Below are 44,905 nucleotides of genomic sequence, written 5' to 3' on the forward strand. Positions count from 1 at the left end.
TTTTTTATTACTTCGTTTACTCGTCTTGCTGTACCATTGAGAAAAGTTACACTTTTCTTATCTGTCACTTGAAATAGTTATCAACTATTTCAACTACCTGCGACTCCTTGCCTAGTACTAAAAATAAACGAAACGGCTATACCGTAGCTGTTGCAAGATGCGCTTGCTTTACAGATACGGAAGAAACTATCCAGAGGAGAGTTTCTTAGGCACAGGGCACAATCGCTTTCTTAACACCCTCATATCTTGTTTACTCCCCACATAACATAATAAGAAAGAAGCGGCTATACCGCTTCTTTCTTACTGATAGTCTTTTAGTTTGCTTTTCGTACTAGGAAACGAGCTGCAGGCTGTACTGGAGTACGGTAAAGAGAGTTAACGAAGTCATACAAGATACACTAAATGGCTATACAATTCTCTTAGCCACGACTGCACAAGATGCTCTCAACCTTGGTGTTGAGTAAGTCGATTGCTACGACATTAGACACTCCCTCTGGGATGACGATATCAGCATAGCGTTTGGTAGGCTCAATAAATTGATGATACATGGGCTTTACCACACCAAGATATTGTTCAATAACGCTATCTAGGCTACGCCCCCGCTCTTCCATATCCCGCTTAATCCGACGGATAATCCGCACATCATCATCAGTATCCACAAAAATCTTAATATCCATTAAATCACGCAGTCGCTTATCTTCTAAGACAAGAATTCCCTCTACAATGAAGACATCCTGTGGTTCTTGGTGATAAGTCTTCTCAGAACGAGTATGCTGGGTATAATCGTAAATTGGAATATCAACCCCTCGACCTGCCAACAATTCACTAAGATGATAAATCATCAAATCTGTATCAAAAGCCAATGGATGATCATAGTTGGTCAAAATCCGTTCTTCAAAGGTCAAATGTGATTGATTTTTATAGTAGGAATCGTGCTCAATCATCGAAATTCGAGCGTTAGGGAAATTGTTCAAAATAGCGCGTGAAACACTGGTTTTTCCACCTCCTGAACCACCAGTTACGCCAATAATAATCGGTTTTTGTGCCATCGGTCACTCCTCATTTGTATTCATCCTATTGTACCATAAAAAGCCCCTCCGTGCAGGACAAAGACAGGAACGTTTTTTTAGTGAAATGTACATTTCTGAATTTCAATCGTCCATATTTTCTGTAAAAAAGGAGGAATACTGTAGCTGCTTTCTCCATGGACATACCTCTTACTGCCTACTCTATAAAATCAATAGCGAGTGAGCGTTCACAATTAAGAATTATGAAAGATTGAAGATAAGGATAACGAAGCTGGTCTCCCTCAAACCAACGAAAGCTTCCCACTCCCACCATTCTCACTCCATTCATGGTATAATAGTCTTATTACACAAGCAAAAGGATTACATCATGTTAAAACTGGGCATTATTGGAACAGGGGCTATTGCACATCATTTTGTCGCAGCAGCTCACGCAACAAAAAAATACCAACTCACAGCAGTCTATTCACGAACTATGGAAACTGCAAAATCATTTGCACAGGACTATGAATCAGAGGTCAATCTCTATATAACTATAGAGGAATTGTTAGCAAGTACTATCGACATTCTCTACATCGCAAGTCCCAATTCCCTCCACTATGAGCAAGCCAAGTCTGCACTCAAGGCGAGAAAGCATGTCATTGTTGAAAAGCCAGCTGTCACACGTCCCAATGAGTGGACTGACTTGGTAGAAACTGCAAAAGAAAAGAAAGTCTTCATCTTTGAAGCAGCCCGCAATTATCACGAAAATGCCTTTACTGTCATTGCTGATTTTTTAGCTGACAAGGATGTATGGGGTGCACATTTTAGCTATATGAAGTATTCCTCCAAGATGCCCGACCTCCTAGCAGGAAAAACTCCAAATGTCTTTTCGAGTCGGTTTGCAGGCGGTGCTCTCATGGATTTGGGGATTTATCCTGTCTATGCCAGCATTCGTCTCTTTGGATCTCCAGTTGATGCCCACTATCTGGCTCATCATCTGCCAAATAGGATTGATGTAAACGGTTCTGGTCAGCTGATTTATAAAGATTTCCAAGTGACAATTCAAACAGGGAAAAATAGTCATAGCTCACTCCCTGCAGAAATCTACACTAATCAGGGAACACTTGTATTGGATTCGATTGAGCATATCAGTTCTGCTATTTTCTACCCACTACAAGGAGAACCCCAGCCCTTGGCTATTTCAAAGGCAGCACATACCATGTTGGAGGAAGTAGTCCAATTTGCAAACATGATTGCCCAGCCACAACCTGACCTTTATGAAAGCTGGCTTCTTGCAGCACAGGCCGTCCACACTACTCTCTACCGCATGCGGCAGACTGCCCATATCCATTTTGAAGGAGATTTAAATGAAGATGACACTTCCCGCTAGTTGGCAAGACCAATTAGACAGCGCAGGTTTTACCAGTTTTACCCCTATTCAAGAACAGATTTTTGAGCCGATTCGGGCGGGGGAAACCATCCTTGGTATCAGCCCGACAGGGACTGGAAAAACTCTCGCCTACCTGCTACCTAGTCTCTTGAATATCCAGCCCCAAAAAGCCCAACAGTTGCTCATTTTAGCTCCAAATACAGAACTTGCTGGACAACTATTTGATGTTTGTAAAACCTGGGCTGAATTGATTGGACTTCAAGTACAGTTATTTCTATCTGGATCCAGCCAAAAACGTCAAATTGAACGCTTGAAAAAAGGACCTGAGATTCTGATTGGCACTCCTGGTCGGATTTTTGAGCTTATCAAACTCAAAAAAATCAAGATGACACATGTCAATACCATTATCCTAGATGAGTTTGACCAATTACTCAGCGATTCTCAGTATCCTTTTGTCGATAAGATTTGTCGCTACGCACCACGCAATCACCAGTTCATTTACATGAGTGCAACCAACCAAGTTGACCCAGATAAACTAGCTCCAGACACCCGTACCATTGCTGTTGACAACATGGAATTGACCAATATCCAGCACTTCTACTTGCAAGTTGATAAGAGAGAAAAAGTTGACTTACTTCGCAAGCTGTCCCACGTTGAAGACTTCCGTGGTCTTATCTTTTTCAATTCACTCTCTGATCTTGGCAGTGCAGAGGAGAAATTACAATACCGTGGCATCGAGGCCGTTTCCCTTGCGAGCGATGTCAATGTCAAATTCCGCAAGGTCATCTTGGAACAATTTAAAAACCATACCCTCACCTTGCTTCTCGCAACAGACTTGGTTGCGCGTGGCATTGATATTGATGCTCTTGAATGCGTTGTCAACTACGAGGTTCCACGCAATCAAGAAACCTATACCCACCGAGCAGGACGGACCGGTCGCATGGGACAAAACGGCTTCGTCATTACCCTCATTAGCCATCCAGAAGAGCTAAAAGCACTTAAAAAATACGCTTCCGTCCGCCAATTAGTTCTCAAAAATCAGATGCTATATGTGGAGTAATACTAATCAATTCAACATTTACTGTTTGAACTGCATTGGGTATAGCCTACTTGTTGAACTTTAGACCCAGCTTCACTATCTTTTTCCTGAGAGTGGGAAAGAACTCAAAACACATAAGAAAGAGTTCGATTTTTACCTTATTTCCTGCATTCTAGCTTCGGGCTAAAACGGTCTATTCCCAGACCGTCTCACTCCCACCCCCGCACAGCTCCAACAGTCAGAGTAGTGAGGACATGAAGCCAACGAGTTCGCAGCAATCCTAGAGGTCAGATGTGGAGTGGGAAACAGGAACAAATATGAGTAAAAAGCTCCAGTGGAGCTTTTTAGCCTGTTCCCTTAAAACAAAAAGGATCCGCAGTTCATTTCCCACCTTCAACGGCAGGATAGCCATTGAAGCAAATAACCACTGCGTCAACATCATTCAGTTCGCTGGGACCTTTGCCCAACCTCTTCAGATATTGATAGTTAGAAAGGATAGGCTACATAGAATATAATGAAAAACGAGGTTGGGTATTGTTTTCCCAACCTCGTTAAACTATATCGTCTGAACAGTTCGAGCTAACTATCCATAGTCCAGGGACTAAAAATTAGAAAGCAATGCCAGAACAGTGGATTCGTTTACTCCAATTCTAGAAATATAGTCATTTCATTTATATTTTTATTACTTCGTTCACTCGTCTTGCTGTACCATTGAGAAAAGTTACACTTTTCTTATCTGTCGCTTGAAATAGTTATCAACTATTTCAACTACCTGCGACTCCTTGCCTCGTACTAAAAATAAACGAAACGGCTATAAAAGAGCAAGAACAATCAGGACTTCAAAATCACGACCTTGTCCCCAGATCCATTTTATTGAGCAGGACGGGCTGACTGCTGATCATAATAAATCAACTGCGGATTCAAATTATTTCCGAGCAATTCGCTTACAGTCACCGATTGATAGCCTTGACTTGAGAGTTCATCTAAGACAGAGGTCAAGGAATTAACTGTTGATTGATGAATATCGTGCATTAAGATTATACTTCCTGGATAGATACAGGTCTTGATCTCATTCAAGATAGCTACGGGATTCCGACTCTGCCAGTCTTTTGAATCGACAGACCAATAGATGACTGGCATCTGCATAATAGATATAACAGACTGGTTAACCGAACCATAAGGTGGACGCATCATAGTCGGAGCTTGTCCAGTAACATTTTTAATCACTTCTTGAGTCTTCTTTATTTCTTGTCTGACTTGATCATCTGATAATGTGACAAGGTTGGCATGATCCCATGTATGATTAGCTACTTCATGCCCCTCTGCAACAATCCGTTTTAGAAGTTCCTCATTCCCTGGAACATTTTGCCCCAGAATAAAAAACGTTGCTTTCACATTGTATCTCTTTAGAATATCAAGGACCTGCGGTGTAGTAGTAGCATTTGGTCCATCATCAAATGTCAGTGCTATTCGTTTTTGATGCTTTTTGGCCTCTTCTTCAGCCTGATAGGCCGCATAGGCTTCTTGGTCGCTATGCGCTAGATATTCACTTCTTACAATCCCAAAAATAGCAGAAATTGGAAGCGCAATCTGCTTGAGTTGAAACTCTTTTTCTGCTACTTCAAGTTTCAACTGTCCCGGTTCATACACAAATGGATAATCCATCAAGTTGCTAGCTTCAAATTGGTCAACTATTTCTTTCACCTCTGCTTCTGCAACTTGCTTAGTTGTCAAATCAGCTTTCAACTGATTTCCAAAAGCCGTTTTTAAAGCGCCACTATCCGTCACAAGGCTTTCAAGTGTAAAGGGTTGCTGCTCCATTGTTAGGAGCAAGATAGCTCCTGTTTCTTTTTCAGCAGGCACTATCGAAAAAGGCTTCACTTGATAGCGTTCTGATTGAATTTGCTTAGCTTTTACACCCGTAAAATGGGTCGTAGCATCTTTAAGCGATACAAAAAAGAGCTCCTTGGTCTTGCCATTAGGCTTTTCAGTTCCGATTTTCTCTTCAATATAGGTCTTTATTTTTTCTTTAAAAACCGTATTTTCTCGTCCATTGTCATCCTTAGGAATCCCTGCTTCAACATGGATAGAACCAATATTGCCTTTTTGAATAAGCTGATGCTTCTTGTCAAATAACTGCGCCTGCTTCTCCGCAATAAAATGAGTAACTTTCTGATTTTGAAAATAGGCAAATGCCTGAGTTCCTAAAAGGACAGCAAGCCCCACCAAGACTAGATTTACGATAATAAGAACGATTCCTTTTTTCATTTTTATCTCACACTTCCTACTTCTCTAACAATCATCCCTCAATGAAAAAAGCAAGTCCCTTCTGTTTCATCCGCTTCTTGCCTCTTACTTTCTAATCCGCTCGAATAACTTCTACCCGATAACCGTCTGGATCCGTGACAAAATAATAGTGTCCAGGATTGCCTGGTAGACCAGACAAATCAGTTGTTGGATAACCTTGTGCCTTATGCTTCGCATTGTCTCCCTCTAAATCATCTGAAGAAAGCGCCAAATGTGAAAAACCATCACCTACTACGTACGGACCATGGTCATAATTATAGGTCAATTCCAGCTCAAATTCATCTCCAGGAAGCCCCAAATACACCAATGTAAACTTATGCTCAGGATAATCCTTGCGACGTATTTCCTTAAAGCCAAAAGCTCTTTCATAAAATTCCTGAGAAGCTTCTAAATTTTCAACACGCAGACAAGCGTGTAACATTTTCTTACTTGCCATTTCAATCTCCTTTTCTCACTATACTATCACTTGCATTATACCATAATTATTTATTTTCTCATGTATAGAAGATGTAACATCCGACTAATCTACCTGTTTTATAGTCATTTCGTTTATCTTTTATTACTTCGTTCACTCGTCTTGCTGTACCATTGAGAAAAGTTACACTTTTCTTATCTGTCACTTGAAATAGTTATCAACTATTTCAACTACCTGCGACTCCTTGCCTAGTACTAAAAGCTATAACAGTTCTTACTGTCCAGCATAGCTACAAGCAGACTCCCCATTTTAAAAATATCACTGTTTCCAAATTTTTAGCACAGAAAAAGACGATACTATTTTAAAAGGTAATTACTATAAAATAGGAAAAATCGCCTAAATCAACAATCCAAAAACATTGATTTTAAGCGATTTCTATTTATTTTCAACTCTAGGGCTTATTTTCCAAGATAGTATTCAGCTACGACGTTTAATTTTTCGTCAAATTCAAATACAAGTGGTGGGAAGTTTGGAATTTCCACGTCCATGATTTCATCGTCTGATAAGCCTTTGATATGTTTTACAAGGGCGCGAATTGAATTTCCATGTGCTCCTACGAATACATTTTGACCTGATTTGAGCGCTGGTGCAATCTTATCTTCCCAGAATGGAAGGGCACGCTCAAGTGTTACTTTCAAGTTTTCCGCATCTGGAACAACTGAATCGTCAAGCAAGGCATAGCGGCGATCAGTGTGTGCTGAATACTCGTCATCTTTTGCCATCGCTGGAGGCAATACATCGTAAGAACGACGCCAAATATGAACTTGCTCATCACCAAATTGTTCAGCTGCTTCTGCTTTGTTTTTACCAGTCAAACCACCATAGTGACGCTCGTTCAAACGCCAAGATTTTTCAACCGGAACCCATAACTGGTCTGCAGCTTCAAGAGCAAGGTTGGTCGTTTTAATCGCACGTTTTAAAACTGAGGTATAGGCTTGGTCAAATGCAATTCCCGCTTCTTTAATCAATTTACCAGCATCGATTGCTTGTTGTGTCCCCTTTTCAGACAAGTCAACATCTGCCCAACCTGTGAAAAGATTGGCCTTGTTCCACTCAGACTCACCGTGGCGAGCAAACACTAATTTTACCATTTGTTTATTTCTCCTTTTATTTTTGAGGTATCCCTCTTTACTTTTCTATTCTACACAAAAAGCGGGAAAAAAGCTAGCCCTATCCAAATCTGTTTGCGCTTACATTTTTTCGTGCTAGAAAATCAGCCCTAAGACTGAGATTTATTGCTATTATTTAACTTAAAAAATGGTATAATAGTAAGGCTGAATACGACACATTCACGATCATACATTCATTTCTTTTCTCTTTAATAACGCTAGAATAGGACAGCTTAACGAATCTGGATAGGAAATGGAAAAGCTATAGACTTATAGGAGTTCGCATGAAAAGAGTCGCAATCGTATCTGCCTACCGATCTGCTATTGGTAGTTTTGGAGGCAGTTTAAAGGATATTCACATTGCAGATTTAGGAGCACAGGTCTTACAGGCTGCCCTAACAAACGCGAATATCCCCCATAAACAAATCGATGAAGTCATTATTGGCAACGTCTTAAGTAGCGGACAAGGACAAAATATTGCCCGCCAAATTGCTATGAGAACTGGTCTGCCAGAGATGGTTTCTGCTTACACGGTCAATAAGGTCTGTGGATCCGGACTAAAATCAGTCCTCCTCGCAGCCCAATCGATCTTGCTTGGAGATAATGATATCGTGGTTGCAGGCGGGATTGAAATCATGAGTCAGGCTCCTTATCTTTCCAAGCAAAGTCGTTTTGGTGGTAAACTCGGACACCTGCAACTAGAAGATTCTCTCTTAACTGATGGCCTAACAGATGCTTTTAGTCAAGAGCACATGGGCATCACCGCTGAAAATGTCGCTGAAAAGTACGGTATCAGTCGCAAGGCACAAGACCGCTTTGCCCTGCATAGCCAAGAAAAGGCCGCCCTGGCCATTGAAACAGGACGGTTTACAGACGAGATTGTACCAATCCGCCTGCACACAGGAAAAGGAGAAAGCATCTTTGAAGTTGATGAATATCCTCGTCTTACTCCTCTTGAAAAATTGGCTAGTCTGCGCCCTGCCTTTAAAAAAGATGGGACAGTGACAGCTGCCAACGCCTCTGGAATCAATGACGGATGTGCGATGCTGGTCTTGATGTCTGATGATAAAATTCAAGAACTTGGTGTGACACCTCTGGCCTACATTGAAAGTTACGCAACAAGCGGACTCAATCCTAATTACATGGGACTTGGTCCCATTTTAGCCAGTCAAAAAGCACTCACTAAAGCAAATAAGACAATTGCTGACATTGACTTATTCGAACTCAATGAAGCCTTTGCTGCACAATCAATTCCTGTCATTCAAGAATTAGAAATCGATGCTAAAAAGGTAAATGTCAACGGAGGAGCTATCGCCCTTGGTCATCCAATCGGAGCCAGTGGCAGTCGCATCCTTGTCAGCCTCATCCACGAAATGCAAAAACGTGGTGACCATCTGGGACTTTGCTCTCTCTGTGTCGGAGGAGGGCAAGGTATTTCCTTGATTATCTCAACTGTACAAAAAGGATAAACTATGAATATTGGTATTGATAAAATCGGTTTTGCAGCGCCCAGCTATGTTTTAGACCTAGCTGATTTGGCGCTGGCGCGACAAATCGATCCTAATAAATTTAAAATTGGCTTACTCCAAAGTGAGATGGCTGTAGCTCCAGTTACCCAAGATATTGTGACCTTGGGAGCACAAGCTGCCGCCGCTATCTTATCAGAAGAGGACAAGGCAGCCATTGACATGATTATTGTCGGAACCGAATCAAGCATCGATCAGAGCAAGGCGGCGGCTGTCTTTATTCATCAACTCTTGGATATCCAACCCTTTGCCCGCTCAATTGAAATTAAAGAGGCCTGCTATGGAGCAACTGCTGGTCTAAGTCTAGCCAAAAGTCACATTGCCCAATTCCCTCACTCAAAAGTGCTCATCATTGCAAGTGATATTGCTAAATACGGCATTGCTTCAGGCGGAGAGCCAACTCAGGGAGCAGGAGCTATTGCCATGCTCGTCACAGCAGATCCCAACATCATGATTCTGAACAATGACAATGTCTGCCAGACCCGTGACATCATGGATTTTTGGCGTCCAAATTATGACAAATACCCTCGAGTAGATGGCAAATTTTCGACAGAACAATACACAGATTGCCTAACCACTACCTTTGACTACTATGCCAAACAAACGGGTAAAAGCCTAGCAGACTTTGCTGCTATGTGCTTGCACATTCCTTTCTCAAAACAGGGACTAAAGGGGCTGCAAGCTATTTGCCAAAATGATGACGAAACCTTGAACCGCCTAACCGAACGCTTCCATGAGGCAATTGTTTACAACCAAGTAGTCGGAAACATTTATACAGGCTCGATTTTCTTATCCCTGCTATCGCTTTTGGAAAATAGCCAAGTTCTAGAAACGGGCGACTCTATCCTCTTTTATAGCTATGGTAGCGGAGCTGTCTGTGAAATCTTTAGTGGAACACTCGTTGAGGGCTACCGCAATCAGTTAGCAACTACTAACCGCCTAGATCAGCTAAATGCGCGCAAACGCCTTAGCATTGCGGAATACGAAGCGGTCTTCTTTGAAGAAATCAAGCTGGATGAAGTAGGTAACGCTATTGACTTGCCGGCAGATGATTGTCCATTTGCTCTGCAATCAGTTGACCAACACAAACGCATTTACCGTAAGAATTAGAGGAAACGGCATCCTCTTGGCGCTGCCAAGAGGATGTTTTTTTACAAGGAGTTGACATGTCTCTTTTTTCAGGATTTTATAAAAAAACAAGAGAAGAACGAATTGCCATTACTGCTGAAAGCCGCCAGCTTTCCTCCCAGAGCAAAGACATTCTCTTCGCCGATCAAAATATCTCAGAAGCCATTGCTGGAAAAATGGCTGAAAACCACCTTGGGACTTTCGCCCTGCCTTTTTCGTTAGTCCCACAACTGGTGGTTGACGGTATTGAATACAGCATTCCAATGGTGACAGAAGAACCATCTGTTGTAGCTGCCTGCTCTTTCGGTGCCAAAATGATTGCCAAAGCAGGCGGATTTACTAGTCAGATTTCAGAGCGTCTTATGATTGGGCAAGTAGCTCTCTATGATATTCCAGATATGGCAAGAGCTAAAGCAGCTATTCTCCTCCAACACGACAGCATTCTTGCTCAGGCTAATCGTGCCCACCCATCAATTATCAAAAGAGGAGGAGGTGCTCGTCAGCTGACTGTCGAACAAAAAGAAGACTTCCTTATTGCCTACCTCCATGTCGATGTTCAAGAAGCAATGGGAGCAAATATCCTCAACAATATGCTAGAAGCCATTAAGGAGAAACTAGCTGATTTGACGCAGGGGAAGGCTCTTATGGCTATCCTCTCCAACTACGCAACAGAATCTCTGGTGACCGTTAACTGTCGTATTCCAATCAAACAACTCCATGTTGACCCCCACCTTGCGCTAGAAACCGCACAAAATCTCGTTAGAGCCAGCCAGCTTGCTCAAGTAGATCCTTACCGAGCAGCTACCCACAACAAAGGGATTTTTAACGGAATTGATGCCCTTGTACTAGCTACTGGGAATGATTGGCGAGCCATGGAAGCAGGGGCACATGCCTATGCTAGTCAAGACGGACGCTATCGCGGTCTGTCCACTTGGGACATGGTTACGAATGACCTGGTCGGACAACTGACAATTCCACTACCAATTGCAACGGTTGGAGGCTCCATTGGGCTCAATCCAAAGGTCCAAGTAGCCTTTGATATCCTCGGACATCCGAAAGCGAGGACACTTGCAGCGATTATTGCCTCTGTCGGTCTCTGCCAAAACTTTGCAGCTCTCCGTGCTCTTGTAACCACAGGTATCCAGCAAGGACATATGAAACTTCATGCTAAATCCCTTGCTATTCTGGCAGGAGCTCTTGAGGAAGAAGTCGATCAAGTTGCGCTACTCCTACGTCAAGCCCCCCACACCAATTTGGAAACTGCCCAGTCTATCCTAGCAAAGATTCGAAAAGAAAAAAAGGATAGAGATGTGACCTAACCCACTCATCACTTCTAGGACACTGTTTCCTTTTTCTACGATTTCTCGTTATAACTTGCTCTCCATACGTAATGGATACTCCCTCGGGTCTAACTGCTTGATAAAAGGCAAACCCACTTTTCTCAACAAGTTAAGAAGCGGACGCGTAAGGCTCTCACCCTCTAGTCGTTTGCTGAACATCTAAATCATCAATGAACCCTATCTTCACTTTCTATAAAAGCTTCTCTTTCACTCATTCACAGAATAAATGACCCAAGGCCCCCTCCCTCTAGCTACTAGACAAGTATCATCTTTCGGGGATTATGATGAGTTCTTCCAATTCCTGAGTAGAAACTTTTTGTTTGGTTACTTTAACCAAACGAACTTGTCCCTCGTGGTGAACAGTCCATATTTCTTAGAAAGATTGGAATAACTGAGTTCGGCACTATTTCCTCGTCATTTCTTCTTTCACTATAGTATATCCTTATCTTTATCCCGAGGTTGGGCAAAAAGTCCCAGCTTTCTCACTTTATGAACCGAATGATGTTGACGCAGTGGTTACTTGCCGTTGAAGGTGGGAAATGAACTGCTGCTCCTTTTTGTTTTAAGGGAACTGGCTAAAAAGTTCCACTGGGGCTTTTTATCGTCTTTTAGTTTACTTTTAGTACTAGGCAACGAGCCGTAGGCTGTACTGGAGTACGGCAAAGCGAGTGAACGAAGTAATAAAAGATAAACGAAACGACTATACTCATATTTTTTCGTGTTTCTCACTTCACATCTGACCTCTACGACTGCTGCGAACTCGTTAGCTCCATGTCCAACCTCCAACAGTCACTACTCTGATTGTTGGAGCTGTGCGGGGATGGGAGTGAGATGGTCTGGGAATAGACCGTTTCAGCCCGAAGCTAGAATGCAAGAATTAAGGTAAAAAACCAACTCTTTCTCATGTGTTTTGAGTTCTTTTCCACTCCCCTCTCATAAAAAAACAGTATACTATCATCAATCCTACATATTTTCATCATCTCCTTAAAACACTAGCAATCTTGCTAGTGTTTTTGGTTTCCCCTCATTTATAGTCATTTAGTGTATCTTTTATAGCCGTTTCGTTTATTGTTAGTACTAGGCAACGAGCTGTAGGCTGTACTGGAGTACGGCAAAGCGAGTGACCGAAGTAATAAAAATATAAACTAAAAGACTCTAATAGATACTCTACACCAATCAAACGAACTCAGAAAATCCTTGCTGTAGGAGTTCCCTAAGGCACCAGATACAAGAGAGCGCTAAAAAGCGACTGTTCCCTTAGGACCTGCCTATTTCATCTCGCACGGTTCCAGCAAGAATTAAAGACTGACAATGCGTTGATGAACAAAAGGAAATCTATCGTTTAACAGCTTAGGCATAGGCTGCTAGTACCACTTTGAGGATAGCTAGGCAATCAATGAGATTTACACCTAAAGGTAGGCACAGTTGTGACCTATTAAAAACTGGAATATCTTTATCTCTTTCTGGTAGTGTGTGGTCGCTCGAATTCCAATTTGTTAGCTTTTTGATATTCATTAGAGTATAAATCAGCTGTCACACTTTTATACTAGCATCTCCTTGTTTTCCATAAAGAATCATGCTACAATGATAAAAAAATTAAAGGAGAATTCCTATGAATAAAGTAAAAAAGAAAATCTATCGTAATACCCCTGCCTTTACTCTTATGGCCTGGGCTTCATTTGCTTTCTTCGTTGCCTTAATCTTAATCGGTTTGTACACCTTAAAAGAGCCACTCATGGTAAAAGGCTACTACCTTATGGGAGCTGTCGGCTTAATTTCCTCTTCCTTTACTGTCTCAAAAGTTGTCCGTGACAATCAAGAAGACGAAGATAACTACAGCCTATTGTTACAAAAAGCAACGGAAGAGGATACTACAAGTAAATAATACTCGTCAAAAATCAGTTTCATCCGCCATTACGGAATGTTTAAAAAGGAAGTCCTTTTCTTGTCTATAAGCTTGGGAGTGGGATCAATCGTGATGTTGAAGTCTCGATTATCCTCACTCCTTTGTTTCTAGCCTCAAGCCAACATATCAGAAACAAAGGTAGCTGCAAATAAACATTCATTCCCATTCAATAGACTAGCATTGGCTGCACGTTGATTTCAGCGAATATTTTTATCTTCATTCCTTTTTCTCCTTGAACCAAAAAAATCTATCCTATCAAGATAAAACATTGATAGGATAGACTTTTTGTCATTTCATTGTAAACGCCTAAACCTTTCTCGGCAACACCTATGAAAGTTCTAGTCGTCCTAATGGAGATACAACTACGAAATCAACGATTTCTGTCTTACTCCTTATTTAACAGCGTCTTTAAGAGCTTTACCAGCTTTGAATGCTGGAACTTTAGATGCTGCAATTGTGATTTCTTTACCAGTTTGTGGGTTGCGACCTTTGCGTGCTGCACGCTCACGAACTTCAAAGTTACCAAAACCGATCAATTGAACTTTTTCACCTGCTGCAAGGTAATCAGAAACTGCTACAAATACTGCATCAACTGCTGCTGCTGAATCCTTCTTAGTCAATGAAGTTGCTTCTGCAACTTTTGCAATCAAATCTTGTTTATTAGCCATTTTGCTAAATCCTCCAATTAATTTTCTGAGTTACTACTCACTCTAATATAGTACCGAAATTTATTCATTTGGTCAAGTTTTTAGTACGATTTACTAGCTTTTTCTGTAAATATCAAAAATTAGCTGGTTGTTATACAAATCAATTGTATTGGCCTTGACGTATATTTTTTGCGCATTCTCAATGTCAGTGAGCCGGATTGTCACAGCAGCCTTTGAAGCATCAATTTTCACGAATTCTGGTAGTTGCGACTGCTTCTTGACATAGGATAAAATCTCCTCCTTTGGTAAGGATAAGGTGCCTGCCGAAATTTCTGATACCGTCAGTAAAATACTTCCATCGTTTAATTTGTTGGGTTGAAAATAAATATAAAGGGGAATATCCAGCCCCCAAATCTTGTAGGTCCCCTCAAATAAGAGAAATTGAGTAGTCGCCGTTACCTGATAAGAAAAAGTATCGGTTTGATAGTCTTTTAAATAATCCGCTAACATCGTATTTAACTGCTCTTTACTAGTCGTAAAGGTTCCTAATTTTTCATCGTTTGATGAATTCTTTGAAACAGAAGATGAAGTCGTAGCCTCGCGAGCAGAGGAAATCCGCTCCACTATGACAAAGCTAAACGCCAGTAAGGCAGCAACTAAAGCTAAAAAAGCCCATTTCCATTTATTGATTTTTCCAATATCCCTTTGTTTCATGAATAGCCTCCATAACTGCCTTGTTCATGATTTCATAGCCTGTATTATTGGGGTGAAAGCTATCTTCTTCAGCCAGTAAATTATTGACTACTCTACTTGATATGCTATTCGACTGATTGAACCCCTTTTCCCCGTCTAAGCCCTTGTAGAGCAAATCATTAATCGGGACAAAGTAGACACCATCAATCCTTTCGACTGTCGTAGCTGTCACCTGATTCCACTTATCTACAATTATCTGCATCTCCGTCAATTCAGGAAAATTGAGATAGAAAGGATTGTAAATTCCAATAACATAGATTGGCAAATAGGGATTGTTAACCCGTGCCTTATCAATAATCTTCCGAAGTCGTTTGCTATATTTTTGAGCAGGATCATCAAAGACAGAAATATCAAGTCCAGTAATATTGTCTAGAATAGTCTGGCGTAAATCATTGCCTCCGACTGTCAAGGTTAACATATCCGCCTTTACAAGACTCTCGGCAATTTCTGGCTCATCCATTCGATCTAAAATCTGCTGGCTGGTATTGCCAGCAACCCCATAATTATCATATGTAACTTGATAATCGTATTGATTACCGAGGCCTTGAGCAAGAAGTGGCACAAAACCACCTTGGGCAGTCTTATCTCCCACCCCCTGGGTCAAGGAATCCCCTAAAGCTACATAGTAAAATTCTCTTGCCTCCCCTATCCCATTCTTACTCTGTTCAAGACGGGGTGCTGCTGTAGGAATCAACAGTTGAAAGAAAAAGTGAAATCCCAGCAAGCTGAGAAAAAAGAATAATAAATGATGTAAAAATGTTCGACTATTCATAGCGTACTAAAACTGCCCAGGCATCTTCTCCTGTATGAGTTTGAATAATGGATCCTGTTTCCAGAACAGAAATTTCTTCTGCTACAAACGGCTGTAAGACTTCTTTCATCTCCTGAGCAAAATCAGGTGCCCCTGCATAGGAAATGCCAATTTCTGCTACCTTTTTATTTTCCAAAGTTACTGCAAACTCACTCAACCATTTTTTGAAAGTTTTGCTTCCCCGTCCTTTGGTAATGGGATGTAATTGGTGATTTAGCATCTCCATAATCACACGAATATTGAGGAGTGAACTCAATAAACCCGTCACTCGACCAATTCGACCACCCTTGACCAAATTTTCCAAGGTTGAAATTCCAATATATAGTTCTGTCTTTTGCTGAACTTCTGCCACAGCCGCAAGAATGTCTTCTTTGCTTGCTCCAGCTCGAGCAAGACGTGCTGCGGTGACAACCTGGAATTTGGCTGCTTGATCAGTAAACGCAGAGTCAATCACCGTCACGTCCACTCCTGATAAGGTAGCTCCTTGTCGTGCTGCTTCAACGGTTCCTGATAAAGCGTGTGACAGAAGAATGGCAATAATTTGGCTACCATCTGCAGCTAAGTTAGCAAAGGTTTCCGCGAATAATCCCACCGGAGGTTGACTTGTTTTTGGAAGATTTTTACTTTCCCGCATCAACTTCAGAAACTGTCCCTCTTCAAGGTCGCTATCAGAATAGACGATACCGTCAACCATAACCGATAAGGGAACTACCGTAATCCCCAACTCCTCAATGAGTGATGGTTCAATCGTTGTACTTGAATCTGTAACAATTTTTATCGTACTCATATCTCTCCCTATTCTTTCGTATCGCTTCTTTTCATTATATCAAAATTTTCTTATTTGGGCTATTGGAAGCAGGAGCTAAAAAATGCTCCGAGCTGGAACATTTTTAATCATTACTAGCCATAAAACCGCCATTTGAAACAACATGATGCTCTGCAATTTCGCCATTTTTAAAGAGAATACCATGTAACACTCCGCCGTAAACAGCGCCACCATCCATGCCAATTTTACCGTCAGGTGTTTGCCATAGCTTCGAGCTTTCCATAGGCTCACCCGTCAGATAGGTAGTCGGTGTATGCCCAAAGACAATGCCTTTCCCTGTCTGATTTTCCGTTTCATGAAACGGTGTACGTAGCCAGACCTTTTGATAATCTGTCGTATCTTGCCAATTATCCAAGGTCAAATCAAGCCCTGCATGGACAAAAATCAATTCTTTTGTCTCCACATGAAAAGGCATTTGGCGAATAAAAGCAACCAAATCGCCTGCTTCTTCCATAATCCGCTTGGCATCTTCAACCCTATCTACGGGAGCATCCAAGGGACGCCCTAAAATTGAATTGATTGTTGTATCACCGCCATTTCGCCTGTAATGTTCATAACGGTCGCTCGGATTATCTAGCCAAGCCAAAAACATATATTCATGATTGCCCGATATGCAAATAGCTTTTTTTGCTCTACCAAACCCTTGACGCGTTCCAAAACAGCTCGCCCATTTTCTCCACGATCAATCAAATCACCTAAAAAGATGAGCTGATCCTCTCCATTCCAATACTGGAGAATTGATTCAAGCATTCCAGCTTTTCCATGAACATCTCCTATGACGAAATAATTTGATATCATCTTCCTCATTCTTTTTTTAATAGTTCCTTAGCCTGAGTCAGGGCAGCTTCTGTCACATTTTCCCCAGCTAGCATTTTAGCAACTTCCTCAATTCGCTCCTCAGTTGTCAAGAGACGAGTACGAGAAAGGGTGGAATGGTCATCACTAATTTTCTCAATAAAAAACTGGTAATCTGCGATAGCAATGACTTGTGGCAGGTGAGAAATCGCTAAAACCTGACCTTGCGAGCCAATCTTATAAATCTTTTGAGCAATAGCCTGAGCAACACGACCAGACACTCCTGTATCTACTTCATCAAAGACAATACTAGTCTTTCCCTCCTTACGGGAAAAAGCAGATTTAATAGCCAACATTAAACGAGAGAGCTCCCCTCCACTTGCCACCTTGACAAGGGGCTTGAAATCTTCTCCAGGATTGGTTGAAATATAAAATTCCACCTGTTCGTTACCCTCACGACTGAACTTAGCCTTACTGAAACGCACCTGAAAATTGGCTTTCTCCATGTAGAGATCTTTTAACTCTTGCTTAATTTCTTGTTCCAGACTTTCTGCCAAAAAATGACGGGCACTGGCTAATTCTCCTGCCAAGCGAATCAAGTCTTTTTCACGAGCTTTCAGCTCCGTTTCAAGGTGGTCAGACGACACATATGATCCTGTCAAAAGTTGGTATTCCTTGGTCATCTGCTCCAAGTAATCCAAGACATCATCCACAGTACCGCCGTATTTACGAGTAATACTGTAGATCAAGTCCAAACGACTTTCCACCTGCATGAGGCGGTTGCCGTCAAAATCAAGCCCATCAATCATACTCTCGAGGCGTTTGGTCACATCTTCTAGAACATAGTAAGTTTCAGAAAGACTACCGGCCAATTCCTTATAGCTCGTATCAAATTCTTCAATGGATTCCAAATCATGCATGGCAGAACGGACATTTCCCAAGCTAGAAAAATCCTCATTATCTAGCATGGCATATGCATTGGTCAAGGTATCTGCAATCTGTTTGTGATTGAGCAGCCTCTCTCGCTCCTGATGTAAATCCTCGTCCTCACCCGCTTTCAAATCGGCTGCTTCAATCTCACCCATTTGATATTCGAGCATCTCAATACGAGCCTTGTTTTCTTCTTGATTTTTCTGAATGGTCAAGACCTGTTTGCGCAACGCTTTATAGGCTTCAAAAGCAAGCTTATAATCTGCTTTTAATTGGAAAAAAGCCTCATCTCCAAACTCATCCAGCATGCTAATATGATGTTGTGGTCGCATCAATTCTTCTTGATCATGCTGACCATGAATGTCGACCAACTGTTGACCAACGGCCTTTAAGACAGACAAATTGACTAGCTGACCATTGATACGACTGATACTACGTCCATTTTGCAAAATCTCACGGCGAATGATCAGCTCGTCTGATACCTCCAATCCCTGCCCTTCCAAAATGTCCCGTAAGCTTCGATTTTGCTCAACCGAAAATAAGCCCTCAATCTCAGCTTTGGGCATCCCATGGCGAATAACATCTGTCGTCGCCCTGCTACCTAACATCATATTCATAGCATCGATAATAATGGACTTTCCAGCCCCTGTTTCCCCTGTAAGAACAGTCATTCCTTGCTCAAAATTAAGGGAAATTTCCTCAATAATGGCAAAATTTTTAATGGAAATTTCAAGTAACATGACAACCTACCAATTTTTTATCGTTTCTAATACCTCAAGTGCCTTATCTTTATCCTGTGCAACAATCAAAATCGTATCATCATCTGAAACAATGCTAAAAATAACCTCTGAAAAAGCTTCAACGATTTGATTTTTCACAAAGGCCGTACTTCCTGGCACCAGCTTCAAATTCAGCATATTGTCCAAACTTCCAAACGATAGGACATTCTTTTCAACTAATTTCAGACCAGCTACCTTGGTTTTTGGCAACTCATAAATATAGCTGTTATCCTTCAATGGTGTTTTGACAATCCCCAACTCCTTAATGTCACGCGACACAGTTGCCTGAGTGGCAGTCATACCAGATTTCCGAAGATGCTCGACAATTTCTTCCTGCGTGGCGATTTCAAAATCCGTTACAAATCTTCTAATTTTCTCTAAACGTTCTTTTTTACTCATCCCTAAATTCCTTATGCGCCTGCTCCACAATGGTTTCAATAGCAGCTGCAACTTGATTTTTAGCTGACGCTTCTTTTATTAAATGGGCTAGAAATTCCACATTCCCATGGCCACCTTGGATCGGCGAAAAATCAAGTGCTTTGACTGTAAATCCTGCTTCCACCGCAAAAGCTGTTACCTTGTCCAAAACCATGCGATGAACAGCTCTATCCTTGATAATGCCGTTCTTACCAATCTGCTCACGGCCTGCCTCAAATTGCGGTTTGATCAATGCAACCACTTCTCCCTTATCTACCAAAATCGCTGACAAGGCTGGCAAAATTAAGCTGAGTGAGATAAAGCTGACATCAATACTAGCAAACTGTGGCATGCATTCAAAATCGTCAGGTCTTGCATAACGGAAATTGAATTGTTCCATACTAACCACACGCTTATCCTGTCGAATTTTCCAAGCCAACTGGTTGGTGCCTACATCAACAGCATAGACCAAATCAGCCCCATTTTGTAGCATGACATCAGTAAATCCACCCGTTGAAGCACCAATATCGAGAGTCGTTTTCCCTGCCACAGATATACCAAATACCTGCAAAGCTTTCTCCAATTTTAGACCACCACGGCTGACGTATTGCAACTTTTCACCCTTTAATTTTAATTCGGTACTATCATCTATCTTTTCACCCGGCTTGTCATAGCGCTCGCCATTGATGACAGAAACCACTAAGCCAGCCATGACACCACGTTTTGCCTGCTCTCGCGTATCAAAGAGTCCTTGTTTGTAAGCCAGTACATCTACTCTTTCCTTAGCCATGTAATCGTAAACTTTCTACTATTTTTCGAATCCTATCTGCCCGAAAGGCTGACTGCTCCTCCAGTGCTAACAAACCTGCTGTTACCTTGTCTAGACTCATCTCTAAGTAAGCTTTTGCCCCCTCTAACCCGAGTAAGGCAGGATAGGTAGACTTATCCGCCACAAGGTCTTTATTGGGCGTTTTCCCCAATTCCTCAAAACTTGCAGTCACATCCAAAATATCATCTCGAACTTGAAAAGCCAAACCTAACCATTCACCCGTTTCTTTCAACAGATCCTTGATATTGGTTTCAGCTTCAACCATTACTCCCGCTGCTACAAATGGATAGGCCAAAAGTTTTCCGGTTTTATGGGCATGAATAGTCTGCAATTCAGAAAGATTCAAACTGCATTTTTCCGCCTCCATATCAAGGACTTGTCCGCCGACCATGCCAATGGTTCCAGCTGCTTTAGAGAGCTCCCTAATCAATTCCACTCGAATCTGGCTAGGAAGCTCTGCCCTTGCTACCAAAGCATAGGAATCGAGAAAAAGACTATCCCCAGCCAAAATAGCCATATCCTCACCAAATTTCCTATGGCTAGTCAAACGACCACGACGGTAATCGTCATTATCCATAGCAGGCAAATCATCGTGAATCAGACTCCCTGTATGAATCATCTCAAGGGCAGCTGCCACCTGCACATGGGCTTCCGTCAGGGACAAGCCAAAGCCGTCCAAAAGTTCCAAAAACAAAAGAGGACGCAGACGCTTACCTCCTGCCTGAATCGAGTAGAGGATAACCTCAACCAAACGAGATGCTACAGGCTTTTCAGCATAAAAATCCAAGATAACCCGTTCAATCCAATTCAATCGTTCTACTTGCTTCATTCCATTTCCGTTTCTGTTCCGTCTGCTTGCATGACCTTAACCAAGGTCTTTTCTGCTTGATTCAGAGTTTCTTGTAGTTCTTTTGAAAGTTTCATTCCTTTTTGAAATTCAGCAATCGCATCTTCTAATGCAATATCCCCACTTTCCAAACGTCCTACAATTTGTTCCAAATCTGCTAAGTTTTCCTCAAATTTCTTTTGTTTTGACATCTTTTACCTCAACTTCTAGGTGACCGTCGCGTAGCTGAATGGTCACACTCTCCTCTATTTGAACCTTATGAATACTGTCAATCACGCGCCTGTTTTGCTCCACAATCGCATAACCCCTTGCCACAATTCTGCTGGTATCCAACATTAAGAGATTATTAGCCAAGCGTTTAGCTTCTGCGACTTTACGATCATAAATCATGGTAGTATTGCTACGCAACAAGCGTTTTTGCTGGGCTACTGTTTCCTGATAAAAGGCAATTTTCTGGATTGGTGAGCAAGTCAACAAACGCTGTACCAAGATTTGACTGCGCTTTTGCCCCTCATGTCTATATTCGCTAATGGATTGCTTCATACGTAATTGTAAATGATCCAACTTTTGCAAATAAGCATCATACAGCCGCTCTGGCTGTCGAAAAATCACGGAATTAGCCAATTTCTCTAGGCGTTCTCGGTAATAAAGCAGACGGTTTCCTATGGCCTTGCTCAACCGATTTTCTTGCTGTTTTAGGTGAGCGAGTACATCCAATTTGGTCACAGGTGTGGCCAACTCTGCTGCAGCCGTCGGTGTTGCAGCCCGCTTGTCAGCCACAAAATCCGCTAGGGTTGTATCTGTTTCATGCCCAACACTCGAAATAATCGGAATTCGTGATTCAAAAATCGCCCGTACCACTGCTTCTTCATTGAAAGCCCATAAATCCTCAATAGAGCCACCGCCACGTCCGATAATCAGAACATCCAAATCCGCTCGCTCGTTAGCTCTCTGAATATTTTGAGCAATCTCCGTCGCTGCCCCATCTCCTTGCACCTTAGTTGGATAAAGCACCACTTCCCGCCCTGGAAAACGCCTGCTAACAGTTGTAATAATATCACGGATAACCGCACCACTAGAACTCGTCACCACACCGATTTTTTGTGCAAATTGTGGCAAGGGCTGTTTGAATTTATCTTGAAAAAGACCCTCTTCTCCTAGTTTCTTCTTCAACTGCTCAAACTGAATAGCAAGAGCACCAATCCCATCCGGCTCAGCTTTCTCAATGATAATGGAATAACTCCCACTGGGCTCATAAATCTGGATTCGTCCAACGACATTCACTTTCATGCCCTCTTCCAATTCAAATCCTAAAGATTTGTAAATTCCAGCCCAAACCGTTGCCTGAATCACCGCCTTTTCATCCTTAAGCGAAAAATATTGATGACTAGGACGCTTACGAAAATTAGATACCTGACCCGTTAAATAAACCCGTTCCAAATACGGATCCCGATCAAACTTCAACTTCAAATACTTAGTCAATGACGACACCGACAAATAATCTGGCATAAAACTCCTTTCAAACAAGATACGAGGGCGTTTAAAAAGCGAATGTACCCAAAGGGCATCCGTATCTATAAAGCAGGCACAGCCTGCAACAGCTACGGTAAAAATAGGAAATACGACGAGTGAAAAGCTCCAGTGGAGGTTTTCAATCTACTTCCTACCTAGGGATCGTTTGCTCCGCAACCGTCTATTTCCCGCCTCCAAAGGTAGGCTATACCTAAAGAGAGCCGCACCTGTAACTCACTGAAGTTCGAACATCTGCTTCCCTACTTTTGGGGACGAGCTCCCAAAGATAGGAGGAGATTTAATGTCAACTCTACCTCTATGACTCCGTAGCTGTAATCATCCCCGGCTATTTTCCATTCACCTGTCTTCTTATCTTTAACCCTCAGTACATTCAGACAAAACGATTCTATTTTTCCCTCTATTATACCAAAAAAAGCGTCAAAATACTAAGAAAGTATCTATCCCTAGGACAAACGCACTGATGTTGATAGAGCACATTTAAAAATAGATTTGGTTATTACTCAACTGATTCTATCGATAATGCCTTTACTATCTCTTTTAAGGTTTGCACTTTTTTACTCCAAATTTAAAACAGTCTGAAAATTGACTGTTCTAATCCACTACTCCACGCTTATCACACCACCGGTAACATAGCTTCACAACAGAATTAGACCTCTTACCGAGGCTGGGCAAACAGTCCCAGCTTTCTCACTTTATGAACCGAATGACGTTGACGCAGTGGCTGATTGCTTCAATGGCTATCATACCGTTGAAGATTGGACATGAACTGCTGCTCCTTTTTGTTTTAAGGGAACAGGCTAAAAAGCTCCACTGGGGCTTTTTACTCGTATTTGTTCCTGTTTCACACTCCAAATCTAACCTAATCAACTGTCCGGGAAAGAATGCGTCAGAGAGAAACCTTTTTAAACGCTCTGGTATCTTGATGTAATTGAACACGCCCTAAACTCTGTGCGAAAAAGATACATTTTCCTAGAAACTAATGTTTCTTCGGTAAATTTCCTATTTTCACTTTGAGTTCTTTACGGGCTTTGTATCTTGTATAACTGAACTTGGGCTAAAAAATCGGAAAAAGAGACGAAGCCGCTGCAAATTTTATTTGCTTACGGATACGGCTACCTTTAGGTATAAATATTCCTAGGAAGTAGGCTGAAAACCTCCACTGGAGCTTTTCACTCGTCGTATTTCCTATTTTTACCGTAGCTGTTGCAGGCTGTGCCTGCTTTATAGATACGGATGCCCTTTGGGTACATTCGCTTTTTAAACGCCCTCGTGTCTTGATGTATACAAAAAGCCAAGCAACTAGTTTGCTGCTTGGCTTTTGGAGATTATGAAAAATATTTAGGATTGATACTAGTATATCTCAGATTAGCCTTTCTGACATCAGTCTTAGGGCTGATTTATTCATTGGCTTGCAAAGCAAGGAGTCTCTTGCAGGCCTGATAAGTCTGCTCCATAAGCATGGTAATAGTCATAGGACCCACACCTCCAGGAACAGGCGTAATATGGCTGGCAAGTTCCTTGACTTCATCAAAGGCAACATCGCCAATCAGCTTACCATTTTCATCACGATTCATTCCAACATCAATGACTATTGCCCCCTCTTTGATAAATTCCTTGGTCACAAAATGTCCACGACCGATAGCTACAACTAAAATATCTGCTTCTCTAGCGAGGGAGGGAAGATTCTCTGTCCGTGAATGTGCAATGGTCACTGTCGCATTGGCATCTAATAAGAGCTGAGCCATTGGCTTGCCAACAATATTACTGCGACCAATGACAACAGCTTTTTTCCCCTCAGGACTGACTCCATATTCACGCAATAACTCTATGATACCTGCAGGAGTTGAGGGAATCATGACAGGATGACCACTCCAGAATTTCCCCATATTCATGGGGTGAAAACCGTCCACATCCTTATCTGGATCAATCGCAAGTAAAATTGCTTCCTCATTCATATGCTTTGGCAAAGGAAGCTGAACCAAAATTCCATGCCAGTTCACATCTTGATTATAGCGCTCAATCAGTGCCAAAAGCTCCTCTTGGCTCGTCGTATCAGGCAAACGCACTACTTCACTACGAAAGCCAGCCGCTAAGGCTGAACGCTCCTTATTGCGGACATAGACCTGACTTGCAGGATTATCACCGACCAATATCACCACAAGACCTGGCTCCACACCTGTCTTTTCTTTTAATGCCGCTGTTTTTTCTGCTAGCCGCCCCTGCATTTTAGCTGCCAAAGCTTTTCCATCCATCCGTATCATACTCGTCTCCTTTACGTTTTTTTCATTATACCAGAAATTTATCCCTGCTCCTAGCACTTTGGCGTTCTTCATTAAGAACAGCCGTTCTTTCTTAAGTTAGGATGGACACAAGCGATGACCTCTGCTCCTCTTTAACAGCAAAGTAGTTGTTAAAACTACCAGTCACAACTCAACACACTCCGCTCAAAGTTCCTTTTTTACTCAATCGTATGGGAGGGGGAAAGAGCTCAAAACATATAAGAAAGAGTTGGTTTTTTACCTTATTTCTTGCATTCTAGCTTCGGGCTGAAACGGTCTATTCCCAGACCGTTTCACTCCCACCCCCGCATAGCTCCAACAGTCCCTACTCTGACTGTTGGAGTTTGGAAATGAAGCAACTCGTTCGCATCAGTCGCAGAGGTCAGAGTTGGAATGTGATACACGAACAAATATGAGGAAAAAGCTCCAGTGGAGCTTTTTAGCCTATTCCCTTAAAACAAGCAGTTCATTTCCAACCTGCCATTATCCTCAATGATGAAAGCTCGTCAATATTGCAAAGATAGAAAGAAAGGAGTAAGGATAAGCATGACTTCAAAATCACGACCTCGTCCTACTCCCAATTTTTTATAATACCTTTGATAAGAAATTCTTGGTCCGCTCTTCCCGAGTTTCTTCAAAAACTTGCTGTGGCGTTCCATCTTCTACAATAACTCCGCCATCCATAAAGATGACACGATCAGCTACTTCCCGTGCAAAGCCCATTTCATGGGTCACAATAACCATGGTCATTCCTGTTTTCGCCAAATCTTGCATAACGGCTAGCACTTCTCCCACCATTTCGGGATCAAGAGCAGAAGTCGGCTCATCAAAGAGTAAGACATCAGGAGCCATAGCGAGACCACGTGCAATAGCAATCCGTTGCTGCTGGCCGCCTGACAAGCTTTGAGGATAGGCGTGAGCCTTATCTGGTAGCCCCACTTTTTCAAGTAACTGATAGGCTATTTTTTCTGCTTCAACCTTGGTTAGCCCTTTCGTCTTAATCGGCGACAAGGTGATATTATCCAAAACAGTCATATTAGGGAAAAGATTGAATTGCTGGAAGACCATACCCATTTTTTCCCGCATTTTGAAAATGTCATTTGACTTGTCTGTAATATCCACATCCTCAAAAGTCACCGTCCCCTTAGTTGGCACTTCAAGTAGGTTCATGGTACGCAAGAAAGTTGATTTCCCACTACCAGAAGGTCCAATAATCACGACCACCTGGCCTTTGTCAATCTCAAGAGTAATCCCCTTTAAAACCTCATTTTTACCGAATGACTTATGAAGATTCTTTATCGAAATAATGGTCTCACTCATGTATCTGTTCTCCTTTATTTAACTGTTTCTCCAATATCTGAATCGCCAAGGTCAAGATACTGGTCATGACCAAGTAATAAGCAGCCGCAAACAAAAGAGGTGTCAAAGTCAAGTAAGTCGTTGATGCAACGGTCGTTGCGCTGTTCCATAACTCAATTACACCGATTGTAGATAAGAGTGAGCTATCTTTTAAGATTGTCACAAGCTCATTTCCCAAGGCTGGTAAGATATTTTTTACTGCCTGAGGCATGATGACTGATTTCATGGCTTCAAAAGGGCGAATCCCCAAAGAATAAGCTGCTTCTAGTTGCCCCTTGGGAACGGCATTAATCCCTGCTCGCACTATCTCTGATACATAGGCACCACTGTTCATCGAAATGACGATAATCCCTGGCAAGAGTCGGGACAAATCCACAGATAAAATCCCCAACTCAAAGGTAGGGGCTGTGATGTTCATAACCGCAAAAGCAATCATGATTTGCACCACCATAGGGGTTCCTCGGAAAATCCAGACATAGATGTTGGCTAACCAAGCCAAGGGACGACATTTGCTACGTTGTACAAGGGCCAGTATCATTCCTAAGATACTGCCGAAACAGACAACCAAGGTTGCTATCAGTAGCGTTACAATCGCTCCGTAATTAAAATAATCCCAATATTTGGGAAGGAATGAAAAATCCATTTCTTTGCCTCTTTTCAAACTGTTTGCTTCCTATTGTATCATATTTGAATAAAAATACAACAGTTCCAACTAAATATTCACATTATAAAAAAAGCACCTCCGTGCTTTTCATTCGTTAGTAAGAACTAATACAATAATTCATAAATTTCCATTGCAATTAAGTCAATGCTATCAAAGGTATATGTTTCACGCGCTTGAACATCGCGAAGCGTAAAGACAGAACCATTTTCTTCATCAAAGTTATAAGCAACCTCTGCAACGACAACACCATCACGCTCAAAATTACGTTTTAAGGTTCCGCCGTCAGTCGCCATAGCTTCCAAACGGTTAATAATTCGCACTAAATGTGATTCCATATCACTTCTCCTAATTTCTTATTATAGAGATATTCTATCACATTTCCTGTAAAAAGTCTTGATTTATCCATTTTTCTTCGCACCTTACACAGACCAATATTTCCCAACCTTACTATTTTTTGAGCTAGTCTGACCGTCATATCTCCCCTTATGAAAAGCTCTAGCGATCAGTTTACATTCAATGGAAATCAAGTCGTAGTAAACAAATTGAATACAAGAATACTCCCCAATTTTTACCGGAGAGGCTGTAAACTTCACTCGCTTGTGGATACCAAAAAACTCTCTAGGTGAAGAGTGTCTTAAATGTTAGGGGATACTATGTGCTTCATATCCCCTCATCTCCTGATATAGTCATTTCGTTTATATTTTTATTACTTCGTTCACTCGTCTTGCTGTACCATTGAGAAAAGTTACACTTTTCTTATCTGTCACTTGAAATAGTTATCAACTATTTCAACTACCTGCGACTCCTTGCCTAGTACTAAAAATAAACGAAACGGCTATATAAGCAAACTCTATCCGAAAAAGAGGCACAGATGCTCTAGCTCGTTACAGCTGTAGCTCCCCTTAGGGATAGAATTGTCAGGAGAGTGACTATTTCTACCCAAGCTTAAAAATAGAAAGCGAGGTCAGTAAAAAATGACTGCAAGCTCTCACGTCATTTTTCGTCAATTTTTCTATAGCTGTTATAGGCTATGCCTGCTTACAGATACGGATGCTATAGTCATTTCGTTTATCTTTTATTACTTGTTCACTCGCTTTGCTATACTCTAATACAGCCTGCAGCTCCTTGCCTAGTACTAAAAGTAAACGAAAAGACTATACCTTGGTACACTTTGTACTTTTAACGCTCTCACATCTTATTGAGTAGTAGTTTCTTGCAATTTAGCTAAATCTTGTTATAATTAAATTATATCTGACCTTTATTGACTATTTAGCTCTTATAGATTCCCTTAGGTAGATTATTCTTTGAGGTTTCTATAGGAATAAAAAGGCAGACATTCGATAGAAAAGAGGGAGTTCCCATGCTTTGTCATAACTGTAATATCAACGATGCAACCATTCATCTCTATACAAATCTTAATGGAAAACAACAACAGGTGGATCTCTGTCACAACTGCTACCAAATCATGAAAACGGACCCTAATAATGCTATTTTAAAAGGATTGGGAGACCTTACCAATCCAAATAACATGGATCCATTCAGCGAATTTTTCAATAACATTGGAGGCATTCCAGGGCATACACCTGCTGGAAAACCGCGCAATCAAACGCCACCTACCCAGTCAGGTGGTGGCAATCGTGGCAACAACGGCGGTGCTACTCCTCCACAACAACCAAAAGGATTGCTGGAGGAATTTGGCATTAACATGACTGAAATTGCCCGCCGTGGAGATATCGATCCTGTCATTGGCCGTGATGAGGAAATCAAGCGTGTCATCGAAATTCTCAACCGTAGAACCAAGAATAATCCTGTCCTCATCGGTGAGCCTGGGGTCGGAAAAACAGCCGTTGTCGAAGGCTTAGCCCAAAAAATCGTGGACGGTGATGTCCCACAAAAACTCCAAGGTCGTGAAGTCATTCGCCTTGATGTCGTTAGTCTTGTTCAAGGAACCGGTATCCGCGGGCAATTTGAAGAGCGCATGCAAAAGCTAATGGAAGAAATCCGCAATCGCAAGGAAATCATTCTCTTCATTGATGAAATTCATGAAATTGTCGGCGCCGGATCTACAGGTGACGGCAACATGGACGCAGGCAATATCTTAAAACCTGCCCTTGCTCGTGGTGAAATGCAACTGGTTGGCGCTACTACGCTCAACGAGTACCGTATTATCGAAAAAGATGCAGCCTTGGAGCGTCGCATGCAACCTGTCAAGGTCAATGAACCAAGTGTCAGTGAGACGATTATCATTCTAAAAGGGATTCAAAGCAAATACCAGGACTATCACCATGTTAAATACACCGATGCAGCCATTGAAGCAGCAGCCATTTTATCAAACCGCTACATTCAAGATCGCTTCTTACCGGATAAGGCCATTGATTTGCTAGATGAAGCTGGCTCTAAGATGAACTTGACTTTGAATTTCGTTGATCCAAAAGAAATTGACCAACGCTTGATTGATGCCGAAAATCGCAAGACCCAAGCTACTCGCGATGAAGATTTTGAAAAAGCAGCCTATTATCGTGATCAAATCGCAAAATATAAGGAGATGCAAAAAGCAACGATCAGCAACGAAGATATACCCGTCATTACGGAAAAAGAAATTGAAGCCATTATCGAACAAAAAACCAATATTCCTGTCGGTGATTTGAAAGAAAAAGAACAATCGCAATTGATTAACCTAGCCAATGACTTAAAAAAACATGTCATCGGTCAAGATACTGCCGTTGATAAAATTGCTAAGGCCATTCGTCGCAACCGAGTGGGGCTCGGTGCACCGAACCGTCCAATTGGAAGTTTCCTCTTCGTTGGACCAACGGGAGTCGGAAAGACTGAACTGTCAAAACAATTAGCCATTGAACTCTTTGGATCTGCCGACAATATGATTCGCTTTGATATGTCCGAATATATGGAAAAACATGCCGTCGCAAAATTAGTCGGAGCACCTCCAGGCTACGTTGGCTACGAAGAAGCTGGACAACTGACTGAAAAAGTCCGCCGCAATCCTTACTCGCTCATTCTGCTTGACGAGATTGAAAAGGCTCACCCTGATGTCATGCATATGTTTCTTCAAGTCCTGGATGATGGTCGCTTAACAGACGGACAAGGTCGCACAGTCAGCTTCAAAGATACCATTATCATCATGACCTCAAATGCTGGAACAGGTAAAGTAGAAGCTAGCGTAGGCTTCGGTGCCTCTTTAGAGGGACGCACGCACTCTGTCCTCGGTCAACTCAGCAACTTCTTCAGTCCAGAATTTATGAACCGTTTTGACGGCATTGTCGAATTCCAAGCCCTCAGCAAGGAAAATCTCCTTCATATCGTGGATCTCATGCTTCTTGATATCAACGAACGTCTAAAGACCACAGGACTTACACTTCATGTGACCGATAAGGTAAAGGAAAAATTAGTTGATTTAGGCTATGATCCAAAAATGGGAGCTCGTCCACTTCGCAGAACCATCCAAGAATATATCGAGGATCCACTGACAGACTTCTATCTGGAACATCCAGAAGAACAAAATCTACGCGCTGTCTTAACTAGCAAGGGTGCTATTGCCATAAAAGCAAAATAAGGTTTCTTTTTCCAATATTTATGCTATAATGATAAAAAATCATCATTGAGGAAAACCAATGGCACACGCATCATTCGGCAAAAAAGAAACAGGGGTGACCTACCAAAATCGCTACGGTGTCTACGCCGTCATTCCCGATCCACAAAAAAAGCACATCATTCTAGTTCAAGCACCTAACGGCGCTTGGTTTCTTCCAGGAGGAGAGATTGAAACTGGAGAAAATCACTTGACTGCTCTCAAGCGTGAATTGATAGAAGAACTTGACTTTACAGCAGAAATTGGCGCATATTACGGTCAGGCAGATGAATATTTCTACTCACGTCACCGCGATACTCACTACTACAATCCTGCTTATATCTATGAGGTAACGAGCTACCAAGAAATCGGACAGCCCCTTGAAGACTTTAATCACCTGGCTTGGTTTGATATTGACACTGCCATCGATAAGCTCAAGCGCGGTAGCCACAAGTGGGGGATTGAGCAATGGAAATTAGCCCATAAACATGATTGAGGCTAGTCAAATGTTCCCAAGAGTGCTATAATAAATGCAAAGAATGATTGGAGGTCACGCATGAAGATCATCAACACGACAAACAGTCAAGCACAACTTGTGCAAAACCAATTAGCAAACACAGATGCCTTTCTGGTGGAAACCTATTCTGCTGGGAACACCGATGTTATTTTTACGCAGGCACCACTTCACTACGAACTCTTGATTAGCAATAAGTACCGTGCTGTTCAACTGGTCGAAATCGAACAGATTCGAGACTTCTTTCTAAAACGCAAAATCGACACCGAAATCATCAACCAAGCTGGCATTCAAACCATTCATACAGATCACTTGATTGAGATGTCCATCCCAATTGTAAAATGAATGGTTGAAACCTTACTAACCAACGGCTGAGCTGTTGGTTTTCTTATTTCTTTTTTGAAAATACTGGCTTGAAACCTAGTGTTTTCAAATTTATAGTCACTTCGTTTATCTTTTATTATTTCGTTAACTCGCTTTGCCGTACTCCAGTACTACCTGCGACTCGCTGCCTAGTACTAAAGGCAAACGAAAAGACGATATACTCTATAGATGAAGCAACGAAACCAACGATTGAACGGAAGTTCAGCTAAGTGAGAAAACGACCGAAGAAGTTCAATGAATGCTTGATGACATGACTGTCTACAAATGTGAGAACTTAAGCTATCCTTTTATAGTCATTTCGTTTATCTTTTATTACTTCGTTAACTCGTCTTGCTGTACTCTAAGTATAGCCTGCAGCTCCTTGCCTAGTACTAAAAGACCTAATGTTACTTGATTGCACAAGATAATAAAAAACCGAGAGATCTCGGTTTTTTATTATCTTATTTAGCTTCAAATCCTTCTGCTACGGCATCTGGAAAGTTAGCTTCAAGGATAGAGGCACAGTGATCACAGACAGTTGACAGATTTGGATTTGTGCTGGTTCCGACGCTTGTATCCAGACGGCGGCAACGTTCGCAGACCTCTCCTGCTGCCCGCTCAACGCTAAAGGCTACATCTTCAAAAGCAATGCTATTTGATGGTGCTTCTTCGTCTGCAATAGTCAAGTTAGATACGATGAGCAGCTGCGCCACATCGCTATTGATAGCCTCTAACAAGGTCTTCATCTCTTGGTTTGGATAAACCGTCACATGCGCTTCAAGGGATTTACCAATGACTTTTTCTACCCGCGCTTCTTCTAAAGCTTTTTGAGCTTTTGCTCGGAAGTCCATAAAGATTGCCCATGTTCCCAATAGTTCTTCTTGGTTTTCAAAGTTTTCTGCTTCTGGTAATTCAGCCAACTGAACGAAATCACCCTCCTCATGCTCTAAGTAAGACCAGATTTCTTCGGCTGTATGTGGCAAGATTGGAGTCAAAAGCTTGGTCAATTTGACCAATATATCATAGAAAACAGTCTGCATTTGACGGCGCTCAAGCGATTTAGCTCCTTCGATATAGACCACATCCTTGGCAAAATCCAAGTAAAAGGCTGACAAATCAACCGTTACAAAGTTGACAATGGTCTTATAAATATCCAAGAACTTAAAGTCAGCATAAGCCTCACGAATGCTGGCAACCACTTGATTAAAGCGAATCGTCATGTATTTATCAACAGAACGCAATTCGTCATAAAGAACGGTATCTACTGACGGTACAAAATCAGAGGTATTGGCAATCAAGAAACGAAGGGTATTTCTAATTTTACGATAGGTTTCAGATACTTGATTCAAAATATCCATGGAAATCCGAACATCATTGCTGGTATCGACGCTCGTTACCCAAAGGCGCAAGATTTCTGCTCCAAATTGTTTTTCAACGTCGCTTGGCAAGATTGTATTTCCAAGGGATTTAGACATCTTCTCACCTTTCCAATCCAAGGTGAAACCTTGAGAAAGGATTTGTTTGTAAGGTGCGACACCGTTTGCGGCAACAGATGTGATTAGTGACGAGTTGAACCAACCACGGTACTGGTCAGATCCTTCCAAGTACAAGTCAGCTGGATAACTTAAGTCTGGGCAAGTATTCAAGACACCATTCCATGAAGAACCTGAGTCAAACCAAACGTCCATAATATCCGTTTCCTTGGTAAAGACACCGTTTGGAGATCCTGGATGAACGAAACCTGCTGGCAAGAGTTCTTTAGCCTCACGCTCCCACCAGATAATAGAACCATGCTCAGCAAATAGCTCTGCTACATGTCCAATCGTTTCCTCGGTCATGATTGGTGTTCCGTCTTCTGCATAGAAGATTGGGAGAGGCACACCCCAGGCACGCTGACGAGAGATGACCCAGTCACCACGGTCACGAATCATGTTGTAAAGGCGAACTTTCCCCCACTCAGAATGGAATGTTACTTTTTCAATCTCATCTAAGATATCCTGACGGAATTTTGAAACAGAGGCAAACCATTGCGGTACTGCTCGCCAAATGATTGGTTTTTGGGTCCGCCAATCAAATGGGTAGGAATGAGAGATTTCTTCTTGAGCAAGAAGTAAATCACCTAATTTTTCAATCACTGTTGGAACTACTTTTTCGTAGAATTGTCCTTCAAAATCAGGACCTGCATTTTCGGTCATGATTCCACGTTCGTTGACAGTGACTGCAACTTCTAGGCCATATTTAATCCCAACATTGTAGTCATCCTCACCAAATCCAGGTGCTGTATGGACAATCCCTGTACCTGAGTCAAGGGTAACGTGGTCTCCATTCATGACCAATTCATCCTGATTTCTATCCCACGGATGTTCCGTCACGATACGATCCAATTCTTGTCCTTTATAGCTTGCGACTACTTGCGGATTTTCCCAGCCAAAACGCTCTGCGAGGCTGTTCAATAATTCACCTGCAATGACAAATTTACGCTCATCATTTTTAGGCTTAACCACTACATAGTCAAAGTCAGGTCCCATCGTCAATCCACGAGAAGCGGTAATGGTAAAAGGTGTCGTAGTCCAAACAACGATATAAGTATCTGTATCCAAGATTCCTTTACCATCTTTAACACGGTTAGCATAATAGAGGGAGGTCGACACCAAATCATGGTATTCGATTTCTGCTTCTGCAAGCGCCGATTCCGATGACCATGACCAATAGACTGGTTTTGCCCCGCGATAGATATAGCCTTTTTTCGCCATTTCACCAAAGACACGGATTTGAGCGGCTTCATAGTCTGGTGTCAAGGTTACGTAAGGATTGTTCCAATCACCAGACACACCGAGACGCTTGAAGTCCTCACGCTGTTTTTCCACTTGACTAAGGGCGTAGTCACGACACATCTCAAGGTACTCAACCAGATCCATTTCCTTGCGTTTCACACCTTGTTTTGCCAACACTTGCTCAATTGGTAGACCATGTGTATCCCAGCCTGGAACGTATGGTGCATAGAAGCCAGACATTGACTTCGAACGCACAATGATATCTTTTGAAATTTTGTTCATGGCATGTCCAACATGGATATTGCCATTAGCGTACGGAGGACCATCATGCAAGATAAAATGCGGTTTACCTGCATTCAAGTCCTGACGTCGTTGGTAGAGGTTTGCCTCTTCCCATTCCTTTTGCCAAACAGGTTCTTTTGTTGGCAAGCCTGCGCGCATTGGAAAAGCCGTTTTTCCAAGATTAAGGGTTTCTTTTAATTTCATAAATACTCCTTTTTAGATTTCTAACATCATTACAATTTCATTGGTAGCTAGACCTGTTGACTGAAAGCCCAGACCATCTAAGATTCCACGCATCTTGTGATTTCCGACCACATAGCTGGTAATTAGACGGCTACAAGCTGGATCATTCCTTGCTCTTCGAATGACCCATTTCAAAGCTTCTGTACCATACCCACGATTCTGATAGGCTTGACCAATCATCAAGCGCCAAATCAAATAGCTTTCTTTCTCCCCTTCTTTCAACAATAAGAGAAAACCCACTACCTGATTGCTTGCTAAAATGGCGAGAGGTTCAAGTTGGTTTTTCTCACGATAGAGCCAAGCTTGTGCTAGCGAATAGAGATTAGAAGCCAAACGGCGTTCATCTTTTGGGGCAACAGATAGCTGGATAACCGATTCAAATGTTGTTTCATCTACTAGTTTTAATGTTATCATCGTATGTTATACTCATCTCCACAAGATATGCAGGCATACAATATTTACGAAACGCTCCACTGGATCGTTTCGTATCCGGAAGCTAGCACAGCCTGGCTACAGCCACAGTATAGTCCTTTCGTTTCTATTTTTATTACTTCGTTCACTCGTCTTGCTGTACCATTGAGAAAAGTTACACTTTTCTTAAAAGAAACAGCAGCTTCTTCGAGAATTTCTAGCCTTACAGGAGCCAAGCTGCGCTAGCTAAAGTTAGAACAGTTGCCTATTTTTTCCAAGCTTTAAGCCCGAGTTCAACTAAACAAACTATCGAGGCGATTAAAAAAAACTTCCGCCAAAAAGGACGAAAGTTCGTGGTACCACCTTAGTTCAGATAGGCAGACTTTGCCCATCCCTCCTTTGCTCGTTAACGGAAAGCAAACCGTTTTCCCCTACTGATTTCAAGGAAAATTCAATAGAATGATAATCAGATAGTTAGGGAATGCAGGTCTTCCACCGTCACCTACTCGCTCGAAATATTTCTATCTCATCCTGTTTCTATTATACTGTTCTATTCTTCTGTTGTTTCTTCTTGAACTTCAGCTTGTGCTACTTCTTGCTCAAGTGCTTCTGCTTGCTGTACCAATTCAGCTATTTCTTCTGCTGACAACTGACGCGTTACTTCCAAACTATCCTCATGTGTATCCACTGATTCAGCTAGAACCTGTTCTAATACTTCACGGAAAGCTTCATCGCTCGTCTGTAAGTAAGAAGCAGTCGGACGTAAAATCTCTTCCCATTCCGGCGAATCAACTAGAGCCAAATGGCCCTCAATCGTAGACTTGAGACGTTGATGAAAAACGCGCGTCTTGTTCTTCAACTCTTCTGTTTCAACCGCCACTTTTTTTGCATTATCCGTTGCAATGCGTAAAATATCATTGGCTTTATCTTTGGATGCATTGAGCAATGATTGATTGTCGTATTCTGCCTGCTTGATAATGTTAGAGGCCTGTTCTTTAGCAGCAATCTTTACTTTTTCAGCTGTATCCTGTGCCAAGATAACAGATTGGCTAAGCGATTCTTTCAACTCATCAAAGTAAGTAAGACGATCTTGCAGAGATCTAATTTCCATCTCTTGCTCATGGTTTTTTCGGACGAGTTCTTCATAATCTTCGGTTACAATATCCAAAAATTCATCTACTTCTTCTGGATCATATCCTCTAAATTTAGTGCCGAACGTTTTATCTTTCAGCTCTAATGATGTAAGTACCATAATTCCCTACTTTCTAATAACTTCTATTTCTACTTTTGCTTTACCATTTTTGGAATATCCTACAATTTCTTTGATACGAACTCTGCCAAAACCTCTGACACTGACTAATTGTCCTACCTCTAAACTCTTTCCCACTTGCGTAATCGGTAAATAATCAACCTTGACCTGCTTGGCTTCAATCAGTTGACTAGCTCGTGAGCGAGCTAGCCGAAAAACTGCTGCAACCAATTTATCCAGTCGTAAACTCGATATAAGAATCTTCTCAAGACTAGCATCCGAGAGAACATCAACTACTACCGATTTAACGGCACATTCCTCAAAGCTAACAGGCATCCGGCTAATCTGTTCGACTTCACTCATCAGGAGCGGAACAAAACGCTTATCTAATAAGACATAGGTATGGTCTTTTTCCAGAAGAATATCACCAATATACTGGCGCTTTACTCCCAAACGATTGATTAAGGTCCCTAAAATTTGAGAATGCGTCAACGTTGCATATTTTCGCGGATAGAGAACCTCAAGCATGGACATTTCAAAATCATCCTCATCCAACATGTAATAATCTGGTGCGATAATACCACGCGAATATTCTGTAGCAATCAGATTGCGACTGCTCCAATATCTTAGCTGAAAATGAGCTGCGATAGACTTCGCTATCTCATCCTGTTTGGGATTCAAAAACGGAGTAAGTCGATAGGAATAGGTCCTGTCTGCTTGCTGACAAAAATCAATAATCTGTTCAATAAAGGCTTTTTCTTCTTTCGGAAAATGCTGGAATAATTGCTGATAGGATCGATTCATAGCTTTGTTCTAAAGTAACCAACTTAAGATTCTCGACAGGTTGTGAATCAAAAACAATACCAAAACAATGGTCCAGTCTACACCTAAAAATTGCAACTTGAAACGCTGAAAGGGCACTAATATCGGTCTGACAAGGCTGGTCAGTAAGCGTCCAATCGAACTATCATAGGCATTTGGAATCCATGAGATAAAAGCATAGGCAAGCAAGATATAGGAATAAATCTTTAATACTTCCAATAGAAATACAATAACAACTGTCATACATTCCTACCGCTTCATATCAAAATCAAAAGGGAGCTCTGACGTGTAGTGTGGAGCTGTCGAGCGAAGCTCTTCTATATTGACCGTCACTTTTGCTGGAGTCAACAGCCACATAGTATTGGATACCTTTTTCAAATTTCCTGAAAGGACAGAACGAGCTCCATCTAAATAGTCAAGACAGCGACGAGCTTGTGTTTCAGACATGTGTTGGAAATCGATTAAGATGCTCGCATCATCAATCAATAATTGCACAATCTCTGGTGCATCTTCATACTTTTTAGGGTACTTAATATCAATCGTCGATTTGCCTGTAACTGGCTTCACTACTGACTGTTCTTCTGGGTGCCTTGCGACAGGTTTTGCACTCAGCTGAGAGCGCGAAAACTTAGAACGATCTACTGGCGTTTCCACCTCATGGGTTGGCACAGGAGCCACTCTCATCTTAGAGCCCTCATTCTGTAGACCATACGCTTCTTGCTCCCTATCTTCTTCTATTTCAAAGTAATTAATTATATTTTTAAATGTATCTTTAAAAGCCACGTTTCTCTTCCTTATTTAAAAAATGCTGTTCCGATACGGACAAAGGTTGCTCCGCAAGCAATGGCCTCTGTAAAATCACTACTCATTCCCATACTGAGTTCAGCAAAAGACATATGGGGTAGATTACGGGCCGCCAATCGCTCTTGCAGTTCTTTTGCTTCTGAGAAAATACTCATCAGCTCTGCATGACTAGCTTCAAAAGGTGCCATGGTCATCAGGCCGACCACCTCCACCTTATCAAGAGGTAACAACTGCTTCAAGACCTCTTCTAAGTCTTCTACTAGAAAGCCATGTTTGCTTTCTTCTTTAGAAATATTGACTTGAAGGAAGCATTTCACGGCTTTTTTAGCGCGTTTTTGTATTTCTTGCGCTAGTTTGATGGAATCTAAAGCATGAAAATAATCAACATAGTTAATCACATCTTTGACTTTTCTTCTTTGCAGACTTCCAATCAAGTGCCAGGTGAGAGGATAGGCTGATAAAGCCTGGTATTTCTCTAAAAATCTATCAACGCGGTTTTCACCAATATGCTGAATGCCTGTAGCTACCAATTCTTTAGTAATAGAGCTGTCAACATACTTGGTGACAGCTATTACATTGACTAAATCTTGAGAACGATGCGCATCTTTTTTAGCCTGCTCAAGGGTAGCAAATACAGCATCTCTATTCTGTTGTAAACTCATCTTAACGATTTCTGAAGAACGGTGGAGTATCTAACTCATCTTCTTCTTCGTCCATCGTAAATTTCTCAACTGAAACAGTTGACTGATTTGTGTTCTCAGCTGGACGAAGAATGTTTTCGCGACGCAAGTCCCATTCACCAAAAGCTGATGCTTTTGAAGCTGCCGTTTCTGCTTGCGCTGTAGGTTGTGAAGCAGAACGACCAACTGAAGCATAATCCATGCGTTGACGCACTGGTTTTTCATTTGTGTCTTGACGAACACCCGTTGCAACAACTGTCACACGGATTTCATCTTTCATCGTTTCATCTATAGAAGTTCCAAGCCAGATATTGACACCTTGACCAGCTGCTTGATGAACAATTTCAGATGCTTCTTCCGCTTCTGTCAAGGTCATATCGTAACCCCCTGTTACATTGACAATGACATCATTTGCGCCATCAATCGTTGTTTCAAGAAGTGGTGAATAGATAGCCTTACGAGCTGCTTCTACAACACGTTCCTCACCTGAACCGATACCGATTCCCATGAGAGCATTCCCTTTGTTTTCCATGACTGTCTTCACATCAGCGAAGTCCAAGTTAATCAAACCAGGATTGGTAATTAGGTCTGTAATTCCTTGTACACCTTGGCGTAAAACATTATCTGCTTCGCTAAGTGCTTCTAAAAGTGGTGTTTTCTTATCTACGATTTCAAGGAGATTATTGTTTGAGATAATCAACAAGGTGTCAACTTGTTCACGAAGCCCTTCAATTCCTTCAATCGCAAAGCTACCGCGTTTGTTTCCTTCAAAACCGAACGGACGAGTAACAACTGCAACTGTCAAGGCACCTAAGCCTTTTGCAATACGTGCAATTACTGGTGCAGCACCTGTACCAGAACCGCCCCCCATACCTGCTGTGATGAAGACCATATCTGCACCTGTCAATACATTGGTAAGAGCTTCTTCACTTTCTTCAGCTGCCTTACGACCAACTTCAGGTTGACCTCCAGCACCGAGTCCACGAGTCAATTTAGGACCTAGTTGAATAACTGTTTCAGCTTTTGAACTGCTAAGCGCTTGAACATCTGTATTGGCTGCGATAAATTCAACACCAGAAACGCCTTCTTCAATCATGCGGTTAATAGCGTTTCCGCCGCCACCACCAACACCAATAACTTTAATGACAGCACCATGAGCTGCTGCTGCTTCAAATGAAAATGTCATAGTTTTATCACCTTTTCTTTTCTTATTCAAACATGCTTCCAAACAAACCACGAATGCGATCTGTGATCTTCACTTTTGCTTCATCCTCTTCTATCTCTGTATAAGAAGCATAAGATTGTTCCTCAACTGGTTCAGGAGTAACTTCTCTTGGAATTTCTTTTGAAACTGACTGGATAGCTGGACGAACTTTTGGTGTTTCAAAAGGAATGTCGATTGGTTTTTGACGAAGAGTTGCTTCACCATTTACAGCTGACTGAGCAATCATCTCAACTTCATCTAGGCTACCAACATATTCTACCAAACTAATCACTTGGGCAAAGGCTGGATTGCGGATACCAATCTGATTTGGTACGTATAGTTTCGTACTGACCCCAAAAATCTCTTGGGCAAGTTCCGTAATACCTGGCAATACTGCTACACCACCGACCAAAACAATCCCACCTGGTAAATCCAAGGCACGTGTTCGCTCCAAGTCTTGCTTCACACGGGTAAAGATTTGACGAAGACGAGCTGAAATGACTTCTGACAAATAACGTTCGGTCACTTCCACTGGAGCTGATTCTCCAATCACTTCAACCATGAACTTTTCTTTTTCACTCGCTTCCTGCGGATAAGCAATTCCGTAATTAAATTTCAAGTTTTCAGCAATGCTTTGAGAAGTTGTCAATACCTTAGAAATATCCTTGGTGATATAATCGCCACCTTCTTGATAAATATTGGTGTATTGCAATTCTTGACCACGCATAACCGCAACCGTTGTCTGTCCACCACCAAGATCAATGACAATGGCACCGAATTCTTTTTCACCTTCGTTGAGAACTGAACGAGTCAATGACAGCGGAGAAATGACAACATTTTCTACTTGAACACCTGCACGTTCGACTGTCTTGCGTAAGTTGTGTAAGATTGTACGCGGACCAGTATAGAGCATTCCACGCATCTCTAAACGAATCCCCATCATACCACGAGGGTCTTTAATACCTTGGAAACCGTCTACTACAAACTCTTCTGGTATAAAGGAAATAACTTCACGTTCTGGCGTCATACTCTTTGTCAAGGCAGATTTCACAACATTTTGTACATCCAAGTCTGTAATTTCTTGCGAATCTGTTGTTACTGGAATCATACCTTGAGTGGGTTCTATTTGAAGAAGGTTTGCTGGTAAGCCAACATTTACCTTATCAATGCGGATACCTGCTTTTTCCTCAGCTTGTGCAATCGCTGATTTAATCGCATTTGCCGCCACGTCAATATTGACAATAATCCCATCTTTCACGCCTGAGCTTTTGACATTGCTCACGCCAATCACATTCATTTCGCCTTCTACATACTCTGCAACCAAGACTTTAACGGAGCTTGTACCGATATCTAATCCCGTGAAAAAGCCATTTCTAGCCATCCTGTCAGTCCTCTCTTACTTCTCAAACTTTTAAGAATTTTTAGTTCCATGTTTTAAATATAGTTATTCACCCTCCATTATACCATACAATATTAAAAAATGGTGATAGAAAAGCTTTTTTCTATTATTTTTTCTATTTTGCATAGCTAAATGCACCAACCTCCATATCCACGATACTAGGGACAGAAAGTTGCTTAGCGATATTAGAATAATAGGGGAGTTTTATATCAATTTCACTGAGGGGAAGGAGCAAGGTATTCCCATCATACATAGACATCGTCAGCAAATCAGCAGTTACCTTGCTTGGTGTCAACTCAATGCTCTTGATATTGCTGAGTATGTCTGCATCAATCGGTGCTAATTGTAGCGCAAGTTCCTTAACTAAAGCTTTATCTACTAGGTTAATAGAGGTGTAGCGTTCCGGTAACGCTTCGTTTGTAATCACTGTTTCTGAGATATCTCCACTAGATAGGACCAGACGATAGTTATCCGCTTCTTTTAAATACCCCACTTCCATGAACTCTTCCACTCGAATCGTAAAGCGATTTGGAAATTGGAAAGTTATCTTATCTGATTTGACAATATTGCTACTATTTTTGATATTGGCTTCAATATTTTTTGTTTGTAACAGAGTTGTCAAGGCGTAGTCTTTTTCAGAAATCTTACTGTAAGCAAGAACGGTTTCCCAATCGAGCAGTTGATTTCCAACGACCTCAATCTTCTTTTCTTTACTCAAGGGACTGATAAAATAGACCGCAAGCAAGATACCAATGAGAGCTGTTGCAATGATTGGACTTGCTTGTAGCAGGAGCTTGCGTGAAATCGGAGTAGGTACAGCTTCTCGTTTTGACTCTGACCTCTGAAAAATATGAATGCTATCAAAATCTTTTCTCTTCTCTCCTTTTTCTTTTTGGGTAGCTTCAAGAGGACGACTAGGAGCTACTGCTGTAGACTTTTCTCCCTCTTTTTCTGATTCAGTCTCTTTTTGGCTCGCCAAATAAGCCTGATGTCGTTCTTTCCATTGGGCAAGAAAATCACTTTCTGCTTCCATTTCAATCTCGGTTTCAGTCTCGACTTCAGGTGCTTGTTCTTCTACTTGGCTTTTCGCTTCTTCTTGCGCTGCCTGTTTGACTTCTTCCAAGGGATCCTTTTCTGTCATTCTATGCCTTTCTATCTATATCTGCTTTCAATAATTGATAAAAATGATCAATGGTTTGAATTTCCGTCGAATGCCTCATTCGCTCGATATAGCTTTCTTTTTCCTCCAATAACTGCTCCACTGCTTCCAACAAGTTTTCAAGTGTAAGCATGCTTTCGTCCAATTGTTTAGCATAGCCTTTCTCTTCAAAATAACGAGCATTTTCTAGCTGATCTCCACGGCTAGCTTGACGTCCCAAAGGAACAATCAGATGTAGCTTTTGCATGGCAACCAATTCAAAAATTGTATTTGAGCCACCGCGAGTAATAACCACATCAGCTTCATTCATCAAGGGTTGGTACAAATCCGTCACATAGTCTACTCGATACAATCTCCTTGATAATTGATTGAGGCTCGTATCCCCGGTTAAATTGATAATATTGAACCGCTCAATCAGGGTAGCTTGATGCTGACTAATCAAATCATTAAAAATCTTAGCACCACCCGAACCACCTACAAAGAGCAAGGTTGGCACATTTTCATCGAATTGGCTGATAATTTCAGGGAGCTGAATGGGAGTGATATTGTTTACAGGAGCTACTTTTGTCACGGCCCCCACATGTTTGACCTTATCTAACGCAGCGCTCTGCTCAAAAGTACTATACATGGTTGTTGCAAACTTGTAGGCAATTTTATTGGCCAATCCCATGGATAGATCCGACTCATGAACAAAAACAGGAATCCCTAATAGGCGAGACGCGATAACTGGCGGAACCGATACAAACCCACCTTTTGAAAAGAGAGCCTGCGGACGAATCGCCAATAAAATCGCAAGGGATTGGGCAATTCCCCACGCCACCTTAAAGATATCTAGCAGATTTTGCCAAGAAAAATAGCGGCGCAATTTCCCTGTTGCAATCCCATGAAACTGAACATCTAGTCCTGATTGAACCAGCTGTTGGTATTCAATGCCTTGGCGATCACCGATGTAATGTACTTCCCATCCGTCTTTAAGAAATCGCGGAATCAACAGGAGGTTCAAGGTCACATGACCGACTGTCCCTCCCCCTGTAAAGACTATTTTTTTCATGTATTATTTATTTCCCTTCAATTCCCCAATCGTCTTGAGAAAACTATCGCCACGGACTTCAAAATTGGCATACATATCCCAGCTCGCATTGGCAGGACTGAGAAGGACAATATCTCCCACTGTCGCTAGTTGATAAGCCTTTCTAGTGGCATCTGCTATGTCTTGAGCATCCGTATAAGGCACAGCAGCTTTATCAGCTGCACGTTTGACGCGAGAGGCAGACTCTCCCAAGATGACCATGTGTTTTAAGCCCACCAAATCCGGCACCAGTTCGTCAAATTCATTACCACGGTCAAGCCCGCCCGCAATCAAAATAACCCTGGCATTGTCAAAACCTGACAAGGCTTTTTGAGTAGCCAAGATGTTGGTAGATTTGCTGTCATTATAGAAAGTCACACCCTCCATTTGACCTGCGTATTGCAAACGGTGTTTGACCCCGGAGAAAGTAGAAAGAGCCTCTTTAATTGCTTGATTATCAACACCCCTGATCTTGGCAACTGCAATAGCAGCAAGGGCATTTTCAACATTGTGGCTACCTGGTACACCTATGTCACTAGCAGCCATTATTCTCTCACCCTTAAAGTAGAGCTGACCGTCTGCTAGATAGGCACCCTCAACAGGTTCTTGCGTTGAAATCGGAACCACTTGTGCCTTGGTCTTTTCGGCTAGTGACCTTGCAATCGCTTGATTCATATTGAGGATGACAAAATCATCTCCCGTCATCTGCTCTTGAATCCGCCATTTGGCTGCCACGTATTCTTCAAACGAACCGTGATAGTCGATATGGGTCGGCATCAGATTGGTCACAACTGCAATATGAGGACAAAAAGCTTCTATTCCCATAAGTTGAAAAGAAGATAATTCCATAACCAGTACATCCGTCGCCCTTGCATCTTGGGCAATAGATGAGGCAGGAAATCCAATATTTCCACATAATTTAGCTGACTGTTGACCTTGATTGAGAACTTCCGCAATCATAGTCGTAGTCGTCGTTTTCCCATTTGATCCAGTGATACCGATAATCGGAGCCTCTGAAACAAGGTAAGCCAACTCTACCTCAGTCCAGACAGGTATCTCTTTTTCAAGCGCCCTTTGTACCATAGGATTATCGTAGCGAATCCCTGGATTCTTCACAAGTAGGGCAAAGTCTTCCTCTAACAATTCCAACGGATGACTACCACAAATCACACGGATTCCCGCTTCCAAAAGAGCCTGAGCTGTTGGATTTTCTTCAAAAGGTTTGCCATCATTAACGGTCACGATTGCTCCCAATCGATCCAGCAAGCGCGCCGCTGCCTCCCCAGACTTAGCAAGCCCTAGGACTAAGACTTTTTTATTTTCAAATCGTTTTATCTGCTGCATATTCCTACCATACTTTCTATACCTAGCCTATCTATTTTACCGTGAATACGCTCCTTTTTCAAGCGAAAGAAAGGGCTGGTTCAAATGATATACTCCCCTTATAGTAGACAGTGAAAAAACAAAAATTCACTAGACACTATAAGGGGAGTTTTCGTATGTCTAAAAGAAGTCCAAAATCAGTAGAAGAAAAATGTGAAATCCTTCAGTTGTATCTGAGCCATAAGCAGTCCCTCAGTCAATTAACGAAAACCTACCAAGTGTCTGATTATACTATCAGACACTGGATGAAGCGATATGAAAGCGACG

The 44,905-nt window shown here is 41.8% G+C and carries 39 protein-coding genes and 1 pseudogene; 9 read left to right on the forward strand and 31 right to left on the reverse strand.

Features of this window, described 5'->3' with window-relative positions; translation table 11 throughout:
• Positions 1–419: 419 nt before the first annotated feature.
• Entirely contained in the window at positions 420–1,049 is a 630-nt protein-coding gene (gene udk, locus E4T79_RS02545) for a uridine kinase (RefSeq protein WP_135027304.1), read from the reverse strand.
• 346 nt (positions 1,050–1,395) lie between these two features.
• On the opposite strand from udk, the gene E4T79_RS02550 reads away from it, so the two are divergent.
• A complete protein-coding gene (locus E4T79_RS02550) occupies positions 1,396–2,397 on the forward strand; it encodes a Gfo/Idh/MocA family oxidoreductase (RefSeq protein WP_135027306.1) in 1,002 nt (333 codons plus the stop codon).
• The gene (locus tag E4T79_RS02555; protein WP_135027308.1) at positions 2,375–3,457 is read left to right on the forward strand and encodes a DEAD/DEAH box helicase; all 1,083 of its coding nucleotides are present in this window, start codon (positions 2,375–2,377) and stop codon (positions 3,455–3,457) included. The genes E4T79_RS02550 and E4T79_RS02555 overlap by 23 nt, the downstream gene beginning before the upstream one ends.
• Positions 3,458–4,306: 849 nt before the next feature.
• Here the strand turns inward: E4T79_RS02555 and E4T79_RS02560 are convergent.
• The 3 genes from E4T79_RS02560 to E4T79_RS02570 form a co-directional block, all read right to left on the reverse strand.
• Complete coding sequence (locus E4T79_RS02560) at positions 4,307–5,704, reverse strand: polysaccharide deacetylase family protein (protein ID WP_135027310.1); 1,398 nt, start codon at positions 5,702–5,704, stop codon at positions 4,307–4,309.
• 91 nt (positions 5,705–5,795) lie between these two features.
• Positions 5,796–6,179: a VOC family protein gene (locus tag E4T79_RS02565; RefSeq protein ID WP_135027312.1), complete on the reverse strand. Its 384-nt coding sequence runs from the start codon at positions 6,177–6,179 to the stop codon at positions 5,796–5,798.
• 437 nt (positions 6,180–6,616) lie between these two features.
• Positions 6,617–7,309 (reverse strand): phosphoglycerate mutase, encoded by a 693-nt coding sequence (locus tag E4T79_RS02570; RefSeq protein WP_135027314.1) that lies wholly within the window; start codon positions 7,307–7,309, stop codon positions 6,617–6,619.
• A gap of 302 nt (positions 7,310–7,611) precedes the next feature.
• Between E4T79_RS02570 and E4T79_RS02575 the strand changes: the two genes are divergently transcribed.
• The 4 genes from E4T79_RS02575 to E4T79_RS02590 all read left to right on the forward strand — a co-directional run bounded on the left by E4T79_RS02575 (position 7,612) and on the right by E4T79_RS02590 (position 13,206).
• On the forward strand, positions 7,612–8,796 hold the full coding sequence (locus E4T79_RS02575) for an acetyl-CoA C-acetyltransferase (RefSeq protein WP_135027316.1): 1,185 nt from the start codon (positions 7,612–7,614) through the stop codon (positions 8,794–8,796).
• Positions 8,797–8,799: 3 nt separating this feature from the next.
• Positions 8,800–9,963: a hydroxymethylglutaryl-CoA synthase gene (locus E4T79_RS02580; RefSeq protein WP_135027318.1), complete on the forward strand. Its 1,164-nt coding sequence runs from the start codon at positions 8,800–8,802 to the stop codon at positions 9,961–9,963.
• Between the two features lie 56 nt (positions 9,964–10,019).
• Positions 10,020–11,300 carry a hydroxymethylglutaryl-CoA reductase, degradative gene (locus E4T79_RS02585; protein ID WP_135027320.1) on the forward strand — a complete coding sequence of 427 codons (1,281 nt, stop codon included), beginning with the start codon at positions 10,020–10,022 and terminating at the stop codon, positions 11,298–11,300.
• A gap of 1,633 nt (positions 11,301–12,933) precedes the next feature.
• On the forward strand, positions 12,934–13,206 hold the full coding sequence (locus tag E4T79_RS02590) for a YiaA/YiaB family inner membrane protein (RefSeq protein ID WP_135027322.1): 273 nt from the start codon (positions 12,934–12,936) through the stop codon (positions 13,204–13,206).
• A gap of 413 nt (positions 13,207–13,619) precedes the next feature.
• On the opposite strand, the gene E4T79_RS02595 is transcribed toward E4T79_RS02590, so the two are convergent.
• The 15 genes and pseudogenes from E4T79_RS02595 to E4T79_RS02665 form a co-directional block, all read right to left on the reverse strand.
• On the reverse strand, positions 13,620–13,895 hold the full coding sequence (locus tag E4T79_RS02595; protein ID WP_135027324.1) for an HU family DNA-binding protein: 276 nt from the start codon (positions 13,893–13,895) through the stop codon (positions 13,620–13,622).
• Between the two features lie 93 nt (positions 13,896–13,988).
• Positions 13,989–14,588, reverse strand: coding sequence for a DUF2140 family protein (locus tag E4T79_RS02600; protein WP_135027326.1), 600 nt, complete (start codon positions 14,586–14,588; stop codon positions 13,989–13,991).
• Entirely contained in the window at positions 14,557–15,399 is an 843-nt protein-coding gene (locus E4T79_RS02605; protein WP_135027328.1) for an SGNH/GDSL hydrolase family protein, read from the reverse strand. Before E4T79_RS02605 ends, E4T79_RS02600 begins: the two co-directional genes overlap by 32 nt.
• Positions 15,392–16,225, reverse strand: coding sequence for a DegV family protein (locus E4T79_RS02610; protein WP_135027330.1), 834 nt, complete (start codon positions 16,223–16,225; stop codon positions 15,392–15,394). The genes E4T79_RS02605 and E4T79_RS02610 overlap by 8 nt, the downstream gene beginning before the upstream one ends.
• Positions 16,226–16,328: 103 nt before the next feature.
• Positions 16,329–17,059 (reverse strand): annotated as a pseudogene (locus E4T79_RS02615) (metallophosphoesterase).
• 8 nt (positions 17,060–17,067) lie between these two features.
• On the reverse strand, positions 17,068–18,729 hold the full coding sequence (recN, locus tag E4T79_RS02620) for a DNA repair protein RecN (protein WP_135027332.1): 1,662 nt from the start codon (positions 18,727–18,729) through the stop codon (positions 17,068–17,070).
• Between the two features lie 6 nt (positions 18,730–18,735).
• Entirely contained in the window at positions 18,736–19,167 is a 432-nt protein-coding gene (locus tag E4T79_RS02625; RefSeq protein ID WP_135027334.1) for an arginine repressor, read from the reverse strand.
• Complete coding sequence (locus E4T79_RS02630) at positions 19,160–19,975, reverse strand: TlyA family RNA methyltransferase (protein ID WP_135027336.1); 816 nt, start codon at positions 19,973–19,975, stop codon at positions 19,160–19,162. The genes E4T79_RS02625 and E4T79_RS02630 overlap by 8 nt, the downstream gene beginning before the upstream one ends.
• Entirely contained in the window at positions 19,968–20,843 is an 876-nt protein-coding gene (locus E4T79_RS02635; RefSeq protein WP_135027338.1) for a polyprenyl synthetase family protein, read from the reverse strand. Before E4T79_RS02635 ends, E4T79_RS02630 begins: the two co-directional genes overlap by 8 nt.
• A complete protein-coding gene (locus E4T79_RS02640) occupies positions 20,840–21,052 on the reverse strand; it encodes an exodeoxyribonuclease VII small subunit (protein WP_135027340.1) in 213 nt (70 codons plus the stop codon). Before E4T79_RS02640 ends, E4T79_RS02635 begins: the two co-directional genes overlap by 4 nt.
• Positions 21,030–22,370, reverse strand: a complete 1,341-nt coding sequence (gene xseA, locus E4T79_RS02645; protein WP_135027342.1) for an exodeoxyribonuclease VII large subunit — start codon at positions 22,368–22,370, stop codon at positions 21,030–21,032. Before xseA ends, E4T79_RS02640 begins: the two co-directional genes overlap by 23 nt.
• Positions 22,371–23,791: 1,421 nt before the next feature.
• On the reverse strand, positions 23,792–24,655 hold the full coding sequence (locus tag E4T79_RS02650) for a bifunctional methylenetetrahydrofolate dehydrogenase/methenyltetrahydrofolate cyclohydrolase (RefSeq protein WP_135027343.1): 864 nt from the start codon (positions 24,653–24,655) through the stop codon (positions 23,792–23,794).
• Positions 24,656–25,258: 603 nt separating this feature from the next.
• Complete coding sequence (locus E4T79_RS02655) at positions 25,259–25,993, reverse strand: amino acid ABC transporter ATP-binding protein (RefSeq protein WP_135027344.1); 735 nt, start codon at positions 25,991–25,993, stop codon at positions 25,259–25,261.
• Positions 25,986–26,675, reverse strand: coding sequence for an amino acid ABC transporter permease (locus tag E4T79_RS02660; RefSeq protein ID WP_135027346.1), 690 nt, complete (start codon positions 26,673–26,675; stop codon positions 25,986–25,988). The genes E4T79_RS02655 and E4T79_RS02660 overlap by 8 nt, the downstream gene beginning before the upstream one ends.
• Before the next feature lie 125 nt (positions 26,676–26,800).
• On the reverse strand, positions 26,801–27,031 hold the full coding sequence (locus tag E4T79_RS02665) for a DUF1797 family protein (RefSeq protein WP_135027349.1): 231 nt from the start codon (positions 27,029–27,031) through the stop codon (positions 26,801–26,803).
• 1,025 nt (positions 27,032–28,056) lie between these two features.
• On the opposite strand from E4T79_RS02665, the gene E4T79_RS02670 reads away from it, so the two are divergent.
• The 3 genes from E4T79_RS02670 to E4T79_RS02680 are packed head-to-tail and all read left to right on the forward strand — an operon-like array spanning position 28,057 to position 31,141.
• Positions 28,057–30,267, forward strand: a complete 2,211-nt coding sequence (locus tag E4T79_RS02670) for an ATP-dependent Clp protease ATP-binding subunit (RefSeq protein ID WP_135027350.1) — start codon at positions 28,057–28,059, stop codon at positions 30,265–30,267.
• A gap of 58 nt (positions 30,268–30,325) precedes the next feature.
• Positions 30,326–30,778, forward strand: a complete 453-nt coding sequence (locus E4T79_RS02675; protein WP_135027352.1) for an NUDIX hydrolase — start codon at positions 30,326–30,328, stop codon at positions 30,776–30,778.
• Positions 30,779–30,838: 60 nt separating this feature from the next.
• Positions 30,839–31,141: a DUF1827 family protein gene (locus E4T79_RS02680; protein WP_135027354.1), complete on the forward strand. Its 303-nt coding sequence runs from the start codon at positions 30,839–30,841 to the stop codon at positions 31,139–31,141.
• A gap of 479 nt (positions 31,142–31,620) precedes the next feature.
• Here E4T79_RS02680 and ileS read toward each other — a convergent pair whose 3' ends face one another.
• The 12 genes from ileS to murD all read right to left on the reverse strand — a co-directional run bounded on the left by ileS (position 31,621) and on the right by murD (position 44,599).
• A complete protein-coding gene (gene ileS / locus E4T79_RS02690; RefSeq protein WP_135027358.1) occupies positions 31,621–34,419 on the reverse strand; it encodes an isoleucine--tRNA ligase in 2,799 nt (932 codons plus the stop codon).
• Between the two features lie 12 nt (positions 34,420–34,431).
• Positions 34,432–34,872, reverse strand: a complete 441-nt coding sequence (locus E4T79_RS02695) for a GNAT family N-acetyltransferase (protein ID WP_135027360.1) — start codon at positions 34,870–34,872, stop codon at positions 34,432–34,434.
• A gap of 547 nt (positions 34,873–35,419) precedes the next feature.
• Positions 35,420–36,121, reverse strand: coding sequence for a DivIVA domain-containing protein (locus tag E4T79_RS02700; RefSeq protein WP_135027361.1), 702 nt, complete (start codon positions 36,119–36,121; stop codon positions 35,420–35,422).
• 6 nt (positions 36,122–36,127) lie between these two features.
• Positions 36,128–36,922, reverse strand: a complete 795-nt coding sequence (locus E4T79_RS02705; RefSeq protein ID WP_135027363.1) for a YlmH/Sll1252 family protein — start codon at positions 36,920–36,922, stop codon at positions 36,128–36,130.
• Positions 36,923–36,931: 9 nt separating this feature from the next.
• Positions 36,932–37,183 carry a YggT family protein gene (locus E4T79_RS02710; protein WP_135027365.1) on the reverse strand — a complete coding sequence of 84 codons (252 nt, stop codon included), beginning with the start codon at positions 37,181–37,183 and terminating at the stop codon, positions 36,932–36,934.
• Between the two features lie 6 nt (positions 37,184–37,189).
• Positions 37,190–37,723: a cell division protein SepF gene (locus E4T79_RS02715; protein WP_194183766.1), complete on the reverse strand. Its 534-nt coding sequence runs from the start codon at positions 37,721–37,723 to the stop codon at positions 37,190–37,192.
• Positions 37,724–37,734: 11 nt separating this feature from the next.
• Positions 37,735–38,406, reverse strand: a complete 672-nt coding sequence (locus tag E4T79_RS02720) for a YggS family pyridoxal phosphate-dependent enzyme (protein ID WP_135027366.1) — start codon at positions 38,404–38,406, stop codon at positions 37,735–37,737.
• 1 nt (position 38,407) lies between these two features.
• Entirely contained in the window at positions 38,408–39,610 is a 1,203-nt protein-coding gene (ftsZ, locus tag E4T79_RS02725; RefSeq protein ID WP_135027367.1) for a cell division protein FtsZ, read from the reverse strand.
• 22 nt (positions 39,611–39,632) lie between these two features.
• A complete protein-coding gene (ftsA, locus tag E4T79_RS02730; protein WP_135027368.1) occupies positions 39,633–41,009 on the reverse strand; it encodes a cell division protein FtsA in 1,377 nt (458 codons plus the stop codon).
• A 133-nt stretch (positions 41,010–41,142) separates the two neighbouring features.
• Positions 41,143–42,168, reverse strand: coding sequence for an FtsQ-type POTRA domain-containing protein (locus E4T79_RS02735; protein WP_135027369.1), 1,026 nt, complete (start codon positions 42,166–42,168; stop codon positions 41,143–41,145).
• 1 nt (position 42,169) lies between these two features.
• The gene (locus E4T79_RS02740) at positions 42,170–43,237 is read right to left on the reverse strand and encodes a UDP-N-acetylglucosamine--N-acetylmuramyl-(pentapeptide) pyrophosphoryl-undecaprenol N-acetylglucosamine transferase (protein WP_135027371.1); all 1,068 of its coding nucleotides are present in this window, start codon (positions 43,235–43,237) and stop codon (positions 42,170–42,172) included.
• Between the two features lie 3 nt (positions 43,238–43,240).
• Positions 43,241–44,599: a UDP-N-acetylmuramoyl-L-alanine--D-glutamate ligase gene (gene murD / locus E4T79_RS02745; protein WP_135027373.1), complete on the reverse strand. Its 1,359-nt coding sequence runs from the start codon at positions 44,597–44,599 to the stop codon at positions 43,241–43,243.
• Positions 44,600–44,905 lie beyond the last annotated feature (306 nt).

It is taken from the genome of Streptococcus sp. LYSM12, assembly GCF_004569635.1.
Lineage (GTDB): Bacteria > Bacillota > Bacilli > Lactobacillales > Streptococcaceae > Streptococcus.

Excerpts from the sequence above, each read along its gene's own strand:
- E4T79_RS02605 (WP_135027328.1), bottom strand. The coding sequence starts at position 15,399 with ATGAATAGTCGAACATTTTTACATCATTTATTATTCTTTTTTCTCAGC.
- ftsA (WP_135027368.1), bottom strand. The coding sequence starts at position 41,009 with ATGGCTAGAAATGGCTTTTTCACGGGATTAGATATCGGTACAAGCTCC.
- E4T79_RS02735 (WP_135027369.1), bottom strand. The coding sequence starts at position 42,168 with ATGACAGAAAAGGATCCCTTGGAAGAAGTCAAACAGGCAGCGCAAGAA.
- E4T79_RS02630 (WP_135027336.1), bottom strand. The coding sequence starts at position 19,975 with ATGGCTAAGGAAAGAGTAGATGTACTGGCTTACAAACAAGGACTCTTT.
- E4T79_RS02560 (WP_135027310.1), bottom strand. The coding sequence starts at position 5,704 with ATGAAAAAAGGAATCGTTCTTATTATCGTAAATCTAGTCTTGGTGGGG.
- murD (WP_135027373.1), bottom strand. The coding sequence starts at position 44,599 with ATGCAGCAGATAAAACGATTTGAAAATAAAAAAGTCTTAGTCCTAGGG.
- E4T79_RS02585 (WP_135027320.1), top strand. The coding sequence starts at position 10,020 with ATGTCTCTTTTTTCAGGATTTTATAAAAAAACAAGAGAAGAACGAATT.
- E4T79_RS02675 (WP_135027352.1), top strand. The coding sequence starts at position 30,326 with ATGGCACACGCATCATTCGGCAAAAAAGAAACAGGGGTGACCTACCAA.
- ftsZ (WP_135027367.1), bottom strand. The coding sequence starts at position 39,610 with ATGACATTTTCATTTGAAGCAGCAGCAGCTCATGGTGCTGTCATTAAA.
- E4T79_RS02640 (WP_135027340.1), bottom strand. The coding sequence starts at position 21,052 with ATGTCAAAACAAAAGAAATTTGAGGAAAACTTAGCAGATTTGGAACAA.
- ileS (WP_135027358.1), bottom strand. The coding sequence starts at position 34,419 with ATGAAATTAAAAGAAACCCTTAATCTTGGAAAAACGGCTTTTCCAATG.
- E4T79_RS02625 (WP_135027334.1), bottom strand. The coding sequence starts at position 19,167 with ATGAGTAAAAAAGAACGTTTAGAGAAAATTAGAAGATTTGTAACGGAT.
- E4T79_RS02665 (WP_135027349.1), bottom strand. The coding sequence starts at position 27,031 with ATGGAATCACATTTAGTGCGAATTATTAACCGTTTGGAAGCTATGGCG.
- E4T79_RS02555 (WP_135027308.1), top strand. The coding sequence starts at position 2,375 with ATGAAGATGACACTTCCCGCTAGTTGGCAAGACCAATTAGACAGCGCA.
- E4T79_RS02695 (WP_135027360.1), bottom strand. The coding sequence starts at position 34,872 with ATGATAACATTAAAACTAGTAGATGAAACAACATTTGAATCGGTTATC.
- E4T79_RS02610 (WP_135027330.1), bottom strand. The coding sequence starts at position 16,225 with ATGAGTACGATAAAAATTGTTACAGATTCAAGTACAACGATTGAACCA.
- E4T79_RS02705 (WP_135027363.1), bottom strand. The coding sequence starts at position 36,922 with ATGAATCGATCCTATCAGCAATTATTCCAGCATTTTCCGAAAGAAGAA.
- E4T79_RS02550 (WP_135027306.1), top strand. The coding sequence starts at position 1,396 with ATGTTAAAACTGGGCATTATTGGAACAGGGGCTATTGCACATCATTTT.
- E4T79_RS02655 (WP_135027344.1), bottom strand. The coding sequence starts at position 25,993 with ATGAGTGAGACCATTATTTCGATAAAGAATCTTCATAAGTCATTCGGT.
- E4T79_RS02570 (WP_135027314.1), bottom strand. The coding sequence starts at position 7,309 with ATGGTAAAATTAGTGTTTGCTCGCCACGGTGAGTCTGAGTGGAACAAG.
- E4T79_RS02595 (WP_135027324.1), bottom strand. The coding sequence starts at position 13,895 with ATGGCTAATAAACAAGATTTGATTGCAAAAGTTGCAGAAGCAACTTCA.
- E4T79_RS02720 (WP_135027366.1), bottom strand. The coding sequence starts at position 38,406 with ATGAGTTTACAACAGAATAGAGATGCTGTATTTGCTACCCTTGAGCAG.
- E4T79_RS02635 (WP_135027338.1), bottom strand. The coding sequence starts at position 20,843 with ATGAAGCAAGTAGAACGATTGAATTGGATTGAACGGGTTATCTTGGAT.
- E4T79_RS02590 (WP_135027322.1), top strand. The coding sequence starts at position 12,934 with ATGAATAAAGTAAAAAAGAAAATCTATCGTAATACCCCTGCCTTTACT.
- udk (WP_135027304.1), bottom strand. The coding sequence starts at position 1,049 with ATGGCACAAAAACCGATTATTATTGGCGTAACTGGTGGTTCAGGAGGT.
- E4T79_RS02660 (WP_135027346.1), bottom strand. The coding sequence starts at position 26,675 with ATGGATTTTTCATTCCTTCCCAAATATTGGGATTATTTTAATTACGGA.
- recN (WP_135027332.1), bottom strand. The coding sequence starts at position 18,729 with ATGTTACTTGAAATTTCCATTAAAAATTTTGCCATTATTGAGGAAATT.
- E4T79_RS02740 (WP_135027371.1), bottom strand. The coding sequence starts at position 43,237 with ATGAAAAAAATAGTCTTTACAGGGGGAGGGACAGTCGGTCATGTGACC.
- E4T79_RS02670 (WP_135027350.1), top strand. The coding sequence starts at position 28,057 with ATGCTTTGTCATAACTGTAATATCAACGATGCAACCATTCATCTCTAT.
- E4T79_RS02575 (WP_135027316.1), top strand. The coding sequence starts at position 7,612 with ATGAAAAGAGTCGCAATCGTATCTGCCTACCGATCTGCTATTGGTAGT.
- E4T79_RS02710 (WP_135027365.1), bottom strand. The coding sequence starts at position 37,183 with ATGACAGTTGTTATTGTATTTCTATTGGAAGTATTAAAGATTTATTCC.
- xseA (WP_135027342.1), bottom strand. The coding sequence starts at position 22,370 with ATGCCAGATTATTTGTCGGTGTCGTCATTGACTAAGTATTTGAAGTTG.
- E4T79_RS02565 (WP_135027312.1), bottom strand. The coding sequence starts at position 6,179 with ATGGCAAGTAAGAAAATGTTACACGCTTGTCTGCGTGTTGAAAATTTA.
- E4T79_RS02680 (WP_135027354.1), top strand. The coding sequence starts at position 30,839 with ATGAAGATCATCAACACGACAAACAGTCAAGCACAACTTGTGCAAAAC.
- E4T79_RS02650 (WP_135027343.1), bottom strand. The coding sequence starts at position 24,655 with ATGATACGGATGGATGGAAAAGCTTTGGCAGCTAAAATGCAGGGGCGG.
- E4T79_RS02580 (WP_135027318.1), top strand. The coding sequence starts at position 8,800 with ATGAATATTGGTATTGATAAAATCGGTTTTGCAGCGCCCAGCTATGTT.
- E4T79_RS02600 (WP_135027326.1), bottom strand. The coding sequence starts at position 14,588 with ATGAAACAAAGGGATATTGGAAAAATCAATAAATGGAAATGGGCTTTT.
- E4T79_RS02700 (WP_135027361.1), bottom strand. The coding sequence starts at position 36,121 with ATGGTACTTACATCATTAGAGCTGAAAGATAAAACGTTCGGCACTAAA.